This window comes from Halopseudomonas sp., from assembly GCF_047631575.1.
GTDB lineage: Bacteria > Pseudomonadota > Gammaproteobacteria > Pseudomonadales > Pseudomonadaceae > Halopseudomonas.
The window spans coordinates 229,239-286,909 of record NZ_JBLIAB010000003.1 but is presented as its reverse complement, the minus strand read 5'-3'; the positions used below and the strand labels follow the sequence as shown (position 1 = coordinate 286,909).

The following is a 57,671-nucleotide window of genomic DNA, read 5'->3' as shown; positions in this document are numbered from 1 at the left end:
AAGATCATCAACGCGGAAAACAGTCGTGATCCCATCAGGTGATAGAAACCATCACTCAGACCCAGCGCTAGGTAGTCCAACCAACCAAAGCCAACCAGTAGAAAAGCCCATACCCGCAATGCGACGATTAAATGTCGGACAGTAATACCTTCGACATGCTCGCAATAGGCCCGTTCAGTTTCCTGATCAACAAACTCGCCGCGTCTGGCAGACAGCGCATACCGAACTGTTTCTTTTTCCACCGTGGACTCCATCACTACCAAGGGCTGCTTCTTATTTTCTTATTGCTCCTCGCTGACGAAGCATACTTCAGCGCAAGAATTATAGCCAAATTTCGATAATGGCACTATGACACACGTCAGGTAAACAGGGCTCTGTCGATTGCTACGCTGGATACCCGAGGAGCTATTGACCCAGAGCTAAAGCTAAGGAAAATATCTTTTCTGTTCAATCGCTTGACAGCACAGCGCCAATGAGTAGAATGGCGCCCACAGACGCGGGGTGGAGCAGTCTGGTAGCTCGTCGGGCTCATAACCCGAAGGTCGTAGGTTCAAATCCTGCCCCCGCAACCACATTAAAGACCGTCGATTGGATCCTTTCCTTCGACGGTTTTTTTTGCCTGGATTTCCTCCTGACACATCGCCTCCAGCCTCTTTCGGATCGAGGTCAATACCTGACAATAAGGTACCGCTTCACTCGGAGCGCCCCATTCTTGGGAAAATCAAATCAGAATGATACCTGCGCTGACACTCGATTGCGTGATAGTCCTGCCTGCGTCGGTTTTCACGCTGTATCAACTGCGTCGCGCCAACTACCATGATTTATAACACCAACAAAAACACAAGGGAGCAGCCAACATGCATATCGGCTTTATTGGTCTGGGTAATATGGGTGGCCCCATGGTTCGCAATCTGCTGGCAGCGGGTCATCAGCTCAGCATCTTTGATCTTTTCAAGCCGGCCGTTGAAGCACTGAGAAGCGCTGGTGCCAGTTCGGTAGATTCAATCACAGACTTGGCGCAGAGCGATGTCGAGCTGATCATAACCATGTTACCGGCGGCATCCCACGTCAAAGCCGTCTACCTCGGTGAAAAGGGATTGTTGGCTAGTATAGCCCCCGGAATACGATTGATTGACAGTTCTACCATCGACCCCATGTCGGCCCGCGAGGTGGCTTCTGCTGCTCAGCAGCAAGGCAACCCCATGCTCGACGCACCCGTATCCGGCGGCACCGGCGGCGCCGAAGCGGGCACTCTGACCTTTATGGTTGGAGGTTCTGTCGCAGACTTCAACACTGCGCTCCCCGTATTACAGACCATGGGGAAGAATATTGTGCATTGCGGGGCGGCCGGCAATGGTCAGGTCGCCAAGGTGGCCAATAACATGCTGCTTGCCATTTCCATGATTGGCGTGGCCGAAGCGATGTCGCTCGGCGTATCCCTGGGGATGGACCCAAAAACCCTGGCAGGCGTAATCAATACCTCCAGTGGTCGCTGCTGGAGCTCGGATACCTATAACCCCTACCCCGGCGTTATCAATGGAGCACCTGCGGCCAGGGGCTACAGCGGTGGATTTGGCACCGATCTCATGCTCAAGGATCTGGGACTGGCCACTGACGCGGCGAAACAGCAAAAAAAACCCGTCATACTGGGTGCGGTAGCCCAGCAGCTTTATCAAACTTTCAGCGCACAGGGCCATGGCGCGCTGGATTTTTCCGCGATTATTAAGATGTATACAGGAGAGGATTAATGACCGAACCGCAAGCAGTCATAATGGCCAAAACGCGTAACCATATAGGATACTTGACCCTTAATCGCCCGGAGGGTCTCAACGCGCTGACGCTGGAGATGGTGCGGTTGCTGCATAATCAATTGAAGGTCTGGGCCGGGGATACATCGATCAAGGCCGTCATTTTGCGTGGCGCAGGTAATCGTGCCTTCTGCGCCGGTGGTGATATTCGCGGTCTGTATGACCTGCACAAGGCGGGCAAACGCGGTATCGAAGAATTCTTTAGGCACGAGTATCTACTCGATCAATACATCCATGACTACAGCAAACCGGTATTGGTGCTTATGGATGGCTTCGTACTGGGTGGGGGGATGGGGCTTGCCCAGGGCGGCAGTCTCAGGCTGGTCAGTGAGCGGGCACGCATGGGTATGCCCGAAACCGGTATAGGTTATTTTCCGGATGTTGGCGGCAGTTATTTCCTACCTCGCTTACCTGGCGAGCTGGGTCTCTACCTGGGTATCACCGGCAATCATATAACCGCTGCCGATGCCCTCTATGCCGGGCTCGCGGATGTGCATCTACCCAGCGAGCGCATGGCCAAGCTGGATCATCATTTCGACAATCTGGACTGGTCCCTCACGAGCCCCGAGCAATTAGTGCGCGACCTGGGGGTAACCGAACTCCCCAATAGCGAATTGGCAAGATTACAGCCCGCGATTGATCATCACTTTATCGCCAATGATATACCCGCCATACGCCGGTCCCTGCTTGAAGAACACCGTAGCGAGTTCAAAGAATGGGCACTGGCAACGGTTACCACCATGGACAAGCGCTCTCCCCTGGCGATGGCGGTCACCCTCGAGCTGTTACGTCGCGGACGCCAACTCAGCTTGCCGGAATGCTTTGCCATGGAACTGCATATAGACAGGCAATGGTTCGAGCATGGCGATATCGTCGAAGGGGTTAGAGCCCTGCTCGTCGACAAAGATAAAAACCCACGATGGAACCCTTCTACTATCGCGCAACTCGATCCAGCCAGGGTCAAAGCTTTCTTCAAGGGGTTGTAAATGAACGATCTGGAGTTTAGTGAAGACCAACGCATGGTCCGAGAAATGGCCCGTGATTTTGCCCGTGCCGAACTGGCGCCGCGGGCGGCGCAATGGGACAAGGACGGATGGATCGACGATACAGTGGTCCGCCAAATGGGCGAACTGGGGCTTCTGGGCATGGTGGTTCCGGCGGAACAGGGTGGTAGTTTTACCGACTACAGCGCCTACGCACTGGCTGTGGAAGAAATATCCGCAGGTTGTGGTGCCACTGGGGCCCTGATGAGCGTACATAATTCGGTTGGCTGCGGCCCACTGCTCAAGTTCGGTTCTGCCGACCAACAGAATACCTGGCTTGAGCGATTAGCGACCGGTCAGGCTATTGGCTGCTTTTGCCTCACTGAACCCCATGCAGGCTCAGAGGCACACAACCTGCGCACCCGCGCTGTGCTGGAAAACGGCGAATGGGTGATCAATGGCGCCAAGCAGTTTGTTACCAACGGCAAACGCGCCAGCCTGGCCGTGGTATTTGCGGTAACCGATCCAGACTTGGGCAAGAAAGGCTTATCTGCTTTTCTGGTGCCTACCGATAACCCGGGATTTCGTGTGGAGCGCATGGAACATAAGCTGGGAATCCGCGGTTCTGATACCTGCGCGATCACACTGGACAATTGCCGCATCCCAGAAGGTCATCTGCTAGGTGTGCGTGGCAAGGGGTTATCGATCGCATTATCCAACCTGGAAGGCGGGCGCATTGGTATCGCAGCTCAGGCACTGGGCATTGCCCGGGCAGCGTTCGAGGCGGCACTGGGCTATGCCCGTGAACGCACCCAGTTCGGCCAAGCACTGACCGAACATCAGAGTATCGCCAATATGCTGGCTGACATGCATATGAAGCTAAATGCCACGCGATTGCTGATCCTTCATGCAGCGCGCCTGCGCACCGCCGGGCAACCCTGTCTGTCGGAGGCATCACAAGCAAAACTGTTTGCCAGTGAGATGGCCGAGGATGTGTGCTCCAAGGCAATTCAGATTCACGGGGGCTACGGCTATCTGGAGGATTACCCCGTTGAGCGTCTTTACCGAGATGCACGGATCACACAGATTTATGAAGGTACCAGCGAGATTCAGCGCCTGTTGATCGCCCGGGAACTAAGGCACTACAGCCTGTAGGCAGAATCACGACGGACGACTATAACTCAACAGCGCAAGCGTGCCAGCCATTCTAGGTCTTCCGGACAAGTCACCTTGATATTGTCCGAGCGGCCTTCTACCAGGCGTGGCGCGTACCCAGCCCGCTCCATGGCCGACGACTCATCGGTGATAGCCGCACCGGCTTCAAGCGCATCCGTCAATGCAGCATGCAGTGGACCGAGGCGAAACATCTGCGGGGTGAAAGCTTGCCAGAACAACGAACGGTCTGGCGTTGAAGCAACTCGACCCAGTCCATCAGTGCATTTCAATGTGTCGCGCACCGGCACCGCTAGAAGGCCCCCGACCGGATCACAGGCAAGGGTATTGAGCAGGTGATGCAAGTCCGATGCGGCCAAGTTCGGCCGAACCGCGTCGTGTACCAATACCCAGTCATTCGCTGACGCCCCCTCAATCAACAATCTTTCCAGGCCTGCGAGGACCGAGTCGGCCCGTTCGACGCCACCCTCTGCCCGCCAGATGCGTGTGTCAGTCGCGCAGCCTAGTTGAGCCCACCACTGATCGTGCGGTGCAATACAGACGACCAGGCCGCGCAAACCGGGCTGATCAAGAAAGCATTCAAGGGTATGTTCAATCAGTGCGCGATCGCCGAGACGCAAATACTGCTTGGGACGATCAGCCCGCATGCGCGAGCCAATACCGGCAGCTGGAAGGACCACCCAGAATGGAGTCGTTGTCATTCGGTGCTTAACTGGAACAGGGTCTCGCCCTCGCGGATCATACCAAGCTCATGCCGGGCACGCTCTTCAACCGTTTCTAGGCCCTGCTTCAGCTCCTTGACCTCGGCGCTCAGTACGCGATTGCGCTCGAGCAGCTGCTCGTTCACCTGCGCCTGTTCGGAGATCTCCTGTTTGAGCTGGGTCACCTGCGCCAGGCTGCCCTCGCCCACCCACAAACGATACTGCAGACCCGTAAGCAGGATAAGGGCAACTGGCCAGAGCCATTTCAAAGCGCATCACCCACATGAAAACGCCGAAACAGATCCGAACGCAACCTGATGGGGGTTGCGCCTGAACTGAGGCTCGACGTGCCAGGCGTCATAATGAACATGATGAGCGTCTCTCAGCTACGGAACTCGGCGCGACCCTTGTACTGCGCTTTACCCTGCAGTTGTTCTTCAATACGCAGCAACTGGTTGTACTTGGCGACACGATCAGAACGGCATAGGGAGCCGGTCTTGATCTGGCCAGCCGATGTACCCACTGCCAGATCGGCGATGGTGCTATCTTCAGTCTCTCCGGAACGGTGCGAAATAACCGCAGTAAAACCAGCAGCCTTAGCCATCTGAATGGCTTCCAATGTCTCGGTCAATGTACCGATCTGGTTGAACTTGATCAGGATCGAGTTCCCGATGGACTCATCAATACCTCGCTTGAGGATTTTAGTATTGGTCACAAACAGATCATCACCAACCAACTGGACCTTGGCGCCGATCTTCTGCGTCAGGACCTTCCAACCTGCCCAGTCGGACTCATCCATACCGTCTTCGATCGAGATGATCGGATAGCGTTCGGTCAGCCCAGCCAGATAATCGGCAAAACCAGCTGCATCAAACACCTGACCTTCGCCAGCCAGATCGTATTTACCGTCCTTGTAGAACTCACTGGCAGCGCAATCAAGCGCCAGCGTCACGTCATCACCAAGGCTGTAACCCGCGTTGGCTACCGCTTCAGCAATAGCAGCCAACGCATCTTCATTGGATGCGAGATTAGGCGCAAAACCGCCTTCATCACCGACTGAGGTACTTAACCCACGGGCCTTGAGTACAGCCTTGAGGTGATGAAAAATCTCGGCGCCCATGCGCAGCGCTTCGGCAAAGCTCTTGGCACCAACCGGCTGAACCATGAATTCCTGAATGTCGACGTTATTGTCGGCATGCTCGCCGCCATTGATGATATTCATCATGGGTACCGGCATGGAATACTCGCCGGGAGTACCATTCAAATCAGCGATGTGCGCATACAACGGTACACCCTTGAACTGCGCAGCGGCCTTGGCGGCAGCCAGCGAGACCGCAAGGATCGCGTTGGCACCGAGTGTTGCCTTGTTCTCGGTACCGTCCAGCTCAATCATCGCACGGTCCAGACCAACTTGGTCGGTCGCATTACGGCCAACCAGTAGTTCACGAATCGGACCATTGATATTGGCTACTGCCTTGAGCACACCCTTGCCCATGTAGCGGCTATTGTCACCGTCGCGCAGCTCAAGAGCTTCACGCGAGCCAGTGGAAGCGCCAGAGGGTGCGCAGGCACTACCGGCAGCGCCGCCGTCCAGAATGACGTCGGCTTCTACGGTTGGGTTGCCGCGTGAATCGAGAACTTCCCGACCCTTGATATCAATGATCTTTGCCATGGTTGCTGCTTGCTCCGTCTAACTGAAAGACTGTGGTATGAAATAGAGACTGATGATCAGGCGGTTTCCAACGTCGGGAAACCTTTCACCAGATCATCCAGTGCCTTGAGCTGGGTCAGGAAGGGTTCAAGCCGATCCAGCCGCAATGCACAGGGTCCATCGCACTTGGCACTATCGGGTTCGGGATGCGCTTCAAGAAACAGCCCGCCCAGGCCCTGACTCATACCCGCCTTGGCTAAATCAGTCACCTGAGCGCGTCTGCCTCCGGCTGAGTCGCTGCGTCCACCGGGCATTTGCAATGCGTGGGTCACATCAAAGAAGACTGGATAACCAAATTGCTTCATCACGCCGAAGCCGAGCATATCCACCACCAGATTGTTGTAACCAAAACTGGAGCCACGCTCACACAGGATCAGCTGGTCGTTGCCCGCCTCTTCGCACTTGCTCAGAATGTGACGCATTTCCTGGGGAGCCAGAAACTGCGCTTTCTTAATATTGATCACGGCGCCAGTACTCGCCATGGCAACGACCAAATCAGTCTGGCGGGACAAAAAGGCCGGCAACTGGATAATGTCGCAGACTGCGGCCACCGGGGCAGCTTGAGCGGGCTCGTGCACGTCGGTAATGATCGGCACTTGGAAGGTTTGCTTGATCTCTTCAAAAATTTTCAGCCCCTCGTCCAGACCAGGCCCGCGAAAGGAGTTGATCGAGGAACGATTAGCCTTGTCGAAGCTGGCCTTGAACACATAGGGAATACCCAGTTTCTCGGTTACGCGGACATAGGCCTCGCAGATTTGCATGGCCATGTCCCGAGATTCGAGCACATTCATGCCGCCAAACAGCACGAAAGGCTTATCGTTGGCGATCTCGATAGCACCAACCTGGATCGTCTTGTGTTGCATCTGCATACCTCAGCTCTTGAGTTTGTGCTGGGCCAAGGCCGCCTGAATAAAGCCACTGAACAACGGGTGGCCATAACGCGGCGTCGAGGTAAATTCCGGATGAAACTGACAGGCGACGAACCAAGGGTGGTCACCCACCTCGATCACCTCAACCAACGCACCATCAACGGAGCGTCCGGTCACTTTCAAACCGCCAGCCTCCAGGTCGGGAAGCAGGTTATTGTTGACCTCGTAACGGTGTCGGTGGCGCTCGACTATCACATCCTTGCCGTAACAATCGTGGGCATTGGAGCCCGGAGTCAGAACGCATTCCTGTCCGCCTAAACGCATGGTGCCGCCCAGATCCGACTCCTCGGTGCGCAACTGGCGATCACCGGCAGCGTTCGCCCATTCGGTAATCAAACCGACCACTGGATGTGAGGTGGTCTTGTCGAACTCGGTCGAATTGGCATCAGCCCAACCCAAGACACTGCGTGCGAACTCGATCACTGCCACCTGCATGCCCAGGCAGATACCCAGGTAAGGAATCTTGTTTTCGCGGGCGTGCCGCACCGCGGCGATTTTGCCTTCAACGCCGCGCAGGCCAAAACCGCCGGGCACCAGGATGGCGTCCACTCCGTCCAACAGACCGAGGCCTTTGAACTCAATTTCTTCGGAATCAATGTAGCGCATGGTGACTTTGGTCTGGCTCTGGATACCGGCGTGACTCAGCGCCTCTATGAGAGACTTGTATGCCTCGAGCAGCTCCATGTATTTGCCAACCATCGCGATGACTACTTCTTTATTCGGGTATAGCTTGCCAGCCACCACGCGATCCCACTCGGACAGATCGGCCGGGGCGCACTGGATACCAAAACGCTCGATAACGAAATCATCAAGCCCCTGGGCATGCAGCACTGCAGGGATACGATAGATGGTATCGACATCTTCCAGACCTATGACCGCGCGCTCTTCAACGTTGGTGAACAATGCAATCTTACGCCGCGAAGACAGATCAATAGGATGATCCGAGCGACAAATGAGTACATCGGGCTGCAGACCGATGGATCGCAACTCCTTGACCGAATGCTGGGTAGGTTTGGTTTTTGTCTCGCCAGCAGTAGCAATGTAGGGCACCAGAGTCAGATGCATCAACATCGCGCGCTTGGCGCCGACTTCAATACGCAGTTGCCGAATAGCTTCAAGAAATGGCTGTGATTCGATGTCGCCAACTGTACCGCCGATCTCGACCATCGCCACGTCGGCATCGCCGGCACCCTTGATGATGCGGCTTTTGATCTCGTCAGTGATATGCGGGATGACCTGAATGGTCGCGCCCAAATAGTCGCCGCGGCGCTCCTTGCGCAACACTTCCTCGTACACTCGGCCGGTAGTGAAGTTATTGGCACGACTCATGGTCGCGGAAATAAACCGTTCGTAATGCCCCAGATCCAGATCGGTCTCAGCGCCATCATGGGTAACAAATACTTCGCCATGCTGGAACGGACTCATGGTGCCCGGATCGACATTGATATAGGGATCGAGCTTGAGCATCGTGACTTTCAGGCCCCGCGCCTCAAGAATGGCGGCCAGGGAAGCAGAGGCGATGCCTTTGCCCAAAGAAGAAACAACACCACCCGTGACGAAGATGTAGCGCGTCATGAAAAACCCGTTGAATGATCTGTTAAGCGGCCATGCCGCAGGAAATCGAAGGGAGGCCGGGGGAAGCAATTGCTGATTCCCAAAGTCTCGTCAAGATGGGAAGTCAGGATACCAGACACCCCCCAATTGCTCAATCCGCAAGAACGGCGAGCAGCGTTCTGCAAGCAGCTTTTGTATGATTTCATGAGCAATCGGACTCTAAGGTACCAGTATTGCCAGCCCCCTGATCACCACACCGGCTGCGCAACTGCCAGCGGATGTGCCAGCCGGACCCAGCCGTGCTGAGCAAATAGTCTGATGCATTCCAGCGCCCACCGACCGAAACCAGAGTGCCTGCATGATAGACCAGTGGGATTTTCGGCCTCAACCAGGTCGGGATATCCGCTTCCTGAAACAGATTCTTGAGCGACTGTGCCGGCCTGCCCGGTAATTTAATCTGCTCACCGCCGCGCCGATACGCCACCGACCAGTCTTGTAGGCCAGCCTGGGCCATACCCGATAAATGGACCGAAAGGACGCCATTATCGCTGCACAGAATTGTTTCGCCCTGAGCTTCGATCGGCTGCCCAGCCGCGGGCGTCATATCCGCACCACGCAGCAACCACAATCGACCCGACGAACGGTGCAGCCGCCCATCTTCAAGATCAATCACCGGCTGACTGTCGTCGGCACTGAATAGCTGCGCATCAAGAGTATGAAGACGTCGTTGCGGCAACCGACAGGCATGCGTTCGCAGCCAGTAACGCAAGAGATTCTTGCGGCGGGCAACGGTAAGACGCAGCAATTCTGGCACCGCGAGGCTGGGCCAAGCTGTCAGCCAGGGGTCAGCGACACCGACTCCCAGTGTCAGCAGGTCTTCTGCAGCACGCTCATCCAACAGCTCGTTGGCTTCTCGGGCATGGATGATAAGGCTCAACACATTAGCATCCACCGCCGGCCAGTCCGTCCTGAGCATGGGTATCAGCTTATGTCGCAGAGCCGTGCGAGCAAAACGAGGATCCTTGTTGGCGGGGTCTTCTATCCAGTTCAGCTCGCGCCTGCGAGCCCAGACCAACAACGCATTGCGCGACTGGTCCAGCAAAGGTCTAAACAGTCGTCCGCGAGCCAGTGATCGGCCAGCAGGCATACCGGCCAGACCACGCAGCCCGGTACCCCGAAGGAGTCGAAACAGCAGGGTTTCGACTTGATCGTCGCTATGATGGGCCAGCAGTAGAATATCGGCGACGCCCATATTCCGCGCGAAAGCGGCATAGCGCGCATCGCGAGCCTGGTCCTCGATACTCGCACCCGACGCCAACTGCACGCGCTCGATAACCAATGGAATCTGCCTGACTGCGGCTTCATGGACACAGTGCTCCGCCCAGCGATCTGCATCCGGGTGTAATCCGTGATGTATATGAATAGCGTGCAGAGGAGGCAAGGAATGCTCTCGACGTAGTTCGACCAGAGCGTCGAGCAGCACCATCGAATCCATGCCGCCGGACAACCCCAGCCACCAGACCGGGGCGTCCATGCAGGGCAGCAACTGCCTGAGCAGCTCCTGCTTGGAGAACATCTACTTCAGACCAAAAGCCATCAGGCGGTCATAACGGCGATCGAGCAGCTTGTCTGCGGGAAGTTGCTCCAACGCATCGAGCTCGACCAACAACTGGGCTTTGAGGCGTGCAGCCATCTCTTCCGGCTTACGGTGTGCACCGCCCAGTGGCTCGGCAATCAGATTATCGACCAGTTTTAGCTCTTTCAGACGTTCAGCAGTGATACCCATGGCTTCTGCCGCATCCGCTGCTTTCTCGGACTTTTTCCAGAGAATCGATGCGCAACCTTCAGGAGAAATAACCGCATAGGTGGAATACTGCAGCATCATCAGACGGTCGCAGACACCAATTGCCAAAGCACCACCGGAGCCGCCCTCACCGATAACAGTGGCAATGATTGGGGTCTTCAATCGGGCCATGATCTGCAAGTTCCAGGCAATAGCTTCGCTCTGACCACGCTCTTCTGCATCAATTCCGGGATAGGCGCCAGGGGTATCGATGAAGGTCAGCAAGGGCATATTGAAACGCTCAGCCATTAGCATCAGACGACACGCTTTGCGGTAGCCTTCAGGCTTTGGCATACCGAAGTTGCGACGCACTTTTTCTTTTACATCACGTCCCTTCTGGTGACCGATGATCATGACTGGCCGACCATCCAGACGTGCAATGCCGCCCACGATAGCTGCATCGTCAGCAAAATGCCGATCTCCATGCAATTCTTCGAAATCGGTGAAAATCTCGTTAATGTAGTCCAACGTATAGGGACGCTGCGGATGACGCGCCATTTGAGCGATCTGCCAACTGCTTAAGTTGCCAAAAATACTCTCTGTCAGCGATCGGCTCTTGTCCTGAAGACGAGAGATTTCATCAGTAATATTCAGGGAGTTGTCGCTGCCAACCAGCCGCAGCTCTTCGATCTTTGCCTGCAGATCGGCTATCGGCTGTTCGAACTCCAGGTATTTCTGGCTTTTGCTCATAAGCATCCATCATCCACGTGGGCCCTGCGACAGGGCGTACGATTTTTGCATTACCTTAAGGGATTGGCGGCTCGACGTCGAGCCAACAGCCTCCAAGGCTTGTTATCTGTAGTGTAAAGAGACGCTATCTTTACCCAACTGGTCACGCAATCCCTGCACCAGATCATCGGCCGGCTCGACTTGCCAGGTCTCTCCCAACCGCAGCTCTGCTGCAGAATCAGGGCGCTGCAGGTCAACGGTCACAGCGCAGTTACCGGGGTGCTTCTTTAGCAGACTGGCGATATGGCTGAGACTTTCAGGGCCGTGGCGGCTAGTGTCAAGACTGATCCGCACGCTATCGAGCAATGTGGTGCGCGCATCCTCGAGACTCATCACCCGCTTCACCCTCATGCGCAGACCGCCAGAAAAATCATCCTGGGACACTTCGCCCTCGACGACCAGCAGCGCGTCCTTCTGCAGTAACGCCTGAGCAGCCTGGTAAGCCTCGGCATACAATGAGACCTCTATACGGGCCGAGCGATCATCCAGCGTAACGAATCCCATCTTGTCACCGCGCTTGCTTTTCATCACTCGCAGATCGAATACCAGCCCGGCTACCGTCTGGCTGTCGCGAGAGGGTTTGAGGTCGATGATCCGCTGCCGAGCAAAACGCCGTATCTCTTTTTCGTATTCGTCGATCGGGTGTCCCGTAAAGTAAAGCCCAAGCGTCTCTTTTTCGCCACGCAAGCGCTCTTTGAAAGACCACTCACGGGAACGTCGGTAGGCCTCATACACATCCCGCTCAGTAGAGGGACCGAGCAATTCGCCAAACAGGTCGGCATGACCACTGTCGGCACTTTTAGCCGTTTGCTCTGCCGACGCAATAGCCTCTTCCATGGCGGCCATCAACGCCGCCCGGTTACGATCAATCTGCTTGAGAAAGCTCTGATGCTCGGTATCGAAGAAAGGGCCCAGACTGTCCAGCGCGCCAGAGCGAATCAAGGCTTCCATCACACGCTTGTTGATCCGTTTCAAATCTACCCGTGCGCAGAAGTCGAAGAGATCGAGGAAAGGGCCTCCTTCACGGCGTTTCTCGACAATGGTCTCAACCGGACCTTCCCCCACTCCCTTGATGGCACCCAGGCCGTAAACCACGCCCCCTTCGTCATCGACGGTAAATTTGTACTCCGAGATATTCACGTTGGGCGATTTGAGCCGCAGCTTCATGCTGCGAATCTCTTCGATCAGGGTGACCACCTTGTCGGTATTGTGCATATCCGCCGACAGCACCGCAGCCATGAAGGGCGCCGGGTAATGCGCTTTCAGCCAGGCCGTCTGATACGAAACCAGACCATAAGCTGCCGAGTGCGACTTGTTAAAACCGTAACCAGCGAACTTTTCTACCAGATCGAAGATGTTGCCGGCAAGATCGGGGTCAATATTATTATTCGCACAGCCCTCGAGGAAAATCTCCCGCTGTTTGGCCATCTCTTCCGGCTTTTTCTTGCCCATCGCCCGGCGCAACATATCGGCGCCACCCAGTGTGTAGCCGGCCATTACCTGAGCAATCTGCATCACCTGTTCCTGATACAGGATGATCCCATAGGTGGGTGCGAGAACGGGCTTAAGGCTATCAAGCTGATAGTTGGGGTGCGGATAAGACAGCACTTCGCGACCGTGCTTACGGTTGATGAAGTCGTCCACCATCCCAGACTGCAGCGGTCCAGGCCGGAAGAGCGCCACAAGGGCAATAAGATCTTCCAGGCAATCGGGCTTGAGCTTCTTGATCAGCTCTTTCATACCGCGTGATTCCAGCTGGAACACGGCGGTGGTCTCGGCCTTCTGCAGCATCCGATACGTTGGTTGATCGTCCAGCGGGATAAAATTGATATCCAACGGCTCACCACCGGTTTTGGCCCGCACACGATTGATCGTATTAATCGCCCAATCAATGATGGTGAGAGTTCGCAACCCGAGAAAGTCGAACTTGACCAGACCAGCAGATTCGACGTCATCCTTGTCGAACTGTGTTACCAGGCCACCACCGGCTTCGTCGCAATACAGTGGTGAAAAATCGGTGAGCTTGGTCGGTGCGATGACGACCCCGCCGGCGTGTTTGCCGACGTTACGAGTGATTCCTTCAAGCTTAAGCGCCATATCCCAGATTTCCTGGGCCTCCTCGTCGTTGGCGAGGAAGTCTCGCAGTATTTCTTCCTGCTCAAATGCTTTGGTCAAGGTCATGCCGACTTCGAAGGGGATCATCTTCGATAGCTTGTCGGCCAGCCCATAGGACTTGCCCTGCACCCGAGCAACGTCGCGCACGACCGCTTTTGCAGCCATGGTACCGAAAGTGATGATCTGCGAGACGGCATTGCGTCCGTAGGTCTGGGCGACATACTCGATGACCCGGTCACGTCCTTCCATGCAGAAGTCGACGTCAAAGTCGGGCATCGATACCCGCTCGGGGTTAAGGAACCGTTCGAACAACAAATCGTATTGCAGCGGGTCAAGGTCAGTAATCAGCAACGAATAAGCGACCAACGAGCCTGCCCCGGAGCCCCGGCCGGGGCCTACTGGCACGCCGTTGTTCTTGGCCCATTTGATAAAGTCCATCACGATCAGGAAGTAACCGGGGAACTCCATCTGAATAATGATATCCAGCTCGAAATTCAGTCTGTCAATATAGACTTGGCGGCGCTCGTGATAGTTATCCGAGTCTGCTGGCAGCACCAATTTGAGGCGTTCTTCAAGGCCCTCAAAGGAGACCTTACGGAAAAATTCGGCTTCGGTCATGCCATCCGGCGTGGGGAATGCCGGCAAAAAGTTTTTGCCGAGCTGCACGTCGATATTGCAGCGCATAGCAATTTCGACACTATTGGCCAACGCTTCAGGTATATCTGAGAACAGCTCAGCCATTTCCTCGGGCGTCTTCAGATACTGCTCTTCGCTGTACTGTCGTACCCGCCGTGGATCATCCAGGGCGCGACCCTCACCGATGCAGACTCTGGTTTCGTGGGCTTCGTAATCTTCACGCTTGAGAAAGCGCACATCATTGGTAGCTACAACAGGGCAGTCATGTTTCGCTGCGAGAGCGACGGCAGCGTGAAGGTATTCTTCGTCGTTGGGCCGACTGGTGCGGTGCAGTTCTAGATAGAAACGGCCGGGGAAGATCTGCATCCAGTAACGCAAAAGTGCGTCTGCCTCTTGAGGATTGTTCGATAGCAATGATTGGCCTATCTCACCTTCGCGTGCGGCTGAAAGCACAATAACGTCTTCACTGGATTCGGCGATCCACTCCCGACGGATTGTCACTACGCCGTTGCGCTGGCCCTCGGTATAGCCGCGCGAGATCAGCTCGGTCAGGTTACGGTAGCCATTGCGGTTCATCGCTAGCAAGCTAAGGCGTGTTAACTGGTTATCGTCATTCTGCCCTACAAGCCAGACGTCAATACCGGAGATCGGCTTGATGCCGCCAGCCATCGCCGCCTTGTAGAATTTGACCAAGCTGCACATGTTGTTCTGGTCAGTGACCGCTACGGCAGGCATTCCCTGCTCTGCTATGGCCTTGATCAGGGGCTTGATCTTGACGATGCCGTCGACCAATGAATACTCGCTGTGGACGCGCAAGTGGACGAAGGAGTGGGTCATGGTTTTCCTGTTTCTAAAGGCTACTACAATGCTGAGATTGTAACGGTGGGGAAAGCCGAGGGCTAGCAGACAGTGACCTTGGTATGGACTCTCACCCGTCCTGCATGGTGAATTTTTAGCCAATGTGTTACCACGCTAGCTAGACTAGGCGCCACCAGCCTAACCTGGCGATAACTGATTTATTCAGTGGTTGCCGAGCGCACGCAACATCCGGGCCGGGGCGTGCCGATCCTAGTCTGTGCGGGTTAACTGGCAACGGCGTGATGCGGAGTTCGCAGTTTTGGCAGCTGATACCTGCGCCAGAGCTTCACGGACAGGCGCGAAGGAACGACGATGAATATCCGAAGCTCCAAGCTTGCGAAGAGCCAACAGGTGCATCGGCGTGGGGTAACCCTTGTGTTGGGCAATGCCGTACCCGGGATACTGGAGGTCCAGTTCTTTCATTTCCCGGTCGCGTGCCACCTTGGCCAGGATGGAAGCAGCGGCAATGGCCGGCACGCGTCCGTCACCCTGGATAACCGCCTCGCTAGGCATGGGCAGTGCTGGGCAGCGGTTACCGTCAATCCACACGCGATCGGGTTGGATAGATAGTCCGGCTACTGCACGCTGCATGGCCAGCATGGTGGCATGCAGAATGTTCAACTGATCTATTTCCGCCACCTCAGCGCGGGCGATACACCAGGCTAATGCGCGCTCCTGAATCAGCGGAAAAAGCGCTTCGCGTTTTGCTTCGGTGAGCTTTTTGGAGTCCTTCAGGCCTTCTATAGGTCGTAGAGGATCAAGAATGACGGCCGCAGTGATCACGGCGCCGCACAGGGGGCCCCTCCCTACCTCGTCGACACCGGCTACTAGCTCGCTGCCAACTGCAGGGTTCCAGTTCATGAGTATCTGGCTCATGGGAGCTTGCCCTTTTGCCTTAGCAGGTCGAGCACGGCCTGAGCTGCTGCATGATCTGCATTGCGCTTGAGCATTTCATGTAACTGCATAAACGTAGCCTGTGTATCGGCACGCTTCTCGGTTGGCGCCAATAGCTGCATCAGAGCTGGCCCCATGCTTTCAGGCGTCGCTGCATCTTGCAGAAACTCGGGTACCACTTCGCGCTTAGCCAGCAAATTGGGTAGCGAGACATGGCCTACCTTGACCAACCGTTTGAGTATTTTGAACGTCAGTCCAGCCATGCGGTAAGCCACAACCATCGGCCGCTTGAATAACATGGCTTCAAGGGTGGCTGTACCGGAAGCAATCAACACCGCATCACAGGCAGCAAGGGCTGCATGGGCCTGACCATCGAGTAGCTTCAGGGGCAGATCGATACCGTGTTCAGCAATGATTTCCTGCATCTGCTGCTTTCTTTCGAGACTGGCGCAAGGCATCACAAAACACAATTGGGGCTCGCGTTCAAGACACCAGGCAGCGGTCTGCAGGAACAGTAGACCCAACTTGCGCAGTTCTCCATCCCGACTTCCGGGCATCAGTGCCAATAGTTTAGTTTCGGCCGGGATGGCTAATATCGCTCTGGCTGCTTGTCGGTCAGGCTGGAATGGAATCTGATCAGCGAGGGTGTGACCCACGCATTGCACTGCCACCTGATGTTTGCGATAGACTTCCTCCTCGAACGGAAAAAGCGTCAGCATCAGATCGGTAGACTTGCGGATACCCAGCACACGCTTTTCGCGCCAGGCCCAGACCGAAGGGCTGACGTAGTGAACAGTCGCTATGCCTGCGTCACGCAGCTTGCGCTCAACCCCCAGGGTAAAATCAGGAGCATCAATACCGATGAATACGTCGGGTTGCTGCTCGATCAGCCACGCGACCAAATCTTTGCGAATGCGTAGCAGCTCGCGTAATCGACCGAGCACTTCAACCAACCCCATTACTGAGAGCCGCTCCATCGGCACCCTGCTGTGCATGCCTTCGGCAAGCATCCGTGGACCGCCTATACCAATGAACTGGATGTGGGGGTGCAACTCTTTCAAGGCATGGATCATACCCGCCCCGAGCGTATCGCCCGACGCCTCACCCGCCACCAGAGCGATACGCAATGGCTTTTCGGTTGACTCGTGCTTCGCAGCCATGGCTTAGCGGGTAATGCCGCGGGTCGAAGCGAGGATAGAATCACGATAAAGCGCAATCTCGGGATATTGCAATGCACTCTCTTCGATAATGAGCAGAGCGTCGACGAGGGTCAAACCCTGACGATATACTGTTTTATAGGCCTTGCGGAGGGCAGCGATCAGTTCGGGACTGTAACCGCGTCGGCGCATGCCTTCGAAGTTCATACCGTGAGCGCTGGCAGGGTTGCCGCCAACCATGACAAAAGCCGGAATGTCCTTGAAAACGGCACTGTTGGCTGCGCTCATAGACCAAGGGCCCAACTTGCAGAACTGATGAACTGTAGTGTAACCGCCGAGAATTGCGCCATCACCAATTTGCACGTGGCCGGCAATGGTCGCGTTATTCGCCATGATAATGTGGTCGTTAACAATGCAATCATGGGCAACATGAACATAGGCCATGAGTAAGTTATGGCTGCCAATACGCGTTACACCCTGATCCTGAACGGTACCGCGGTGCAGCGTACAACCTTCACGGATAATATTGTGGTCGCCGATTACCAGCCTGGTTGGCTCGCCGTTGTACTTCTTGTCCTGGCAGTCTTCACCCACCGAGCAAAACTGGAAAATGCGATTATGCTGACCAATGGTAGTGGGCCCGCGAATAACAACGTGCGGGCCAATCACCGTTCCAGCACCAATTTCAACATTGGGCCCGATCAGACTCCATGGCCCAACCTCGACGTCTTCAGCCAGCTGTGCAGCTGGATCAACGAGCGCCAGGGGGTGAATCCGACTCATATAGTGTGTTCCGCACAGATAATTTCGCCGGAACACGCTTCCTTGCCATCTACCATTGCACGACAGGCAAACTTCCAGATACCCCGTCGATTACTCAAATGTTGAGCCTCGAGTTGCAGCTGATCTCCTGGCACAACCGGTTGCCGGAATCTTAATTTGTCAGTCCCGACAAAATAGTAAAGCGTGCCGTCTGCAGGTTTGACATTCATCATCTTGAATCCCAGCAAGCCGGCAGCCTGGGCCATGGCCTCAATGATCAAAACCCCGGGCATGATGGGATGTTCCGGAAAATGCCCATTAAAAAAGGGTTCATTAACCGAGACATTCTTGTACGCACGGATATTCCGGGTTTCAAGATTCAGTTCCACGACCCTATCGACCAACAAAAAAGGATAACGGTGTGGCAAGTATTCTTTTATTTCCTTGATATCCATGTATTCACAGGCCTTGCAATAAACATTAATAGGCGCTTAAAGGGCGCGGCTCAGGACTGCGACCAGTCTTGAGAATCCTGAGTCACCGCCAGCAATTGCTTTTCTAGCTGCTGGACTTTTTTGGCCAAAGAATCAAGCTGGCGGAACCGAGCAGCACTCTTGCGCCATTCGGCTGCTGGCTGCATTGCCGTACCTGATGAATAGGCGCCCGGCTGAGTAATTGACCGCGTAACCATTGTCATGCCAGTTACAAAAACGTTATCACAGATTTCGATATGGCCAACCATGCCGACGCCACCAGCAATCGTGCAATGCCGACCAATGTGCGTGCTGCCAGAGATGCCAACACAGGCAGCAATCGCAGTGTGATCCCCGATATGTACGTTATGCGCGATATGAATCTGGTTATCTAGCTTTACGCCGTCACCCAGACGAGTGTCCGACAGTGCACCGCGATCAATGGTGGTATTCGCTCCAATCTCGACATCATGACCGACAACCACGCCTCCAATCTGGGCGATCTTTTCCCAATGCCCGCCATCATTAGCGAAGCCAAAACCTTCAGAGCCCAGAACAGCGCCAGACTGAATAACCACACGATCGCCTACGTGAACGTCGTGATAGATACTCACCCGCGAGGCGAGCCAACCCCCTGCTCCGAGGCTGGAGCGCGCACCAATAAAACATTGCGCTCCAATCACCGTTTTAGCACCAATGCGCACACCGGATTCGATAACCACTCCAGCGCCAATACAAGCTGACGGATCAATCACGGCATCGACCGCAACAACGGCCGTTGGATGAATTCCGGTAACCGATTTTGGCTTGGGGTCAAAACGATGGGACAGGCGCGCGTAGGCTGCATAGGGGTTAGCTACAATCAGGGCGTTGCCTGCAAACGCCTGGGCGTCCGTCTCGGTCAGCAACACAGCGCCAGCTCCTGTTGATGCTAGATACTTGCGATACTGGCTACTCGCCAGGAAGCTCAACTGATCGTGACCAGCGTCCTGCAACGTTGCCAGGCCGCCGATCATCTGGTCGGGATTACCCACCAGCCGCGCATCTGCCATCACCGCAAGGTCAGACAACGACAGCTGGAAAGATGAACTCACCTGCCGGCTCAACGTGATGCGTTCAAGCGCTCGATAACCTGGCGCGTAATATCATATTCAGCTTTGACATCGACGACAGCGCTGCGATCAATGACCAAATCATAACCGCCGCCCTGCAGAACAGATTCAACTGCCTTGTCCAACTTGGGCTTGAGCGTTTCAAGCATTTCACGGTCCGCCCGAGCCTTGGCATCATTCAACTGTTTGGATTCGGCTTGAAAATCACGCGCCTTCTGACGGAATTCCAGATCAAGCTTCTCCATCTCGGTCTGACCAAGCTTTTCACCATCTTTTTGCATACGATCCTGCAACCGTTTGGCTTCAGCCTCAAGGTTTCGCAGGCGCTGCAGCTGGGTACCGAATTTCTTCTCAGCATCGACCGAGTAGGCCTTCGCTGAGTCGGACTCCAATAGGGCCATCTGGTAGTCCAGTACCGCTATTTTCATTTCAGCGGCGACAGTAAAGCTGGCCATTGCCAGGGCAGAAATCAAAGCAACCTGAATAAACTTGCGCACTCTAAAACTCCTGTTAGCTGTATAGGATTCCGGCTCAGAATGTCTGACCCAGAGTAAACTGGAATACTTGGGTATCGTCTTCAGACTCACTGTTCAGCGGTGCGGCCAGACTGAAGCCCAGCGGGCCAAGTGCGGTCAACCACGACAAGCCGATACCAGCGCTGTAACGAAGGCTCGCCAGATCAACCTCGCCACAACCAGGGTTGTCTGCGCCATTATTGAGCACATCATTGGTGCAGTAAGTATCGTAAACGTTTCCCACATCAACGAACAAGACTGTCCGCAATGACTGTTGATCCTTGATGAATGGCACTGGGAATATAAGCTCGCCACCACCCACCATCTTGATATTGCCACCAAATGGCAGCTCATCCTGGTCAAAGTCGACTACAGCCGGCGTGCTACGCGGCCCAAGCGAGCTTTCCTTGTAACCACGGACCGACCCTATACCGCCAGCATAGTAATGCTCATAAAAGGGCAAGCTTTGCGTAGAACCAAAACGACGGGCAAAGCCGAGATTGGCATGCAGCCGCACTGTGAGATCGTCGTTTACCGGGAAATAGCGCTGGGCGCGATAGTCAATCTTGTAGAAATACAGATCACTGCCCGGGATAGTGGTTTCGAAATTCACGCTTTGGGAGCTGCCACGATCAGGAAATACACCTCGGTTCAGAGTCGATTCTGACCAACCTGCATTGAATTTGAAGTTAGTGAAGCTGTCCCCTTCGCGCCTGATGAACTGGTCTATTTCTTGAACAGCGAAAGAACCTGACTGGATGTCATCTTGCTGGGCACTGAGACCAAAAGAGAGCCGTGCGGTGTCGCTAATCGGATAACCCAGATTAAAGCCACCACCATAGGAGTCCACTGAATAACTGGATACGTCTACATTAAGCTTGTCGTAATCGGTTGCCCGATAAAAGGCGTTATATCCAAGGCTCACACCATCAGCGGTAAAATAGGGATCAAGAAAACCGAACGACAAGGACGTCTGGTATTGGGACCGGTTAGCACTCAGGCTGACACGGTTACCTGTACCGAAGAAGTTGTTCTGGCTGATCGAGCCACCCAGAATCAAGCCGGTTCCCTGAGCAAAACCCAGACTAGCGGTAATTGAACCTGAAGGCTGTTCTTCCACAGTGTAATTGACATCAATCAGGTCGTCCGCACCGGGTACAGGAACAGTTTCCACGTCCACTTCCTTAAAGAAGCCAAGACGCTCCAGACGCACTTTCGACTGGTCAATCAGGTAGGTAGAAGCCCAGCCACCCTCCATCTGCCGCATCTCTCGACGAAGCACTTCGTCTTCAGTTTTGGTATTTCCACGGAAATTGATCCGGTTCACATAAGCGCGCTTGCCGGGATCGACGAAGAAGGTCACCCCGACGGTCTTGTTTTCTTCGTTGATTTCAGGAATGCCATTGACGTTTGCAAAGGTGTATCCTTCGTTGCCCAATCGGCGACTGATCAGTTCGGATGTGGCAGTCATGACTTGACGCGAGAAAATCTGACCTGGCTCCACCAGTAACAAGCTTCGCACGTCCCCCTCCGGCACGACCAGATCTCCGGACAGGTTGACGACGCTGACAGTGTAAAGATCACCTTCATCAATATTGACCGTGACGTAAACATTTTCCTTGTCAGGGGTAATGGTGACCTGCGTGGAAGCAATATTCATGTTGATGTAACCGCGATCAAGGTACCAGGAGCGCAGGCGCTCGAGATCGCCGGAAAGCTTTTCGCGGGAATATTTGTCATCACTTCGAATAAAGGATAACAACCCTGAGCTCTTCAGTTCGAACAGGTCAACCAAATCATCTGTACTAAAAACAGTGTTGCCTACAACGTTGATGCTTTTGATCGAAGCGATGGATCCTTCGTCAACTTGAATTTTAATGGAAACACGGTTGCGAGGCTCGGCAATGACTTCCGTTTCGATGTCGGCAGAATAGCGACCCTGAGCCACATACTGACGCAGCAGCTCATTGCGCACCCCTTCCAGAGTAGCTTGCTGGAAAATCTCGCCCTCAGCGAGTCCTGCCAAACGCAGGCCATCCAGCAGATCGTCGCTCTCGATGGCCTTGTTACCCTCAAGCTCGATTGCTGCAATCGAAGGACGCTCGACAACGGTTATCACCAGAGCGTCATTCTCTCGGCCCAATTGTATATCTTGAAAAAATCCGGTTCGGAACAGCGATCGACTCGCCTCAACCAACGTCTGATCGTCTACCTGATCGCCGATATTGAGGGGTAGCGCAGCGAAAACGCTGCCAGCTGAAACCCGCTGAAGCCCGTTGATGCGGATATCGGAGATCCGGAAGGCGTCGGCAAAGGCCAATGGCGCGAGAAGTATCAGCAATAGCGCAGGCAATAGGTAACGTTTCATGAAATCCGTTCTGGCTGACTGGTTAAATTCTATCCACCGCGTGCGGCAGCTCGTGTTTCTTCGTTCCGGGCTAACTACCCAATCGACTGATATCGTTGAATATGGCAAACAACATCACACCGGCTATCAACGCCACCCCAATCTGCAGGCCCCAGGCCTGAAGTCGCTCAGATAATGGCTTGCCTCGAATCCACTCAGCCGAGTAGTAGACAAGATGACCGCCATCCAGAACCGGAATGGGCAACAAATTCAACACGCCAAGGCTAATACTCAGGTAAGCAATGAAGTTTAGAAAACTTTCAGGTCCCGACTTGGCCGAAGCGCCCGCCACTTTAGCAATGGTTATCGGGCCACTCAAGTTTTTTGCCGAGACCAGACCGGTTAGCATCTTTTTCAGCGAGTCCAGGGTCAGTACCGTCATGTCCCAGGTTTTGCCGACAGCGACCGGAATGGCCACCAATGGATTATAATTGATCTCGCGAATCATATTGTCCGGCCACTCGAAAGCCGCCACCCCGAGACCGGCGAAACCGGACACTTTGCCGTTTTGCTCGCGCCCCTGCGGCACCATAGTAACGTTCTGGTGCTGACCGTCACGTTCGATACCAATATTTAGTGCTCGATCGGCGTTGCCCTGAATCGCAGGGACTACTTGGGTAATCCAGTTATTCACTGGCTCGCCATCAATGCTGACGATCATATCGCCGGACTGCAGTCCAGCCGCTTGAGCGGCGCCGCCATCACTGACCTCGCCAACCAACGGAAGGACGTCTGGCTGCCAACTAGCGAGCCCCAGCGCACGGATGGGGTCAGGCTGATCAGCACCACGGAGCCATTCTGACAACACTAGAGTATAGGTTTGCGGTGTTGCACCAACGGCTTCAATAGCCTTGATCTGCATCTGACCGGTCTCACCCAAGCGACGCACTAACTGAAGATTAACCTCCTGCCAGCTGCGCGTTGGCGTGCCATCGACTTCAACAACTTCCAGCCCTTCGACCAGACCGGCACGCGCCGCTACACTCCCCTGTTCAACGGGACCGAGGACCGGGGCGAGTGTAGTGATACCGAAAACTGCTATCAGCCAAAAGGCAGCAATAGCGAGTAAAAAATTGGCTAACGGGCCAGCGATCACCACGGCGATGCGCTGTTTGACATCCTTGCGATTGAATGCCTGATCCAACTCCGCTGGATCGACCGGGCCCTCGCGTTCGTCCAGCATCTTCACGTAACCACCTAGGGGAATCGCTGCGATCGCATACTCGGTACCCCGCTTGTCGTGCCAACTATAAAGCGCCGGACCGAAACCGACAGAAAAACGCAGGACCTTGACGCCACAACGTCTGGCCACCCAAAAATGGCCATATTCATGAATTGTCACCAGCAGACCCAAGGCCACGACAGTTGCCAGCAGGGTGAATAAAAGATCCATCCGATGCCTCGTTCAGGGAGAGTGGAAGTCGCAATCTGATCGATTGATCAGCGGTGATTAGTCAGCCAGTTCAGAGCGTGCTCACGCGCAAGGCGGTCTGTCAGCAGGATGTGATCCAGATCCTGGACGGATTCAGGAACCAAGCTTTCAAGCGTGTGTTCAATGATAACAGGGATATCAGTAAAACCAATGCGCCTTCCCAGGAAAGCCTCGACGGCCACTTCGTTGGCTGCGTTCAATACAGCGCATGCGGTACCGCCCACCTCTGCCGCTTCTCGGGCAAGACGCAGACATGGAAACATTACTGGATCCGGCGGCCGGAAATCGAGCCGCGCCACGGTGAGCAGGTCCAGAGGGCTAACCCCGGAGTCAACACGCTCCGGCCAAGCCAGAGCATGAGCAATGGGGGTCCGCATATCCGGATTGCCTAGCTGGGCGATAACCGAGCCATCTATGTAGTCAACCAGCGAGTGCACCACACTCTGTGGGTGAATAACCACCTCGATCTGCGACGGACGGACGTTAAACAGCCAAGACGCCTCGATCAGTTCCAGACCTTTGTTCATCATACTCGCAGAATCAACCGAAATTTTCTGACCCATCGACCAATTTGGGTGCGCGCAGGCCTGCTCCGGCGTAACAGAGGACAAGTCCCCTGCTTGCATATCACGAAACGGACCGCCCGAAGCAGTAAGCAGTATCCGCCTGACTCCGACGCTGGCCATGCCACGAGCATAATCGAGCGGCAGACATTGGAAAATAGCGTTGTGCTCGCTGTCTATGGGCAATAGCACTGCGCCATGCTTCTGTACCGCCTGCATGAAGAGCGCACCGGACATGACCAGGGCTTCTTTGTTGGCGAGTAGCACCCGCTTGCCGGCACGCACTGCCGCCAACGTAGGCCGTAAGCCTGCTGCGCCAACAATAGCCGCCATTACAACATCCACTGACTCCGCTGCGGCTACCTGCTCTAACGCATCACCGCCAGCTAGGACTTCTGTCAGACAACGGGCCTCACGCAGGTGCGTTTGCAACACCAGCGCCTGCGCCGCATTGGCGACAACGGCATAACGTGGGTTGTGAGCAAGGCATTGGGCCTTCAGCACACTCATGCGGCTATGGCCCGTGAGCGCAAAAACAGCGTAACGCTGGGTATGCCGACTGATGACATCCAGGGTGCTAACGCCTATCGACCCGGTCGCACCGAGCACGGTTACCCAGGTTACGCTCACGCCAGACGTTCTCCGATGACAATCCAGCATAAGGCAAAAACCGGGACCGCCGCCGTCAGACTATCTATACGATCGAGCACACCACCGTGACCAGGCAGCAGACTGCTACTATCTTTAAGACCCTGTTCACGCTTGAAGAGACTTTCGGTCAGGTCACCGACGATAGAAAAAAGCACGACGATCGCCGCCGTCGCCAGACCCAGCAACAAAGCCACCGGATTCCAGCCAAGATATAGCAGGGCAAGCAATGCTAGCAGCTGGGTAAAAACCAGTCCGCCAATCAGACCTTCGACCGTCTTGCCAGGGCTGACCCTGGGTAGCAGCTTGCGACTACCCCAAGTCTTGCCAGCCACATAGGCGCCTACATCGGCCGCCCAAACCAGTATCAGTACGGCCAGAATCAACCACAAACCGTTATCCAGCGCGCGCAGCCAAACCAGTCCGTACCATGCGGGCAGCAGAACAAACAGACCAAACAACTGACTGATCATTGATCCGGCCCAAAGCCCACGACCTTTCGGATACCGGCTGATCAGCACCAGAGCAACCATCCACCAGACCAGAGCGGGTATAAGCAGGTATTGAGCAGGCCAGGCATCGCGATACAGTCCAACCATGAACAGTCCCACTACCAGTGCATAAACAACTCGACCCTTCTGACTCGTTTCACCAGCCAGGCGCGCCCATTCCCAGGCCCCCAGAACCACAATTGCCCCAACGAATAATGCGAAGCCACCTCCCTCAAGGAAGATAAAGCCAGCAATGGCCAATGGCGCAAGAATAACCGCTGTGATGATTCGTTGTTTAAGCATCAGGTCTGCGCTCCGTGTATCTGTTCGCTGGTTTTGCCGAAACGACGTTGCCGCCGTGCAAAATCGGCCAATGCTTCACGCAGCGCATCATGCTTGAAATCCGGCCAGTACAAGTCGGAAAAGTACAGCTCGGCATACGCTAACTGCCAAAGGAGAAAGTTACTGATCCTGTGCTCCCCACCCGTACGAATACACAGATCCGGAAGTGGCCAGTCCGCAGTACTCAGACAGGACTGAAGGTCCGCTTCGGTAATGGATCCAGCTTCCAGTGTGCCATCAGCCACCCTGAAAGCCAGCTGTCGGGAAGCCTGAGCGATATCCCATTGGCCTCCATAATTGGCAGCTATTACCAGTGTTAGCCGACTGCATTCAGCGGTTAGCGTCTCGGCGGCGTCCATCGCATTGCGTAAATCCGGCGCGAAGCGGGACCGATCACCGATAATACGCAGGCGAATATCGTTTTCACGCAGGCGCCGGACCTCTCGACGCAACGCCCCGAGGAAAAGATCCATAAGTGCACCAACCTCGTCTTCGGGCCGTCGCCAGTTTTCACTGGAAAACGCGAAGAGTGTGAGAACTTCGACACCCTCTTCCGCGCAGACTTCAATCGCCGCCTTTACCGCATCTACACCGGCCTTGTGGCCGGCGACGCCCGGCATGAGTCGCTTGCGTGCCCAGCGGTTGTTGCCATCCATAATGATTGCAACATGGCGGGGTATTGCTGCAGTTTTGTCACTCATTGATAAGCATGTGGAATCCAACCATCAGATGGCCATCAGATCCGCTTCCTTGGCTTCCAGCGCCTTGTCGATCTCGGCGATGTATTTATCAGTCAGTTTCTGGATATCGTCGGCACCCCGACGCTCTTCATCCTCACTGATTTCCTTTTCCTTTTGCAGATCTTTGATTGAACTCAGCGCGTCGCGGCGAATATTGCGAATGGCAACGCGCGTATTCTCCGCTTCCGAGCGTGCGGTTTTGGTAAAACCCTTGCGCGTTTCCTCAGTCAGCGCCGGCATCGGGATACGAATGGTGGTTCCAGCCGTTGCCGGATTTAGCCCGAGATCGGACTTCATGATCGCCTTTTCCACCGCTTGAATCATGCTTCTATCGAACACAGTCAAGGCCAGTGTGCGGGAATCCTCGACGTTGACATTCGCCACCTGGCGTAGCGGTGTATCACTGCCGTAATACGACACGATAACGCTGTCGAGAATACTCGGGTGCGCCCGCCCCGTCCGAATCTTGGCAAAAGCATGGCCCAGGGATTCGACTGACTTCTTCATGCGCTCCTGCGCATCTTTCTTGATTTCGTTGATCATCGTTAACCCTCGATCAGTGTCCCTTCGGCGCTACCTACTACCGCATTGAGCAGCGCACCCGGCTTGTTCATGTTAAACACCCGCAGGGGCATCTTGTGATCGCGAATCAGACAGATCGCGGTGAGATCCATCACACCGAGCTTTAGATCCAGGACCTGATCGTAGGTCAGAGTATCGAACCGCTCAGCATTCGGATCCTTCATCGGATCCGCGTTATACACACCGTCGACCTTGGTCGCTTTGAGCACCAGATCAGCGTCCATCTCGATACCGCGCAGGCATGCAGCAGTATCGGTGGTAAAGAAGGGGTTGCCCGTACCTGCGGAGAATATTACCACGTCCCCACCGGCAAGATAGCGCATAGCCTTGCGCCGATCGTAGTGTTCGGTCACCCCTTCCATGGTAATGGCAGACATGACGCGCGTCTGAATGTTAGAGCGCTCCAGGGAGTCACGCATGGCAAGTGCGTTCATCACCGTCGCCAGCATACCCATGTGATCGCCGGTAACCCGGTCCATGCCCGCAGCGTGCAGTGCCGCACCACGAAAGAGGTTGCCGCCACCGATGACCAGGCCGATCTGCACGCCGATACCGATCAGCTGGCCGAGCTCCAGCGACATGCGGTCCAGAACCTTAGGATCAATACCAAACCCTTCGGTCCCCATAAGGGCTTCACCGCTTAGCTTGAGTAGGATTCGTTTGTACTTGGGCTGACGACTTCCGGGTACCTGGGCCATGATGACTCTCCTGCTGGGAATGGCGAAACGCTCAACAAGTTACATCCGGGGTCAGCGTCGGGACTTACCGTCTGCGGGCATACTGCAGACTCCTCGCCAACATGTCCTGACCGTGACGACTGCCACTTGTTCAGTGTTTCCTAAAAAAGAGGCTTCACGCCTGCGCGGGAAGCCTCTATCTGAAACCGTGTTACAGGCCACCTCGCGGGTGGCCTGTCATGCGCCGTTCCGGTCGCATATCCACTACTTAGTCGCCGCAACCTGTGCAGCTACTTCAGCAGCAAAATCCACTTCGGCACGCTCGATGCCCTCGCCCACTTCGTAGCGAACGAAATCGATGATTTGCGCTCCGGCCTTCTTCGCCAATTCACCAACTTTGACGTCAGGATCCTTGATAAAGGGCTGCTCGATCAGACTGGCTTCGGACAAGAACTTATTGATGCGGCCTTTAATCATGTTTTCGACAATATTTTCTGGCTTGCCGGCAATTTTCTCAGCATTGAGTGCCAGGAAAATTTCCTTTTCCTTGGCTACTGCTTCATCGGACACCTGAGTCGGATCAAGGAACTGAGGATTGCTAGCAGCCACGTGCATCGCGATATCCTTGGCCAGCTCGGCATCACCACCTTTAAGGGTAACCAATACACCAATACGGTGACCGTGCAGGTAAGCGCCAATTACATCGCCTTCGACACGGGTCAAGCGACGGATATTAACGTTTTCACCACACCTAGCGATCAACGCTTCGCGGGAAGCTTCCTGATCAGCAATCAAAGGCGTTGCATCGGTATAGCCTGCAGCTACAGCCTTCTCCAGGCTCTCGCTGACAAAACCCTTGAAATCATCCTGCAGAGCCAAAAAATCGGTCTGCGAGTTAATTTCGATAATCACACCGCTCTTTCCATCATCTGCAACCTTGGCGGCAATAGCGCCTTCGGCAGCGATATTACCAGCCTTTTTGGCGGCCTTGATCGAACCGGCAGCACGCATGTCATCAATGGCCTTCTCAATGTCGCCACCGGCAGCTTCCAGGGCTTTCTTGCAATCCATCATGCCTTGGCCAGTGCGCTCGCGCAGTTCCTTGACCATGGCTGCAGTAATCTGTGACATGAATTGTTCCTCTACTTGCTTGATTTGAGGCTGCCCCTTCATCGCTCGACAGCCGTATCATGTTGCTTTCAATATATGACAAAAAGGGGGCATGGCCCCCTTTCTGTTACAGCGTCAAACGGCAGGAAAACAACCGTTAGCCCTGTGAAGCCTCTGCAGCTGGAGCAGCTTCTTCGACGAACTCGTCGCCAGCGCCACCGCCGTTCTTGCCGCTGAGGATCGCGTCAGCCATAGCCGCAGCGTACAGCTTGATGGCGCGAATCGCGTCATCGTTACCGGGAATAACGTAATCAACGCCATCCGGGCTGCTGTTGGTGTCGACGATACCGATAACCGGAATACCCAACTTGTTGGCTTCGGTAATGGCGATGCGCTCGTGATCTACGTCGATGACGAACATGGCGTCAGGCAGGCCGCCCATATCCTTGATACCGCCAAGGCTGCGATCAAGCTTCTCTAGATCGCGGGTACGCATCAGCGCTTCTTTCTTGGTCAGCTTGGTAAAGGTACCGTCATCGGCCTGGATTTCCAGGTCGCGCAGACGCTTGATCGATGCACGAATGGTCTTGTAATTGGTCAGCATGCCACCCAACCAGCGATGGTCAACGTACGGCATACCAGCGCGGGTTGCTTCTTCAGCGATGATCTTGCTGGCAGCACGCTTGGTACCAACGAAAAGGACCTTGTTCTTGCCGGAAGCCAGTTTCTCGACGAAGCTCAGGGCATCGTGGAACATCGGCATGGTCTTTTCGAGGTTGATGATGTGAATCTTGTTGCGGGCGCCGAAAATGTATTTACCCATTTTCGGATTCCAGTAACGGGTCTGGTGGCCGAAGTGCGCACCGGCCTTCAGCATATCGCGCATTGATACTTGAGTCATGACAGCTCCAATGTAGTTCGGGTTGAGCCTCCACGCATCCCAGTGTCCAACCCCGCGGGGCACCCAGGACAATGTGTCGATACGTGTGTGGTTTCGGTTTAGGCCTGAAAGCTCCTCGAGGGATACTCCCCGTTGATCTTTATTCAGGCGCGGCGCTTTATACCATACAAAAGGTAACGAATAAAGGCGCAGATGCCCAACGGTCATACCGGACGACCCTCAACAGCACGCGGCATGTCTGTTAACATAGTCGATTGACTTCCTCGCCAGCTGGCGTCACAACAGAGAGAACCTGCCATGACTGTTACCATCAAGACCCCGGAAGATATCGCTGGCATGCGTATAGCCGGACGCCTGGCGGCTGAGGTACTGGAAATGATCGGCGAACATGTGAGACCCGGCGTGACAACAGAAGAGCTGGATCGGATCTGCCACGATTTCATAGTCAACGTGCAGAAAGCGATCCCCGCCCCTCTTAATTACGGCGGCGCCCCAGGACGGATTCCATTCCCCAAGTCAATCTGCACTTCGATCAATCATGTCGTCTGTCACGGCATCCCGAACGAGAAACAGCTTAAGAATGGCGATGCACTGAATATAGATGTTACCGTCATTAAGGATGGATATCACGGCGATACCAGCAAGATGTTTCTGGTCGGCGATACATCCGAATGGGTCCAGCGCCTAGCTCGGATTACTCAGGAATGTATGTACAAGGGTATAGAGGTCGTACGTCCAGGTGCCCGACTGGGCGACATCGGTCAGGTAATCCAGGACCATGCACATGCTAATCACTTCAGTGTTGTGCGTGAGTATTGCGGACACGGCATCGGCAAGGTATTTCATGAAGATCCTCAGGTTCTGCATTACGGTCGCGCCGGCACGGGCATGGAGCTCAAGGAAGGCATGACCTTCACCATTGAGCCCATGATCAACCAGGGTCGACATGAAACACGCCTGCTCGGCGACGGCTGGACCGCGATCACCAAGGATCGCAAGCTGTCAGCCCAATGGGAGCACACCATTCTGGTAACGGCCGACGGCTATGAAGTACTCACACGCCGTCAGGAAGAAAGCTTCCAATAACCGATCTTCGGGGTAGCTCCGTGCAAAACGAGTTGTTCGATCCCGGCCAATTCCAGGCCGAACTAGCATTAAAAAGCAGCCCTGTGGCGGCATTCAAGAAGGCCATCCGCAATGCAGATGCGATTTTGCGTGCACGCTTTGAAGCTGGTCGCGATATTCACCTGCTGATCCATGAGCGAGCCTGGTTCACCGACCAGATTCTGCGCAAGGCGTGGTCGATCCAGGCAGCTACCGACATGCCCGGCATTGCCCTGCTAGCCGTCGGCGGCTACGGTCGCGGGGAACTGCATCCTCACTCTGACATTGATCTTTTAATTCTGCTGCGTGAAAGCAATACGGACGCTTATCGCGACTCGATAGAACAATTTCTAATGCTGCTTTGGGACATTGGTCTGGAAGTGGGCCAAAGCGTTCGCTCGATCAGTGAATGTCAGGATGAGGCACGTAGCGATATTACGGTCATAACCAACCTGATGGAGTCCCGTACCCTCTCCGGTGATGAGAGCCTGCGCCAGGCAATGATCGAGGCGATCAGTGCCAAACACATGTGGAGCGACGCCGAGTTTTTCCGCGCGAAACGCGCCGAGCAACAAAAACGCCATGCCAAGTTCAATGACACCGAATACAACCTTGAACCTAACGTCAAGAGCTCGCCGGGGGGCCTGCGTGACATCCAGACCATCGGTTGGGTTGCGCTGCGGCATTTCGGTACCAACGACTTGCGAGAACTGGTCGATCGCGGATTTGTGAACGAACCAGAATACGACATTCTGACTGCCGGCAGGGCATTTCTCTGGCAGGTCCGCTTCGCCCTCCACAACCTCGCTGGACGCGCGGAGGACCGCTTGCTGTTTGATTACCAGCGTACCCTCGCTACGCTGCTTGGCTACGAAGATAACGACAGCAAACTGGCTGTCGAGCGATTCATGCAGAGATACTATCGTGTAGTCATGTCGCTATCTGAGCTCAACGATCTGCTGATGCAACACTTCGAAGAAATTTTGTTGCGTAATGCGGAAACGACTGAAATCGAACCGCTGAATTCGCGCTTTCAGGTGCGTAATCATTATATTGAAGTGACCCACCCGGATGTGTTCAAACGAACACCTTTCGCGCTCCTGGAAATTTTTCTGCTTATGGCGCAACACCCGGAAATTCGAGGAGTGCGCGCCGACAGCATTCGGCTGCTTCGTGACAACAGGCGGCTGATCGATGATGATTTCCGTGCGGACATACGCAATACCAGCCTGTTTGTTGAACTTTTCCGCTGCAAGGAAGGCATACACCGCAACCTGCGCCGGATGAATCGCTACGGCATTCTGGGCCGCTATCTGCCGGAATTCGGCAAGATCGTTGGGCAGATGCAACACGACCTTTTTCATATTTATACCGTGGACGCCCACACCCTCAACCTGATCAAGCACCTACGCAAGCTCAATCAGCCTGAATACCAAGAGAAATATCCTTTAGCATGGCGGATATTTTGCCGCCTGCCCAAGCCCGACCTGCTTTACATGGCTGGGCTGTACCACGATATAGCCAAGGGCCGCGGCGGTGATCACTCCGAACTTGGAGCGGTAGACGCGAGGTTATTCTGCCAACGCCACCAGCTTCCCGCCTGGGATACCCACCTGATCAGCTGGCTAGTCGAAAATCACCTCATAATGTCCACCACCGCGCAACGCAAGGATATATCCGACCCCCATGTGATCCACGACTTTGCGGTACATGTGGGCAACCAAGTGCGTCTGGATTATTTATACGTGTTGACCATCGCCGACATCAACGCAACCAACCCTACTCTGTGGAACTCATGGCGTGCCTCCCTGCTGCGCCAACTCTATACTGAGACCAAGCGCGCACTGCGCCGCGGCCTAGATAATCCACCTAATCGCGAAGAGCATGTACGACAGACCCAGCGTGCCGCATTGGATATTCTGGTGCGCAGTGGCGTGGAAGAGGAAGACGCCGAGGAGCTATGGGAGCAGTTGGGCGAAGACTATTTCCTGCGTCACACCGCCAGTGATGTCGCATGGCATACCGAAGCAATCGTTCAGCACCCCGATCGTAACGGGCCGTTGGTATTGATCAAGGAAACCGCTCAGCGCGAATTCGAAGGGGCCACGCAGATATTCATTTATACCCCGGAGCAGCATGACCTGTTTGCGGTCACCGTGGCAGCGATGGACCAACTGAATTTGAGTATTCAGGACGCGCGTATTATCACTTCGACGAACCGCTTCAGTCTGGACACCTACATTGTGCTCGACGCAGATGGCAGCTCGATCGGGGACAGTCCCGATCGGATACGCCAGATCAAGCGGAACCTGATTGAGGCGCTGGCCGATCCTGATGCCTATCCCTCAATTATTCAGCGCCTGGTGCCGCGACAGCTCAAGCATTTCTCCTTCGCTCCGGAGGTGACGATTTTCAATGCCCCGGAGCGCCAGCATACGATTCTCGAACTCAGCGCACCTGATCGACCCGGACTGCTGGCACGCATGGGGCGCATCCTGCTGGATTTCGACATCAACGTGCAAAACGCCAAAATTGTCACACTCGGCGAGCGGGTGGATGATGTTTTTGTCCTCACCGATGCCAACAATCAGGCGCTTTCGGATCCGGAAATATGCCGCAGGCTGCAAAATACCATTGTCGAGACCCTCGGCAACAACAGTGATCAGACCCAAACAAGTCTGTCCACCCAGATCCTGATCTGAGGACCATTACCAACATGAATACCGATCTGGAACGTCTGCAGCCCTACCCGTTCGAAAAGCTGCGTGCACTGCTAGCCAACGTCACACCGCATTCTGGACTGCGTCCGATCGCGCTGTCGATTGGCGAACCCAAGCATCCCTCGCCTCCGTTTGTACTGCACACCCTGGCCAACAATCTCGACAAGGCCGCCGTTTACCCCACTACACTGGGTATCGTTGAGCTGCGCCAAGGCATTGCAAGCTGGCTAGAGCGGCGCTTTGATCTAAAGCATGTAAATGCAGCGACGCAGGTAATTCCCGTCAACGGCACCCGCGAAGCCCTCTTTTCATTCACCCAGGCCATGGTCAATCGCGACTCTAGCGGCCTGGTAGTCAGTCCCAATCCGTTCTATCAAATCTACGAAGGCGCCGCTTTTCTAGCAGGTGTAGAGCCGCATTACCTTACCTGCAACGAAAACAACGGATTCATACCCGACTTTGACCAAGTCCCTGACACGGTCTGGCAGCAGTGCCAAGTACTGTTCATCTGCACGCCGGGCAATCCAACCGGTGCTGTCATGCCGTTAGCGACGTTGCAGCGCTTGATCGAATTGGCTGACGCACATGACTTTGTCATTGCCTCTGACGAGTGTTACAGCGAGATCCACGCGCCGGACAGTATGGGCCCCATCGGTCTTCTGCAGGCATGCTCTGCAATGGGTCGCGACGACTACGCACGCTGCGTGGTATTCCACAGCTTGTCAAAACGTTCGAACCTGCCTGGCCTGCGTTCGGGCTTCGTAGCAGGGGATGCCAGATTGCTGGCACCTTACCTGACCTACCGCACCTACCATGGCTGCGCCATGCCGGTGCAAACCCAGATGGCGAGCCTTGCAGCCTGGCAGGACGAAACTCACGTGGTGGAAAACCGAGCTCAGTACCAGGCCAAATTTAACGCTGTTCTCGACATACTGAAAAACGTGATGGATGTGCAGCGTCCGGATGCCGGTTTTTATCTATGGCCACGAACACCCATCGATGATCAGGACTTTACCCGCCGTCTGCTCGCCGAACAGAATGTGTCCGTGGTGCCGGGGAGTTTCCTCTCCCGCGATGTTGATGGGTATAATCCCGGCGCCGGTAGAATTCGCATGGCCCTTGTCGCACCTTTGACAGACTGCATAGAGGCAGCGCACCGCATCCGTGAATTTATCGAGAGCCTGAACAAATGACTACGATGTACGGCATCAAGGCCTGCGACACGGTAAAGAAAGCGTGCGCTTGGCTCGACGACCAGAATGTCGAATATGCCTTTCATGATTACAAGAAAGCGGGCATAGACACTCAGACACTGGCTGCATGGTGCGCCGAGCACGGTTGGGAAACAATCCTCAACCGGCAAGGAACCACGTTTCGTAAACTGAACGAAGAGCAAAAACAAGACATCGATACGGAAAAGGCCATTGCATTGATGCTGGCCAATACTTCGATGATCAAAAGACCGTTACTTGATACCGGTTCACGGCGCCTAGTGGGGTTCAAACCGGACCTTTACGCCGCCGCCTTTGTCTGACCAACGCATCAACAGCACCGAAGGAATTACGCAATGAGCGAATGTTTCAGCCTGGCCTTTGGCATCGGCACACACAACAGCGAGGGTGAATGGCTCGAGGTTTTTTACCCGCGACCCCTGCTCAACCCCGAGCCCGAGATGGTCAAAATTGTTGCTGAACAACTTGGTTACAGCGGCGGCAATAAGGCTATTACCTTGTCCCCGAGCCAATGCCGCGTCATCGGCGAGGCACTCGGCCAGGGTGGTTTTATCGAGGTTGGCGCAATCCTTAGCCAGCTCGAGAGCAGCAATCGTCCAATCGTTGCGACGCTACTCGAGACCGATGCTGCTCCCGTCTCCACGCCTGAGGCCTACTTGAAATTGCACCTGTTGTCTCACCGTCTGGTCAAGCCGCATGGCGTTGTGCTCGCCGGCATTTTTCCGTTACTGCCCAACGTGGCCTGGACTAACCAGGGAGCAATCGATATCAACGAATTACCCCAGCGGCAGCTTGCTGCTCGCTTGGCTGGTGAGACACTCAATGTATTGAGCATCGACAAGTTCCCCTGCATGACCGATTACGTGGTACCTGCTGGTGTGCGCATCGCTCACACTGCACGGGTACGCCTGGGCGCCTATGTGGGTGAAGGCACCACGGTGATGCACGAAGGCTTTATTAACTTTAACGCTGGAACAGCCGGTACCAGCATGGTTGAAGGTCGCATCTCCGCAGGCGTATTCGTTGGCAAGGGGTCCGATCTCGGCGGCGGATGCTCGACCATGGGTACGCTCTCAGGCGGTGGCAACATCGTCATCTCGATTGGTGAAGGCTGTCTGATCGGGGCGAACGCTGGTATCGGTATTCCACTGGGCGACCGCTGTACTATCGAAGCGGGCCTGTACATCACCGCCGGCATCAAGGTTGCGCTGCTTGATGACTCGGACAATCTGGTAGAGATCGTCAAGGCTCGTGATCTGGCCAGCCAACCAGACCTACTGTTTCGCCGTAACTCGCAAACCGGCTCGATCGAATGCAAGACCAACAAGAGCTCGATCCAGCTGAACGAGATGCTGCACGCGCACAACTGAGCAGCCCGAAAGGCAGTCATAAAAAGGCCCATTCCGCTAGTCGGACGGGCCTTTTGTCTTTCTTAATCTAGGACCTGCCGACCGCTGCTTTGAGCAATATCCGGTCAACCAGTCTCGCCGCCAGCACCAGGCCGAAGGTACCAGTGACCATCGATACCGCGCCTAGCCCACCCTCACAGTCGAGTTTGACCGTCTCACCATCGAAGCTTTTTTGCAGGCAGACAGTGCCATCCGGAGCCGGATAACGCAGTTGCTCGGTAGAGTACACACAGGGCACACCAAAGCTACGTTTGCTGTCAGCACCGGGGAAATTATGGTTGCGTCGCAACTGCGAGCGCGCCTTCGCGGCCAGCGGGTCATTTGTCGTTCGGGAGAGGTCCGCCACCGTCACCTTCGTGGGATCAATCTGCCCACCCGCACCCCCTGCCGTCACAATGGGAATGCGTCTGCGACGACACCAGGCAATCAGCTCAACCTTGGATTTCACACTATCAATACAGTCGGCAACACCGTCGAGGTCTTCGGTAATGTAGTCTGGCAAAGTGCGATCTGTGACGAAATCCATTACGGCTCGTACCTCGCAATCCGGATTGATTGCCCGCAGCCGCTCGGCCATCACCTCAACCTTAGGTCGTCCGATGTGTCCGGTCATGGCTGGTAGCTGCCGATTAGTGTTGGTCTGGCACACCTCATCCAGATCAATCAACGTGATACGCCCGATCCCGGTACGGCCCAGCGCCTCGGCTGCCCAGGAGCCCACCCCGCCGATACCGACCACGGCAATGTGGCTACGGCGTAATTGTTCAAACGCTTCTCGTCCATACAACCGAGCGATACCAGCAAAACGCGGATCATCGGTAGTGGGTTCTTCAACTGTAATATCTTCGGCCATGGGCACCTCTGCAAAACACCGCGCAATTATAGCCCAGCTGAGTCCTGCCGGCGCGCAGACGCCGTAGTGGTGTTAACATGTTCGCCGCAATTATTCATCCGGAGCGCTCATGGGTTTGCTGTTTGAAGAAATCGATATCCAACCCTCTGTCATTGGCGAAATCTCCCTGCGCCGCCGGCGAATACCTGCGCTCGGCGACCGTGATATATACGAGGTCAAGCTCGGCGACGAGTTCCTAATGTCGAGCATGTTTTTCGAGGCAGAAATAGCGCTGGCCGACTTGGGCCTAGCGGCACTGCAGGGCGATAATCTGCAAGTCGTCGTTGGCGGCCTGGGCTTGGGTTACACCGCCGTCGCCGCACTGAAGGACCCGCGCGTCAGCGAACTGCTGATAGTCGATTACCTGGAGACGGTAATCCGCTGGCATCAGCAGGAGAAAGTACCACTGGGCAAGGAGCTCAACGCCGACTCTCGCAGCCGCTATGTACACGGCAGTTTCTTCGAGCTGGCCGTAGCGCAAGACAAGGGCTTTGACCCACAGTGCCCGGCTAGAACCTTCGATGCGATACTGCTGGATATCGACCATTCGCCTCGCGCGCTGCTGCACCAGTCCAACGCCAGTTTTTACACGGTTGCCAATCTCGCGCGGATGAGCCAGCAACTTAGGACCGGCGGTGTATTTGCACTTTGGTCACAGGACCCGCCAGATAGCGAATTTATGCAGGTAATGGATGCGGTCTTTACTCGGGCCGCCGCTCATGTTGTTCCTTTCTTCAATCCGTTTCAAAACGGTGAAGCCACTAATACTATTTATCTAGGAGTCAAAGCCTGATGCCCTTCCATTCTCGCAACAAGCACAAGGGGCATTACAACTTTGGCGCCCTTGCCGCCGCCAATCCGGCACTAAAAAAACTCATCATAGTGGGCAAAACCGGCGACCGGACGCTGGACTTCAGCAACCCTGAATCCGTGCGTGAGCTCAATCGCGCATTGCTGTCGGCACAATACGGCATCCTAGACTGGGATATACCAGCCGGTTATCTGTGCCCGCCGATCCCTGGTCGCGCTGATTACCTGCATACACTGGCGGACTTGCTTGGCGACAGCCATGACGGCCAGATCCCCACCGGTCCCAAACTGGTTGGACTGGACATCGGCACCGGGGCGAATCTGGTGTATCCATTGATTGGCCAGAATGAGTATCAGTGGTGCTTTGTCGGCAGCGACATTGACCAGAATGCACTGGAGAATGCTGCACGCATATTAGCCGCCAACCCCAAGATGCAGCCGCATATCAGCCTACGCCTCCAAGCCGATCCCGATCGCGTTTTTCATGGCATTGTCGCGGCACAGGAGCAATTCGACTTCACGCTGTGCAACCCCCCTTTCCATCCCAGTGCCGGTGCTGCCAAAGACGCTAACCGGCAGAAATGGCAAAAGCTTAACAAGGGAAAATCGCTGGAAGAGAGCCCAGGCCTGAATTTTGGTGGCCAGAGTAACGAGCTGATCTGTAATGGTGGCGAGAGTGGATTTCTTGCCCGCATGATCGCCGAGAGCGCAGAGCTCGCTGGCCAGGTTTTCTGGTTCAGCAGTCTGGTGTCCAAGGCATCCAACATACCGGCGCTTGAACAGCAGCTGCGCACTCTGGGTGCAACCGATGTGCGCAGCCTGGAGATGGCCCAGGGCGAAAAGCACAGCCGACTGCTCGCCTGGACCTTCCTCGACAAGAAGCAGAGACGCGCGTGGCGCAAAGCGCGCTGGCCACAGCCGCACAAACCTTGACGGTCGGCCCGATGCTGCGTGATTCTGCTATCATTGCGCGGTAATCCAGCCACTGCGAAACCACCATGACCGAACTTTCCCCGACGCTTGAACTCGCCTGCGAGCTGATCGCCCGCAACTCGACCACACCGGATGACGCCGGCTGCCAGCAGTTAATGGCCACGCGCCTCGCTGCCTGCGGCTTCCATCTCGAGTCCATGCGCTTTGGCGAGGTCGACAATCTCTGGGCACGTCGCGGTAACGAAGGTCCGGTGCTCTGTTTTGCTGGCCACACCGATGTCGTCCCCACTGGCCCGCTTGAGCGCTGGGATAACCCGCCATTCGAGCCAACCCTACGCGAAGGCATGTTGCACGGGCGTGGTGCGGCCGACATGAAGGGCAGCCTCGCAGCCATGCTGGTAGCAGTAGAGCGTTTCGTCGCGGCCTCGCCGAACCACCGGGGCTCGATCGCCTTCCTCATAACCAGTGATGAGGAAGGGCCCGCCAATGACGGCACAGTCAAGGTTGTCAATACCCTAGTAGAGCGCGGCGAAACGGTCGACTGGTGCATTGTCGGCGAGCCTTCAAGCACGGAGCGGGTGGGCGACGTGGTCAAGAATGGTCGCCGCGGATCACTCAACGGCCGATTGATGATTATGGGCAAGCAGGGCCACGTCGCCTACCCGCATCTAGCGCGCAACCCCATCCATCTGGCCGCCCCTGCTCTGGCAGCTCTGGCAGCGGAAAACTGGGACGCGGGCAACGCGTTTTTCCCGCCGACCAGCTTCCAGATCTCCAATATCAACGCCGGCACAGGCGCCACTAACGTGGTCCCCGGAGAACTGGTCGCACTGATCAACTTTCGATTTTCTACCGAATCAACCGCCGAGGGCCTGCAGCTTCGGGTACGCAACCTCCTCGACCAGCATGGTCTTGACTACGAATTGGACTGGACCCTCTCGGGACAGCCCTTTCTGACTGAACCAGGCGCCCTACTCGATGGCGTCAGTGCCGCCATCCTTCAGGTAACCGGCCGCGAGACTCAACCCTCCACCACAGGGGGTACGTCCGACGGCCGTTTCATCGCGACCATGGGAACCCAGGTTGTTGAGCTCGGACCAATCAACGCTACCATTCACCAGCTGAACGAGCATGTCAGTGCCGCCGATCTGGACACCCTTACCGATATCTACCAGGCGACCATGGAGCGGCTGTTGACCTGATGCTTGAGCTCATCTGCCCCCTTTGCCATAAATCACTGCAGCCCGACGCTCACCACTGGGGCTGCATAAACAATCATGGCTACGATCGGGCCCGCCAGGGCTATCTCAATCTCCATCTGGTGCAGCATAAAAAGAGCCGCCAACCCGGTGACACACCAACGATGCTCGCCTGTCGACAGGCCTTCCTGAATGCCGGTCATTATCAGCCAGTAAGTGATCGTATTGGTGAACTGCTGGGTACAGCCCAGCCGGCGGCGTTACTGGATATGGGATGTGGCGAGGGCTATTACACGGCGCAACTGAAGCAGGCACTGGTCAATTGCGCGATCGGCGGCCTGGATATAAGCAAAGACGCTATTATCAAAGCGTGCCGGCGCACGCGGGATATACAGTGGCTGGTAGGATCCACGGCACGCCTGCCTGTTCCGAACGCGAGCCTGGATAGCGCCTTGTGCGTTTTTAGTCCATGGACCTGGGAAGAGTGCCTGCGTTGTCTGAAGCCTGGCGGCCAGCTGCTGCTGGTCGGCCCCCATCCCGATCATTTGATGAGCTTGCGCGAGCAGCTCTACGAAAGCATTCATCCGACTCCCGAATTGATCAAGGCATTACCCGAGGGTCTTAACATCGTCAACGACCAGACCCTGCGCTATGCTCTGGATCTGACACCGGCCGATCTGGCCAACCTGATCGGCATGACGCCACACGGATTTCGCAGCAGCCCGGAGCGTCAACGGGCCGTGATCGAAACAGGCCTGACCGGCCTTGAAGTGGCCATGCGACTGGTCTTGCTGCAACGCTGCTGAGGACATTATTAGTGCGCCAACCCGATATCGAGATTTATCTGCGTGAAGAACACCTGGACGCGCTTACCGCTTGGTTGAACCAACAGATCGGCCCGCTGGAACTCAAACCCTGGCACGAGCTGGTGCGGCGGGGCACACTGACCTGCGACAAACATCAGATTGCACTGATGATTATTCGCAAAGCGGCCGGCAAGTGGGCGAGCGTCTGGTTCGACAGCGCGCATACACCATGGGAAACTGATCTGGACTGTGCCCGTGCTATTTTTCAGGGACTGCAGGAAGAAGCACGTTGCTCTGTGGGAGGTTGGTCAGAGGAAGAGGATGACCCAGAGATGGACCGTTGGATCAAGGTGAATGCCAGCGGCGAAGTTGAATTTACCTGGGCGATCAAGGCCTAGCCTTATGACACCGGATCACTTGATCGTTGCAGGCGCCACAATGGGACTCGTCCTGCTGGCGATGCTCTTGCACTACGAGGCATCCTTTTTTCTTCGCTTGCGGCTTAAACGGTATAAATCACTCTCACTCCGTACACGAATAATAACCCTGACCGGTGGCCTTTTTTGCGCTCACGTTGCGCAAATATGGCTATTCGGCGTTGGCGCTTGGCTCCTGGTTGACGTCGGCGATACCACAGGCACGATTGGCGGGATGGTCGATGCGGACCTGCTTGACTTCATCTATCTGTCAGCGACCAGCTTTACGACAGTCGGTTTCGGTGATGTCTACCCAGTCGGCCATCTGCGCTTCCTGTTCGGCACTGAAGCCCTGGTCGGATTCATGTTGTTGACCTGGTCGGCGTCCTTGACCTTCGTAGAGATACAGACCCACTGGCGCAATTTGGACAGCGGCTAAAACGTCCTTAACCCAGTAGCCGACAGCCTGCCCTCCGACTCATTACCGATTAAAGGAATCAGCCATGACTCAGATGATCATCGCATGCCCACATTGTCACCGAAAAAATCGTGTCGATGAGGCCAGACTCACGGAGGGGCCTGTTTGCGGTGTCTGTAAGAAAACCCTGTTCACTGGCCAACCACTCCCCTTAGGTGCTAGCACGTTCAACGCCCATGCAAGTTCAGATCTACCGTTGATAGTGGATTTCTGGGCACCCTGGTGCGGCCCTTGTCGCCAGTTTGCACCGGTATTTGAAAAAGCCGCTGACACTCTGGAACCGCATGCAAGACTGGCAAAGGTGAACACCGAAGATGAACAGGCACTGGCAGCCCGTTTCGGTATTCGCAGCATTCCAACTCTACTGATAATGCAGCGCGGCAAGGAAGTCGCCCGCGTAGCGGGCGCAATGCCGGCCGGACAATTCACCCAGTGGGTCAAACAGCAACTCGGTTAGTGTCTGTTGTGAAAAAGCCCGGCAGAGAAAACTACTGGCGGGCTTTCAAGCACAATAGACTATTCAACCTCGGCGCTACGAATGAGATCCGAACGACGTTTGTTTAAACTCTCAACCTGAGCAACCCCAAGCTGAAATGCCCAGCGCGGATCTGCATTCACGCCAAACTCGCCATCGACTGGCTGTTCAAAACGGTCAATGATCAACCAAAAACGACCGGACACGTCATAGAGGCTGGCAGCCAGTTCAGCACCATTCCAGGTCATGACTTGCATTTGCACGTTAGGCTCGCCCAGCTGCAGATCACTGCGTAAAGCCACATCCTGGGCGTTAAGCCCAATCAATGCCAGAACCATACTGTTGATCCAACGCTCACTGCCCTGCTGTTGCGCTGAATCAGGACCCGTGAGTCGAAGGTTATAATCACCCTCGGAGGCCTTTTCCAACTCAATAACTTCTCCGTCAGGATGTTCCCAGCGCGCTTTTGCGACACTTTCCATCGGGATCTGCGCAACGTTCAAATCAAGCCATTCACGCGGGTTGAGGCTCATACCAAAGGGTCTGTTGATCAACCACACCTGGTCTTCCCCAGCAAAACGCACGAGCTGACCCGACCCGACTGGATTACCAAACAACAGGGTAATAACGTCGCCATTGTGCTCCAGACGAACCTGAAGCGGCGAACCCCTTGATTGCTCGACATTCAGGCCCAGTCGCGCATGGTAGTCCGGATTATCGGTTTGTTCTTCGATCACCCGCGCACCGCGCATGGCATGTAACAGCGCTGCAATACGCGCCGCTTGAGCCGGGAACCGGTCACTGCTAACGACGCCCCAACGGTCGTCCTCGCGGACCAGATCAACACCCCCGTCAGTACCTTTGCTCAGACTGATGCGATCCACTTGCCCAAGTAGCTCCATTTGCGCTTCGGACAGGAGCGAACGGCTCTGCAGATCCTCTACCCGATTATCACCCTGACGCTGAAGCGCCAGAGCGATCAACAATACCGAGATGACGGCTAATATGGCGAAAAGCTTCATCTTCATCGTGCAGCCTCCTTATGCAGAACGTCGGCGCAGGCGACGGATCAGCCACCAAAGCAAAATCCCTAGCGTCAGCAACGCCGGTACCAAGGCAATATTGATCACCTTGAGCCAGGTGCCTAACTCCTCGATGTCTGCGTTAAGCTGGAAACGAACATCACGCAGCTGCTTGCGAATGGCCAGCTTCTCATCAATGAAACCTTGCACCGCCTGTTGCTGATCGGCACTCATTTCCGCCATTTGCGAAGGATCCTGGCCCTGCTGGAGTTCGGCCAATCGTTGCTCCGTTACGGCCAGCTGCTGCTGCAGTCGCTGTTCGCTGGCACGATAACGACGTTCAGCGGTGCGCTGCAGATTCTCGACCACGGTGAAGGGGCGGCTGAAATCCCCACGCGAGCGCACACTGATCAGCGCTTCAGAGCCCGATAAATTATCCAGCGCGTTGATCACCAGTCCACCGTTGTCTGCCCATGGCTGGGGTACACGTTCGCCAAAGAAATCCTGCACTTGCACCCACATGCGATCGGTCAACAGATCCGTATCGGCAATCACCATCACGTTGATATTGTCAGCTGATTGAAGACCCGGCTCACTCCCTTCCGGCGCATCAGGATAGGCCGATACTGCCGGGCCCTGCAGGCGCGCAGCAAAGTGATAGATATTCGAATCCGGCGCGAAACCATCGAGTAGCACTTCCGGATCCTGCATACGGGCGAAAGCACTGCTGGCAATCAAGGCACTCTTTGCAGTGCTTGAGAACAGGGGCGTGAACTGGGTCATCGCCCCTTCAATTGGCACCAACGCACCGGCGGTTGCGACAGTCAGCAGGCTTAACGGTGCAGTGACGGTATCTTCTTTATTAAGCTGAGCTTGTTCGACTTCAAGCCAACCTATATGACGCGCTGGCAATTGCCCCTCACCTCGACTGACCGACATACCCAGACGAGCGTCCAGTACGACCTTCTCGGCATCGAAATTAACCCCCCAGTTTTTCAGCAGAGGCGACAGGTCCGACGACTTGCCGTCTGCCATCCCCTCCATCATCGCTTCCTGGCTCTGGTCGGCCTCAGCCAGCGGGTCGATAAATGCTAACAATTTACCGCCACGCAGCACAAACTGATCCACTGCGTGCAGGGCCTGTTCGGTCAATGCTTTAGGGTGCACCAGCATGAGCACGTCGATATCATCAGGCACCTCGGTCATATCGCTTTTGAGGTTGCTTATCTCGAATAATTGGCGGATCTGTTCAAATACCACCCAGGGCGCGGCAGGCTGCCCGGTCATTGGATTCATGCCACCACCCAGGGGCAAACCACTTATGATGCCAATGCGTGCCTTTTCCGGTTGGGCCAGGCTATTGATCAGCCGGCTGAGCTCGTACTCAAGCAACCCTTCCTGTTCCAGTGCGAAAAAGGGGATCACTTCACGCTCACCCAGCGTATTGCTGCCCGCCAGGCCGAAATACAGCTTCTCTCCGCTCTGCGGAAGCGGGATCGCCTGGAGTCCGAACTCTGCAGCCCGATCTTCGGCTTCGGAGAAGGGTTGCGGATCAATAATCTGCAGATCAATCTTGCCCCCTGCAACCCGCTCATATTCTTGCAGGAGCTCTTCTACCCGACGTGCATAGTTGCGCAGGATGACCATATCCTTGCTAGCGCTGTCTGAGAAAAAGAAATACAGCGTGACCGGCTCTTCCAGTCCCGTAAGGATTTCGCGGGTACCATCGGAAATGGTGTACAGCTTCTGCTCGGTCAAATCGATCCGCACCCCTGGGAGAAGGGTGTTAGAAGCCATGTTAAACGCGAGGAAGGCCAGCAGCAGGACCAGCAGGCCAGTGCCTGAATACATCAAACGTTTCATTATTGTGTCTCCTTCGCCTCAATCGGCCTTTTTCAGGTCGATGACAATCGCAGTAGCCAGTAACCACACAGCCATGAGCGAAATAAAATACAGCAGGTCACGCAGATCCAGGACGCCCTTGCTGATGGCATCGAAACGAATCAGGAAGCTGAGTGAGGCAATAGCGTCAAGCAGCCACTGAGGCGCCCACCCGGCAAACAGGTCGAGCCACAGGGAGAATCCACTGACGATGAAGATAAAACAGGCGACCACACTGACGATGAACGCAATCACCTGATTCTTGGTCAATGCTGACATGCACGAGCCAATGGCCAGATAGCCTCCGGCGAGTAGCCAGCTACCCAGATAACCGGTGAAAATCGCACCGTTGTCGGGGGAACCCAGGTAATTGACCGTAATGATGATCGGGAACGTTAACAACAAGGCCAGGCCAATGAAAACCCATGCTGCCAGGAATTTGCCGAGCACCATGTCAGTCCGTGAGACCGGCAGAGTCATCAATAACTCGATAGTGCCGGACTTGCGCTCTTCAGCCCACAACCGCATTGCCACCGCGGGCACCAGAAACAGGTAAAGCCACGGATGGAAATTGAAAAAAGCGTTCAGGTCAGCCTGCCCACTTTCGTAAAACCCGCCCAGATAAAAGGTAAATACCGCCGCCAACACCAGAAAGATCACGATAAAGATATAGGCCAGCGGCGTAGCAAAATAACTGCCCAGTTCACGCTTGAAGATAACACCTAGATTTTTCATGCTGCGTCCTCCGCAGTCAGACGGCGGAAGACTTCATCCAGACGACCACGCTCTACCGATAATTCGAGCACTGGCCAGCCATGGTCTTGGGCATATTGCCCCACAGCAGGAAAAATCACTTCGCCGGGTTTAGCGATAATGGTCAATAGATGCCCGTCAGGCCTCACTTCCACTGCGGCAACCCCAGGTAGTGCCAGCAGCGGCTGACTGTCCACCGGTTGCTCAAGGGCGACAGTTACCGCCTGATGATAGCGAGAGCGGGCTTCAAGCTGCTCCGGCGTGCCGTCAGCGAGCAACCGGCCATGGGCAATGACCACCGCACGGGTACACACCGCACTGACCTCTTCGAGAATATGGGTCGATATGACCACAATCTTGTTGCTGCCTTCAGCCAGCTGCTTGATCAACTTGCGCACCTGATACTTCTGATTGGGATCAAGTCCATCAGTGGGCTCGTCCAGAATCAGGATTTTGGGGTCATGCAAAATGGCCTGAGCGAGACCTACCCGCCGCTTGAAGCCCTTGGACAAGGTTTCGATGCTCTGCCCCATGACTGCACCCAGCTCCAGTTGCTCCGCTGCCCATGCCACCCGCTTGTGCTTTTGCGCACCGCTGAAGCCACGAATCTCAGCGATGAATTCCAGGAAGCGCTTGACGCGCATGTCGCCATAACAGGGTGCGCCTTCAGGCAAGTATCCCATTTGCTGCTGGGCAAGCAGTGTCTGAGTCTGGATATCGAATCCGCCAACAGAAGCAGAGCCACCATCAGGCGTGAGAAATCCGGTCAGCATTTTCATTGTGGTCGATTTGCCGGCGCCATTCGGGCCGAGAAAGCCCAATACTTCGCCGGGACTCACGTCAAACGACAGATTATCCACGGCAGTGTGTTCGCCAAAGCGTTTGGTCAGGCTGTTTATCTTTATCATGGCCTCTTCCGTTATCCCCAAAAATACAGATGCGCCGCAAACAGGCGGGCAATGCAGTGCGCAAGAATACATTGATTTACGTGAAAGTGGGGCAGGCATTGGACGGGCACGAACGATCAGAGACCAGAAAGGTCTGTAGGCCGAGGCCGCGCCCCAGCTCTGCTCGGACTGGCAGCAAGGAATGGTTCAGCGCTCAAGGCGACGACTATATGAACCTGTTACGCTTATTTCAAGGGGTGCGTCATTATTCTGCGAAGCTTACCTCAGCGCCAGCTGTAACCAACCCACAAAACCGCTAGAATCCAGCTGCGTATGCCTTGCGCGCAGGGACCGCGAATACCTTTCCATTCAGGAAGCCCCATGCCAGCTGTTTACTCATCATTTTTCGGTCGCTTACGTTTTGGTTCACTGCGCCGACTGCTTTATCTCTGGGCGCGTTCCGACAGTATCGGCAACGGCGCATTCAACCTGCATCTCGATCAGAACCAACCGATTGTCTATGTGCTGCCCTACCGCTCGCTGGCGGACCTGATCGTGCTGGACCGTGAATGCTTGAAAGCGGGTTTACCGCGCCCGGTACGAGCACCCCATGGCGAGCTGATGGAACGCGAATCCTACGTCTTTCTGAGTAATGCCAGAGCATGGGTGAGCAGGCCCGATCCGCGTGACCAGTCGCCTCAACTGTTGCGAGCACTTCATGCGGTTCAGCAGCACCACTGCGAGGAGGTACAGTTAGTACCAGTCAGCGTTTTCTGGGGTCAGTCACCGGATGTTGAGTCTTCCCCGCTGAAGCTGCTGTTCGCCTACAACTGGACTGTGACCGGGCGCCTGCGCAAGCTGCTGGCGATCGTGCTGCATGGCCGAAAAATTCGTGTGCATTTCGGCCGCAGTCTGTCGCTGCGTGAGCTGATGCACGAGGATCTGGGCCCAGAACGCAGCCTGCGACGCATTAACCGTTTACTGCGTGTGCATTTTCGCCAACAGCGCGGCGCGGTGATCGGCCCTGACTTGTCGCACCGGCGCACGTTGCTAAAGGGACTCCTGCAGTCGCCACAGGTTCGCCAGGCGATTCAGCTCGAAGCGCAAGAGCGCAACGTGGACCCTGCGAAGACCCGCAAGGAGGCTGCACGCTACGCCAACGAGATCGCCTCGGATTTTACCTACAGCACCATTCGCTTCCTGGAGGTGGTACTTTCCTGGTTCTGGAACAAACTCTACGATGGCATCCGTGTTAATCACATTGAGCGGGTACAACGCATCGCGCCGGGCAATGAAATTATTTACGTGCCCTGCCATCGAAGCCATATCGACTACCTGCTCCTGTCGTCACTGCTCTTTCAGAACAATCTGACACCGCCGCACATTGCAGCCGGCGTCAACCTGAACATACCGCTAGTCGGCGGCATCCTGCGACGCGGTGGTGCCTTCTTCATGCGCCGCAGCTTCCGAGGCAACCAGCTGTATACGGCGGTTTTCAACGAATACATGCATACGCTTTTCAGCCGCGGGTTTCCTACGGAATACTTTATCGAAGGTGGCCGCTCGCGTACCGGGCGCACATTGAATCCCAAAACCGGCCTGCTCTCGATCACCCTGCGCAGCTTTCTGCGATCCTCCCGCCGACCGATAGTCTTCGTGCCTGTATATATTGGTTATGAACGGGTGCTCGAAGGCCGGACCTACCTGGGCGAGCTGCGCGGTCGGGAAAAGAAAAAGGAATCGGTTTTCGATATTTTCCGAGTGCTCTCAGCCCTGAAACTGCGTTTTGGGCATGTTGCAGTCAACTTCGGCGAGCCGGTATCGCTGCATTCCTTTCTTGACCAGCAGCAACCCGGATGGCGTCAGCAAAGTCATGCACCCGATTATCGGCCTGACTGGCTGCCCACCGTCACCGACCAGCTGGCTCGTACCCTGGCCAACGCCATAAACGCCGCCGCCGATGCGAACCCGGTCAACCTGGTGGCTTTGTCGATGCTGTCTACTAGCCGTTTGGCACTGGATGAGCCAGCGCTTGAGCAGGTGCTCAACCGTTACAGCGCGCTGTTGCGACGGGTGCCCTACAGTAGCAGCGTTACCCAGCCGGACATGGGTGGCGCGCAGTTGATCCGCTACGTCGAAAGTATGGGTATGATCGGTCGCCAATCTGATGCCCTGGGTGAGATTCTCTACCTCGATGAGCCCCAGGCAGTTCTCATGACTTACTATCGCAACAACATATTGCACCTGGTTGCGCTGCCCGCATTGATCGCCTGTCTGTTCCTGAATAATTCAAGAATGGGACGCGAGCAGATTAGTCGACTGGTGACCGGGATCTATCCCTATCTGCAACGTGAACTTTTTCTTCAGTGGGATCTAGATGAGTTGCCCGGCGTAATCGATAACTGGATCGACGGACTTATCGCTGAGGGATTACTGCATGAAAAAGTCGGTCAGATTGCCCGGCCGGAAACCAGTTCCGGGGAGTTCGTCTTGCTCACGCTGCTGGCGCGCAGCATCCTGCAGACGCTGGAACGCTTTTACATGGCCTCTGCATTGTTGTTCAGTCATCCCAATGGCAGCCTAACCGCGGAGGAGCTGGAAGCACTCTGCTCCGTCATGGCCCAGCGCCTGTCGATTCTGCACGGTCTGAATGCACCTGAGTTCTTCGACAAGATACTGTTTCGCCAGTTTATTCAACGGCTAAACGAAATGGCGGTAGTAAGACGTGATAGTGAAGGACGTCTCAGCTATTCACCGGACATGGAGGATATTGCTGAAAATACCGCCAGAAGAGTACTCAGCGCGGAAATAAGGCTGTCGATCAGACAGGTGGCACGGGCCTCGAAAACACCAGCTTGACCGTTGAAAAGATCTAGACTTCGAGCTTTCTGATGCCGTAGATGTCGTAGCGGCTCGACTGACCGCTGAGCTCAGCGGTCGGCGCCGGCCCTGCAATGGCCGACGCTTTGCGGGGCCGTTTGACTACCACGCGGTGGCTGGCAAGCTTCCGGGCAGCTGCCAGGAGCGCCGGAGCGTCCAGATCATCGCCGGCCAAAGGACGAAACACGCGCATTTCTTTTTTGACCAGCGCCGACTTGTCCCGGTGCGGAAACATCGGATCCAGATGTATGACCTGGGGCACCGCCATCTGCCAATCGGCCATTGCACTAATGGCGTCCGCCTGAATCAGCTGCATGCGGCTGGCAATCTCTGCGACCTCGCCTCCCGCGTGCCGAGCACGCGCGAGGCCATCAGCCAGTAACGCAGCTATCACCGGCTGCCGCTCAATCATCGTTACCTGGCAGCCTAGCGCGGCCAGCACAAAAGCATCTCGCCCTAGACCGGCCGTCGCGTCAAGTATGGTTGGGCGCATTGAGCCGCGCAAACCCGCCGCTTTAGCTACCATCTGCCCAGTTCCACCACCAAATTGACGCCGGTGCGCTAGCGCACCCGCGACGAAGTCCACCTGAACGGCCCCGGGCGCATCCGCACCAGTGAGCTGCAGTCTAAGCCCATCGTCGCCCACCTGGAGAAGCAGCAAGGCACCTCCTGCCAAAGGCTCGACCAACGGCAGTGCCAATGAGGCCGCCAGTTCGCCTGCGTGCACACGCAATTCAGGCTGCAGCCAAGTGACTGCGACGACGCAAGCCGAGGGTTGTTCAGGGCGCAATATGTTCACAGGAGAAAGCCGGAGAGTAGGGAGTAAAATCAGGCAAACAGATCGACGCCAAATATACTGTCCGCCTGGTCGTTGACTGGCAGGTTGGCAGTGGATTGATAGCTGGCCAGCGCACGGTTGGTTCCGCCATAGACCGGCTCCTGAGCCTCACGCCTGGCGGGTATGTACTCGGCATTGGCGGTGGAGGCGTTCACGGCACGGGGTGTAAGCGCTCTGGGTGGCTCGACAGGTGCTGCAGGTGCAGTCTGTCCCGCGCGCGCAGGTTCACTGTTGGCCACAGGGACCACAGGACGAGCACTGCGCTCTGGAAGCGCAGTGAATGGAATATAACCATCCAGACGCATAGGGAAACTCCAGGAGATACGGCCGCAAGATTATCCTGCATTGCGGAAAAAGGCAAAGTCAGCCGGATTGCCGGGGGGAGGCCACTTTGTCACGCAGGTAAACCGGTTGCGCGTCGGCCGCGTCCAGTACGGCACCCGCCTCCCAACGCGGCAAGGCCAAGTCCAGCAGATCTCGGGCATCAGGCAGCATCTGTGGCCAGTTGCGGCCTACCCTCACCGCCAGGCGCTCGGCATACTGCCAACCTGTGCCCGCCCCGTCGGGCACCAACATTCCGGCAGCGAGCATGACCTTTTCCGGCGCACTGACACATTCCTTACCAACCAGCTGCATTACACTGCCCTGCAACTGGTAGCATCCCCAGTAAACCTCATCCATGCGCGCATCAATCGCCGCACAGACGTATTCAGACTGGTGCTCACGCCAGGCCCGTTGAGCCAGAGCAGCCAGATTGGAAATATCGATAACGGGCTTGCCGGTAGCAAACGCCATCCCCTGGACCATGCCGGTAGCAATCCGTACACCGGTAAAAGCACCAGGGCCTCGTCCAAACACCAAGGCATCGATCTGGCGCAGCGTAATACCGGCCTGCTCCAGCAGCTCCTCGATCATCGGCAACAACCGCACAGCATGCATACGCGGGATTACTTCAAAACGATGGATCACCTGACCTTCATGTAACAAAGCAGCCGAACAGGCCTCGGTTGCAGTATCCAGAGCAAGTAATGTAGTCATAGCGGTCTGTTTCAAGGATTGACAAGAGAAGGAGAAAGACCGTGACTGCCCAAAAGCAGCACTGGGTATATTCTTCAGCGGGCCACCTAGGAAAGGCGGCCCTGGCACATCAGCTTAGGGCACTCATAACCTGCTGAGTGATAGCATCGACGCTGCCCACGCCCACGACCCGGCTGCAGTTGGGTTTGCCGTCTGTATCAGACAGCTTCTGATAGAAAGCGACCAGCGGTTGAGTCTGCTCATGGTAGATTTTCAAACGGTTGCGTACGGTAGCTTCGACGTCGTCATCGCGCTGCACCAGGGGCTCTCCGGTAGCATCGTCCTTGCCGGATACTTTGGGCGGCTGATGCTTGATGTGGTAAATCCGACCGGATCCTGGATGCACACGACGACCTGACAAACGCTCGACAATTTCCTCGTCGTCGACGGCAATTTCCAGGACGTGATCAATCGAAACTCCAGCCTCAACCAAAGCCTGCGCCTGTGGGATGGTACGCGGGAAGCCGTCCAACAGAAATCCGTTTTGGCAATCTTGCTGAGTGATGCGCTCGCGGATCAGACCAATAATCAGGTCATCGGAGACCAGACGTCCGCTATCCATGACTTCTTTGACCTGCTTGCCCAACTCAGTGCCGGCCTTGATCGCGGCACGCAGCATATCGCCAGTGGATATCTGTGGTATGTCGAAATGCTTGCAAATGAACTGGGCTTGGGTGCCCTTGCCCGCGCCAGGCGCTCCCAACAGGATGACTCGCATATTCAAACTCTCCTAATCTAACTGAAATCGGGCCACCGGCGGCAGGCCGCCCCCGGCTGGCAAACGCCCGCACTTAGGCCGACGCAACAAAGTCATCGCACCCGCAAGGCATGCGAAAAGGGCGTTAAACATACACTTCCAACCTGGCACGCACAAGCCAGACCATCGTCGTACCACGCCCTGCGGGCTCTTCAGCCCGTGTTACGCATTCCTGCTGCTATCCCCGCGACAGTAACCAGTAGCGCCCGCTCAAGATCCGGATCAATATTCTCACCCTGAGATCGGGTACGTCCCATCAGCTCTGCCTGCAGCAAATGAAGCGGATCGGTGTAGGGGTTGCGCACTGCTACCGACTCGCTTAGGGCTGGATTATGCGCCAACAGCTGCTCGGTCTGGCGCAACGTAAGCACCGCCTCGGTCGCCTGCTGTAATGCCGCACGCAACATCGCGCCCAAGGGCCAGAGGTCCGGATCCGCCAGCCGCTCCTCGTAAAATCGGGAAATACCTGCGTCTGCCTTGGATAGCACCATTTCAAGCATCTCTATCCGAGCCCTGAAAAACGGCCACCGATCCATCATCAGCCGCAGCTTATCTTGCTCCCCCGCTTCCATCGCCTCCGTCAGTGCCTGCCCAGCTCCCAACCAGGCGGGCAACATCAGACGGGTCTGGGTCCAGGCGAAAATCCATGGAATCGCCCGCAGGCTTTCTATTCCACCCTGGCTTTTGCGCTTTGCCGGCCGGCTGCCCAAGGGCAAACGGGCCAGTTCCTGCTCCGGTGTGGCCTGGCGGAAATACTCGACGAACTGTGGCTCATCGCGCACTACGCCGCGGTAGACCACCACCGAACGGTCAGCCAGGCCCTGCATCATCTCTCGCCAGGCGGGCTCGGGGGCTGGAGGCGGCAATAGGCTCGCCTCGAGCACGGCACTTGTATACAGCTGGAGGCTTTGCACAGCGATCGCCGGCAGACCGTATTTGAAACGGATCATCTCACCCTGCTCCGTCACCCGAAACTGACCATTAACCGAACCCGGTGGTTGCGAAAGAATTGCCATGTGCGCCGGTGCACCACCTCGCCCCACCGTGCCGCCCCGACCATGGAAAAGCCGCAGTTGTACCTTATGCTTGGCGGCAACCGCCACTAGAGCCTCCTGCGAACGGTATTGTGCCCAACCAGCGGCCAGAGTACCGGCGTCCTTCGCGGAATCCGAGTAACCGATCATCACTTCTTGCTCGTCCCCGGCGATGTTTCGGTAGCCCTGCAAGGAGAGCAAACTGTCAATCGCGGTGGCGGCGTTATCCAGGTCAGCTAGCGTTTCAAACAGAGGTACCACCCGCATCGGCCAACTCACCCCGGTTTCCTTCAGTAGCAGTTTGACCGCCAGAACATCCGAGGGACTGGATGCCATGGAAATAACATAGGAACCCAGCAGCTCTGAAGGTTGGGAAGCCACTATACGACAGGTTTCGAGTACCTCGGCAACCTCCGGAGACGGCTCCCAGGCCGGAGGTAAAAGGGGTCTACGATTGCTCAGCTCCTCAATTAGGAAATGGCAACGCTGCTCCTCATTCCAGTCACTGTAGCGGCCCAGTTGCAAATATTCGGTCAATTCAGCCAACACGTCAGCGTGCCGCCCGGCGTCCTGACGGATATCCAGGCGTACCAGACCCAGGCCAAAGGCATTGACCCTGCGCAAGGTATCTAGCAATGGACCGTTGGCGATCAACTCCATGCCCTGCTCGACCAACGAGGCATAGCAGTCCTCCAGCGGCTGACGTAATGAATCCAGACTGCCGAGCACCTTATCAGGAGCCGGAGTGTCTTCGACGAGCGACGCTTCGGCCCAGTCCCGGGTTGCCCCAAGTCGCTCGCGCAACCCCTTGAGAAGAGCACGATAAGGCTCGTCTACCAGCCCAGTCTGCTCCAGTACCTTCGCACTGGCCGCTTGCATCGACAACTGATTACCCAATGCCTCTACATCACGCAGATACAAGTCAGCTGCCATCCAGCGGCCCAGAAGCAGGACTTCACGGGTTACCCGCGCAGTCACGTTGGGATTGCCATCGCGATCACCGCCCATCCAGGAGGCGATACGTACAGGCGACGTGCGCGGTGCCAACGGCGCGCCGGTAGCTGTTCGGACGTCATCATCCAGCTGGCGCAAAAATGTGGGCAAAGCGGACCAGAGGGAATGCTCAATAACGGCAAAGCCCCATTTGGCTTCATCCACTGGCGTGGGACGATTGCGACGAATTTCATCGGTATGCCAGGCTTCGCTGATCAGACGCGCCAGATCCGCTCGCACATTCGCCTGCTCGGCAAGACTCAGGTCGTCATGGTCCCGGCGGCCAAGCGCGAGCGCAATGGCATCGTATTTCTGAATCAGGGTACGCCGGGTCACTTCAGTTGGATGCGCGGTCAGGACCAGTTCGATATCCAGCGCCTCAACGTTTTTACGGATAGCCGCCCCGTCAAAGCCTTCCTCTTTCAACCGCACCAACAAGTCACTGACGCAGCGCTGCTCGAAGCGGACCGGCTCGTCTGCCCGTTGACGGCGATTGCGGTGATACTGTTCGGCAATATTGGCAAGATTGAGAAACTGGTTGAAGGCGCGACAGACGGGTAGTAGCTGGTTATCGGGCAGATCTTTCAGCGCCGCGATTAATGCATCATGGGCTGCCTGGTCAGTACGACGACCCTGCTTGGCTCCCAGACGTATGCGCTCGATACGTTGAAGAAATGCCTCACCCAGGTGCGCCTTGATCGTCTGACCCAGCAGCTCGCCCAACTCGTGAACATCTTCGCGCAGACGCGCATCTATCTCCGCCATCGTCATCTCCTATTGTCTCGATGCCTTACAGCATGCTGTCGCAGAGCACTTCCTGACAAGGGCCGCGTTAAGACTTCTTTAGCGGGCGACGGGCGAGCTCCTGAAGAGTCGTGCAGAATCGGATCGATGCGCTATGCTGTGATCATCGCCACAAGCGAACTTATACAGATAGCGTTGGGAGAAAACATGAAGATCCGTGAACTTACCCAGGAATGGGAGCGCAACGCCAAAGGCGCTGTGACGCACAGCACCTACGAGGTCCAACTGCCACTAGAGGATGCGGCTCGGCTCGGCGCACTCCACGAGATGTACCCGCGACGCCACGTGGAAGAGCTGATTACCGACCTGTTGTCCTGCGCACTTGAAGAGCTCGAGGAGAGCCTACCCTATAAGACCGGAGAGGAGGTGGTTGCCGTCGACGAAATGGGCGACCCGATGTACGCCGATGCAGGCATGACCCCGCGTTTTCTCGAACTGAGCAAGAAGCATCTCCAGACGCTGCGGGGAGAGAAAAAAAAGTCGGCCTGATCAGGCATTCAGGCTCTGTCTGCCAACCTCAGAGCCCGACTTGCTTGGCATCGTCCCACAACTGATCCAGTTGCTGCAAATCCACATCTTTCACCTCCAGCGCCCGCTCGGCAAGCTGTCGCTCAATATAGCGGAAGCGGCGCTCGAATTTGTCGTTGCCTTGACGCAGAGCCGTTTCGGCATCGACTTCAAGATGTCGCGCCAAGTTAACCACCGAAAATAGCAGGTCTCCCATTTCATCGGCCACAGCCTTATTATCACCTCTGGCCAAAGCCTCTCGGACCTCATCCAGCTCCTCGGCAATCTTCTCGACAACGGGTCCCGACTGAGTCCAGTCAAAGCCCGACCGCGAAGCGCGCTTTTGCAATTTCTGCGCTCGACTCAAGGCGGGCAACGCGTGCGGGACGTCGTCGAGTAACGAAAGCTGCTCTGGCTTAGTAGTCTTTTCAAGGCGTTCCTGCGACTTGATTTCCTCCCAGCGTTGTTTGACCTGATCAGAATCGAGTGTAAAAGTCCCCGCAGGTGTGCGCAAATGTCCATCTAGAAACACATGAGGATGACGCCGAACCAGCTTGCGCGTAATGCCATCAACCACTTGATCCCAATTAAAATGATCTGCCTCCCGACCCAGCTGTGCGTAGTAGACCACCTGAAACAGTAAATCTCCCAGCTCTTCGGCAAGCTGAGGATAATCACCCTCGGCAATCGCATCGGCTACCTCATAAGCCTCTTCCAGCGTGTGCGGCACTATGCTTTCAAAGGTCTGCTGTTGATCCCATGGGCAGCCATGTTGCGGGTCACGCAAGCGCTCCATCAAATACAGCAAATCATCTAGCTGATAGCTCACGACTGAATTTCCTTACGATTACGACGTGCTTCAATGATGTTCGGCAGTTGACTAATACGCGCCAGCAAGCGCCCCAGCATATTGATGTTGGGCACTTCTACCGTGAGTAGCATGGCCGCGTAGTTATCATCCTTGTTGGTTCGGGTACTGACTTCGAGTACGTTTATCTTGTCGTTAGCGAGCATCTGCGACACATCGCGCAGCAGACCAGAGCGGTCATAAGCCTTGATGTAAATTTCGACCGGATAGGTCTGGACACGTTCGCTGCCCCAGTTGACTTCTATCAGGCGATCCGAGTCCCGATCCTGCAGCTGCATCGCGGTGGCACAATCTGCACGGTGCACGGTCACTCCACGGCCGAGCGTAATGTAGCCGGTAATGGGATCACCGGGGACCGGCTGGCAACAGCCGGCCAGTTGGGTAAGAAGGTTACCGACACCCTGAATGGATATGTCACTCCGGCGACTCGGCTTGCTCGGGCGCCGCGGAATCAACTCCAACTGCTCGCTGTGGCGGTCTGGCTCGAGCAGCTGCTGGGCCACATTGACCACATGCATCAGACGTATGTCACCGGAACCAACCGCAGCAAACAAATCGTCCTGACTGCGAATGTTCAACTTGTCGATCAGCTGCGCATAGTCGGCACCATTGAGTGCCAGGCGGGTTAATTCACGGTCGAGCATAAGTTTGCCGGCCAGCACATTCTGCTCCCGGGCCTGCTGCTTGAACCAGTGCTGGACCTTGGCCCGGGCCCTGGACGTATTGACGTAACCCAGATTGGGGTTGAGCCAGTCGCGGCTCGGCCCACTGTGTTTGCCGGTAATGATCTCGACGTGCTCACCGGTCTGCAAGATATAACTCAGCGGCACGATACGTCCATTTACCTTGGCGCCACGGCAGCTGTGCCCTATTTCCGTGTGCACCCGATACGCGAAGTCCAGCGGCGTCGCACCCTTGGGCACGTCCAGTACGTGGCCATCGGGAGTAAACAGATAGATGCGATCGGGCTCGAAGTCCACCCGCAACTGTTCGGCCAATCCACCAATATCACCCATCTCCTCGTGCCATTCGAGCACTTGACGCAACCAG

53 protein-coding genes and 1 tRNA gene (2 of these 54 cut by a window edge) are annotated in these 57,671 nt (G+C 55.7%); 18 read left to right on the top strand and 36 right to left on the bottom strand.

Features of this window, described 5'->3' with window-relative positions; translation table 11 throughout:
• Window positions 1-242, bottom strand: partial view of a GGDEF domain-containing protein gene (locus ACJAXR_RS08090; protein ID WP_415057748.1) — the 5' end (the start) only. Its footprint begins 940 nt before the window's first position; 242 of the gene's 1,182 nt are visible here — the first part of the coding sequence; it begins with the start codon at window positions 240-242; the stop codon falls past the left edge of the window.
• 253 nt (window positions 243-495) lie between these two features.
• Between ACJAXR_RS08090 and ACJAXR_RS08085 the strand changes: the two genes are divergently transcribed.
• The 4 genes from ACJAXR_RS08085 (at window position 496) to ACJAXR_RS08070 (ending at window position 3,946) form a co-directional block, all read left to right on the top strand.
• Window positions 496-572 (top strand) — tRNA-Met (locus ACJAXR_RS08085).
• 285 nt (window positions 573-857) lie between these two features.
• The gene (gene mmsB / locus ACJAXR_RS08080) at window positions 858-1,748 is read left to right on the top strand and encodes a 3-hydroxyisobutyrate dehydrogenase (protein WP_415057747.1); all 891 of its coding nucleotides are present in this window, start codon (window positions 858-860) and stop codon (window positions 1,746-1,748) included.
• The gene (locus ACJAXR_RS08075; protein WP_415057746.1) at window positions 1,748-2,794 is read left to right on the top strand and encodes an enoyl-CoA hydratase/isomerase family protein; all 1,047 of its coding nucleotides are present in this window, start codon (window positions 1,748-1,750) and stop codon (window positions 2,792-2,794) included. The genes mmsB and ACJAXR_RS08075 overlap by 1 nt, the downstream gene beginning before the upstream one ends.
• A complete protein-coding gene (locus ACJAXR_RS08070) occupies window positions 2,795-3,946 on the top strand; it encodes an acyl-CoA dehydrogenase family protein (RefSeq protein ID WP_415057745.1) in 1,152 nt (383 codons plus the stop codon).
• 26 nt (window positions 3,947-3,972) lie between these two features.
• Here ACJAXR_RS08070 and ispD read toward each other — a convergent pair whose 3' ends face one another.
• From ispD to rpsB, 23 genes are all read right to left on the bottom strand, one after another.
• Window positions 3,973-4,665 (bottom strand): 2-C-methyl-D-erythritol 4-phosphate cytidylyltransferase, encoded by a 693-nt coding sequence (gene ispD / locus ACJAXR_RS08065; RefSeq protein WP_415057744.1) that lies wholly within the window; start codon window positions 4,663-4,665, stop codon window positions 3,973-3,975.
• Complete coding sequence (locus ACJAXR_RS08060; RefSeq protein WP_415057743.1) at window positions 4,662-4,934, bottom strand: septum formation initiator family protein; 273 nt, start codon at window positions 4,932-4,934, stop codon at window positions 4,662-4,664. The genes ispD and ACJAXR_RS08060 overlap by 4 nt, the downstream gene beginning before the upstream one ends.
• A gap of 113 nt (window positions 4,935-5,047) precedes the next feature.
• A complete protein-coding gene (gene eno, locus ACJAXR_RS08055) occupies window positions 5,048-6,337 on the bottom strand; it encodes a phosphopyruvate hydratase (protein WP_415057742.1) in 1,290 nt (429 codons plus the stop codon).
• A gap of 56 nt (window positions 6,338-6,393) precedes the next feature.
• Window positions 6,394-7,239 carry a 3-deoxy-8-phosphooctulonate synthase gene (gene kdsA, locus ACJAXR_RS08050; RefSeq protein ID WP_415057889.1) on the bottom strand — a complete coding sequence of 282 codons (846 nt, stop codon included), beginning with the start codon at window positions 7,237-7,239 and terminating at the stop codon, window positions 6,394-6,396.
• A gap of 9 nt (window positions 7,240-7,248) precedes the next feature.
• Window positions 7,249-8,880 (bottom strand): CTP synthase, encoded by a 1,632-nt coding sequence (locus tag ACJAXR_RS08045; protein ID WP_415057741.1) that lies wholly within the window; start codon window positions 8,878-8,880, stop codon window positions 7,249-7,251.
• 181 nt (window positions 8,881-9,061) lie between these two features.
• Window positions 9,062-10,435, bottom strand: a complete 1,374-nt coding sequence (gene tilS / locus ACJAXR_RS08040; RefSeq protein ID WP_415057740.1) for a tRNA lysidine(34) synthetase TilS — start codon at window positions 10,433-10,435, stop codon at window positions 9,062-9,064.
• Window positions 10,436-11,392: an acetyl-CoA carboxylase carboxyl transferase subunit alpha gene (accA, locus tag ACJAXR_RS08035; protein WP_415057739.1), complete on the bottom strand. Its 957-nt coding sequence runs from the start codon at window positions 11,390-11,392 to the stop codon at window positions 10,436-10,438.
• Between the two features lie 102 nt (window positions 11,393-11,494).
• Window positions 11,495-15,019: a DNA polymerase III subunit alpha gene (gene dnaE / locus ACJAXR_RS08030; protein ID WP_415057738.1), complete on the bottom strand. Its 3,525-nt coding sequence runs from the start codon at window positions 15,017-15,019 to the stop codon at window positions 11,495-11,497.
• A gap of 231 nt (window positions 15,020-15,250) precedes the next feature.
• Complete coding sequence (gene rnhB, locus ACJAXR_RS08025) at window positions 15,251-15,916, bottom strand: ribonuclease HII (protein WP_415057737.1); 666 nt, start codon at window positions 15,914-15,916, stop codon at window positions 15,251-15,253.
• Window positions 15,913-17,094 carry a lipid-A-disaccharide synthase gene (gene lpxB, locus ACJAXR_RS08020; RefSeq protein ID WP_415057736.1) on the bottom strand — a complete coding sequence of 394 codons (1,182 nt, stop codon included), beginning with the start codon at window positions 17,092-17,094 and terminating at the stop codon, window positions 15,913-15,915. The genes rnhB and lpxB overlap by 4 nt, the downstream gene beginning before the upstream one ends.
• Before the next feature lie 3 nt (window positions 17,095-17,097).
• Window positions 17,098-17,874: an acyl-ACP--UDP-N-acetylglucosamine O-acyltransferase gene (gene lpxA / locus ACJAXR_RS08015; protein WP_415057735.1), complete on the bottom strand. Its 777-nt coding sequence runs from the start codon at window positions 17,872-17,874 to the stop codon at window positions 17,098-17,100.
• A complete protein-coding gene (gene fabZ / locus ACJAXR_RS08010; RefSeq protein WP_415057734.1) occupies window positions 17,871-18,308 on the bottom strand; it encodes a 3-hydroxyacyl-ACP dehydratase FabZ in 438 nt (145 codons plus the stop codon). The genes lpxA and fabZ overlap by 4 nt, the downstream gene beginning before the upstream one ends.
• A 50-nt stretch (window positions 18,309-18,358) precedes the next feature.
• Window positions 18,359-19,396: a UDP-3-O-(3-hydroxymyristoyl)glucosamine N-acyltransferase gene (gene lpxD / locus ACJAXR_RS08005; RefSeq protein ID WP_415057888.1), complete on the bottom strand. Its 1,038-nt coding sequence runs from the start codon at window positions 19,394-19,396 to the stop codon at window positions 18,359-18,361.
• 32 nt (window positions 19,397-19,428) lie between these two features.
• Window positions 19,429-19,935, bottom strand: coding sequence for an OmpH family outer membrane protein (locus tag ACJAXR_RS08000; protein ID WP_415057733.1), 507 nt, complete (start codon window positions 19,933-19,935; stop codon window positions 19,429-19,431).
• Between the two features lie 34 nt (window positions 19,936-19,969).
• Window positions 19,970-22,321, bottom strand: coding sequence for an outer membrane protein assembly factor BamA (gene bamA / locus ACJAXR_RS07995; protein ID WP_415057732.1), 2,352 nt, complete (start codon window positions 22,319-22,321; stop codon window positions 19,970-19,972).
• A 70-nt stretch (window positions 22,322-22,391) separates the two neighbouring features.
• On the bottom strand, window positions 22,392-23,753 hold the full coding sequence (gene rseP, locus ACJAXR_RS07990) for an RIP metalloprotease RseP (RefSeq protein ID WP_415057731.1): 1,362 nt from the start codon (window positions 23,751-23,753) through the stop codon (window positions 22,392-22,394).
• Window positions 23,754-23,800: 47 nt separating this feature from the next.
• On the bottom strand, window positions 23,801-24,985 hold the full coding sequence (gene ispC, locus ACJAXR_RS07985) for a 1-deoxy-D-xylulose-5-phosphate reductoisomerase (protein WP_415057730.1): 1,185 nt from the start codon (window positions 24,983-24,985) through the stop codon (window positions 23,801-23,803).
• Entirely contained in the window at window positions 24,982-25,797 is an 816-nt protein-coding gene (locus ACJAXR_RS07980) for a phosphatidate cytidylyltransferase (protein WP_415057729.1), read from the bottom strand. Before ACJAXR_RS07980 ends, ispC begins: the two co-directional genes overlap by 4 nt.
• Window positions 25,797-26,537, bottom strand: coding sequence for a polyprenyl diphosphate synthase (uppS, locus tag ACJAXR_RS07975; RefSeq protein WP_415057728.1), 741 nt, complete (start codon window positions 26,535-26,537; stop codon window positions 25,797-25,799). Before uppS ends, ACJAXR_RS07980 begins: the two co-directional genes overlap by 1 nt.
• Window positions 26,538-26,561: 24 nt before the next feature.
• Window positions 26,562-27,119 (bottom strand): ribosome recycling factor, encoded by a 558-nt coding sequence (gene frr, locus ACJAXR_RS07970; RefSeq protein ID WP_415057727.1) that lies wholly within the window; start codon window positions 27,117-27,119, stop codon window positions 26,562-26,564.
• A 2-nt stretch (window positions 27,120-27,121) separates the two neighbouring features.
• Complete coding sequence (pyrH, locus tag ACJAXR_RS07965; protein WP_415057726.1) at window positions 27,122-27,856, bottom strand: UMP kinase; 735 nt, start codon at window positions 27,854-27,856, stop codon at window positions 27,122-27,124.
• A gap of 243 nt (window positions 27,857-28,099) precedes the next feature.
• Window positions 28,100-28,966 carry a translation elongation factor Ts gene (gene tsf / locus ACJAXR_RS07960; protein ID WP_415057725.1) on the bottom strand — a complete coding sequence of 289 codons (867 nt, stop codon included), beginning with the start codon at window positions 28,964-28,966 and terminating at the stop codon, window positions 28,100-28,102.
• A 136-nt stretch (window positions 28,967-29,102) separates the two neighbouring features.
• Window positions 29,103-29,846, bottom strand: coding sequence for a 30S ribosomal protein S2 (rpsB, locus tag ACJAXR_RS07955; RefSeq protein WP_415057724.1), 744 nt, complete (start codon window positions 29,844-29,846; stop codon window positions 29,103-29,105).
• A gap of 297 nt (window positions 29,847-30,143) precedes the next feature.
• On the opposite strand from rpsB, the gene map reads away from it, so the two are divergent.
• Genes map through dapD form a run of 5 tightly spaced genes read left to right on the top strand, consistent with a single transcriptional unit; the run spans window position 30,144 to window position 36,272 of the window.
• Window positions 30,144-30,932, top strand: a complete 789-nt coding sequence (gene map / locus ACJAXR_RS07950; protein ID WP_415057723.1) for a type I methionyl aminopeptidase — start codon at window positions 30,144-30,146, stop codon at window positions 30,930-30,932.
• Between the two features lie 20 nt (window positions 30,933-30,952).
• Complete coding sequence (locus ACJAXR_RS07945) at window positions 30,953-33,652, top strand: [protein-PII] uridylyltransferase (protein ID WP_415057722.1); 2,700 nt, start codon at window positions 30,953-30,955, stop codon at window positions 33,650-33,652.
• 14 nt (window positions 33,653-33,666) lie between these two features.
• The gene (dapC, locus tag ACJAXR_RS07940) at window positions 33,667-34,863 is read left to right on the top strand and encodes a succinyldiaminopimelate transaminase (protein ID WP_415057721.1); all 1,197 of its coding nucleotides are present in this window, start codon (window positions 33,667-33,669) and stop codon (window positions 34,861-34,863) included.
• Window positions 34,860-35,204 carry an ArsC family reductase gene (locus ACJAXR_RS07935; RefSeq protein ID WP_415057720.1) on the top strand — a complete coding sequence of 115 codons (345 nt, stop codon included), beginning with the start codon at window positions 34,860-34,862 and terminating at the stop codon, window positions 35,202-35,204. The genes dapC and ACJAXR_RS07935 overlap by 4 nt, the downstream gene beginning before the upstream one ends.
• A 33-nt stretch (window positions 35,205-35,237) precedes the next feature.
• Window positions 35,238-36,272, top strand: coding sequence for a 2,3,4,5-tetrahydropyridine-2,6-dicarboxylate N-succinyltransferase (gene dapD / locus ACJAXR_RS07930; RefSeq protein WP_415057719.1), 1,035 nt, complete (start codon window positions 35,238-35,240; stop codon window positions 36,270-36,272).
• 67 nt (window positions 36,273-36,339) lie between these two features.
• Here the strand turns inward: dapD and tcdA are convergent, their stop codons facing one another.
• On the bottom strand, window positions 36,340-37,164 hold the full coding sequence (gene tcdA / locus ACJAXR_RS07925) for a tRNA cyclic N6-threonylcarbamoyladenosine(37) synthase TcdA (protein WP_415057718.1): 825 nt from the start codon (window positions 37,162-37,164) through the stop codon (window positions 36,340-36,342).
• Between the two features lie 109 nt (window positions 37,165-37,273).
• Here tcdA and ACJAXR_RS07920 point away from each other — a divergent pair, with 109 nt between their 5' ends.
• From ACJAXR_RS07920 to trxC, 7 genes are all read left to right on the top strand, one after another.
• Entirely contained in the window at window positions 37,274-37,996 is a 723-nt protein-coding gene (locus tag ACJAXR_RS07920) for a spermidine synthase (protein ID WP_415057717.1), read from the top strand.
• Window positions 37,996-38,946 carry a 23S rRNA (adenine(1618)-N(6))-methyltransferase RlmF gene (gene rlmF / locus ACJAXR_RS07915; protein ID WP_415057716.1) on the top strand — a complete coding sequence of 317 codons (951 nt, stop codon included), beginning with the start codon at window positions 37,996-37,998 and terminating at the stop codon, window positions 38,944-38,946. Before ACJAXR_RS07920 ends, rlmF begins: the two co-directional genes overlap by 1 nt.
• A 65-nt stretch (window positions 38,947-39,011) precedes the next feature.
• Window positions 39,012-40,148 (top strand): succinyl-diaminopimelate desuccinylase, encoded by a 1,137-nt coding sequence (gene dapE / locus ACJAXR_RS07910; protein WP_415057715.1) that lies wholly within the window; start codon window positions 39,012-39,014, stop codon window positions 40,146-40,148.
• Complete coding sequence (locus ACJAXR_RS07905; RefSeq protein ID WP_415057714.1) at window positions 40,148-40,951, top strand: putative RNA methyltransferase; 804 nt, start codon at window positions 40,148-40,150, stop codon at window positions 40,949-40,951. Before dapE ends, ACJAXR_RS07905 begins: the two co-directional genes overlap by 1 nt.
• Before the next feature lie 11 nt (window positions 40,952-40,962).
• Window positions 40,963-41,349, top strand: a complete 387-nt coding sequence (locus ACJAXR_RS07900; protein WP_415057713.1) for a hypothetical protein — start codon at window positions 40,963-40,965, stop codon at window positions 41,347-41,349.
• A 4-nt stretch (window positions 41,350-41,353) separates the two neighbouring features.
• A complete protein-coding gene (locus ACJAXR_RS07895; protein WP_415057712.1) occupies window positions 41,354-41,806 on the top strand; it encodes an ion channel in 453 nt (150 codons plus the stop codon).
• A gap of 64 nt (window positions 41,807-41,870) precedes the next feature.
• A complete protein-coding gene (trxC, locus tag ACJAXR_RS07890) occupies window positions 41,871-42,302 on the top strand; it encodes a thioredoxin TrxC (protein WP_415057711.1) in 432 nt (143 codons plus the stop codon).
• Between the two features lie 59 nt (window positions 42,303-42,361).
• On the opposite strand, the gene ACJAXR_RS07885 is transcribed toward trxC, so the two are convergent.
• Genes ACJAXR_RS07885 through ACJAXR_RS07870 form a run of 4 tightly spaced genes read right to left on the bottom strand, consistent with a single transcriptional unit; the run spans window position 42,362 to window position 46,884 of the window.
• Window positions 42,362-43,348, bottom strand: coding sequence for a DUF4340 domain-containing protein (locus tag ACJAXR_RS07885; protein WP_415057710.1), 987 nt, complete (start codon window positions 43,346-43,348; stop codon window positions 42,362-42,364).
• A gap of 12 nt (window positions 43,349-43,360) precedes the next feature.
• Complete coding sequence (locus ACJAXR_RS07880) at window positions 43,361-45,205, bottom strand: Gldg family protein (RefSeq protein WP_415057709.1); 1,845 nt, start codon at window positions 45,203-45,205, stop codon at window positions 43,361-43,363.
• 18 nt (window positions 45,206-45,223) lie between these two features.
• Window positions 45,224-45,958, bottom strand: a complete 735-nt coding sequence (locus tag ACJAXR_RS07875) for an ABC transporter permease (RefSeq protein ID WP_415057708.1) — start codon at window positions 45,956-45,958, stop codon at window positions 45,224-45,226.
• The gene (locus ACJAXR_RS07870) at window positions 45,955-46,884 is read right to left on the bottom strand and encodes an ABC transporter ATP-binding protein (protein ID WP_415057707.1); all 930 of its coding nucleotides are present in this window, start codon (window positions 46,882-46,884) and stop codon (window positions 45,955-45,957) included. Before ACJAXR_RS07870 ends, ACJAXR_RS07875 begins: the two co-directional genes overlap by 4 nt.
• A gap of 360 nt (window positions 46,885-47,244) precedes the next feature.
• On the opposite strand from ACJAXR_RS07870, the gene plsB reads away from it, so the two are divergent.
• A complete protein-coding gene (gene plsB, locus ACJAXR_RS07865) occupies window positions 47,245-49,722 on the top strand; it encodes a glycerol-3-phosphate 1-O-acyltransferase PlsB (protein ID WP_415057706.1) in 2,478 nt (825 codons plus the stop codon).
• Between the two features lie 13 nt (window positions 49,723-49,735).
• Here plsB and ACJAXR_RS07860 read toward each other — a convergent pair whose 3' ends face one another.
• The 5 genes from ACJAXR_RS07860 to ppc all read right to left on the bottom strand — a co-directional run bounded on the left by ACJAXR_RS07860 (window position 49,736) and on the right by ppc (window position 55,207).
• Entirely contained in the window at window positions 49,736-50,536 is an 801-nt protein-coding gene (locus ACJAXR_RS07860) for a class I SAM-dependent methyltransferase (RefSeq protein WP_415057887.1), read from the bottom strand.
• Window positions 50,537-50,571: 35 nt separating this feature from the next.
• Window positions 50,572-50,886: a hypothetical protein gene (locus ACJAXR_RS07855; protein ID WP_415057705.1), complete on the bottom strand. Its 315-nt coding sequence runs from the start codon at window positions 50,884-50,886 to the stop codon at window positions 50,572-50,574.
• 58 nt (window positions 50,887-50,944) lie between these two features.
• Entirely contained in the window at window positions 50,945-51,619 is a 675-nt protein-coding gene (gene tsaB / locus ACJAXR_RS07850; protein ID WP_415057704.1) for a tRNA (adenosine(37)-N6)-threonylcarbamoyltransferase complex dimerization subunit type 1 TsaB, read from the bottom strand.
• Between the two features lie 109 nt (window positions 51,620-51,728).
• On the bottom strand, window positions 51,729-52,376 hold the full coding sequence (gene adk, locus ACJAXR_RS07845; RefSeq protein ID WP_415057703.1) for an adenylate kinase: 648 nt from the start codon (window positions 52,374-52,376) through the stop codon (window positions 51,729-51,731).
• 191 nt (window positions 52,377-52,567) lie between these two features.
• A complete protein-coding gene (gene ppc, locus ACJAXR_RS07840) occupies window positions 52,568-55,207 on the bottom strand; it encodes a phosphoenolpyruvate carboxylase (protein WP_415057702.1) in 2,640 nt (879 codons plus the stop codon).
• Between the two features lie 186 nt (window positions 55,208-55,393).
• Here ppc and ACJAXR_RS07835 point away from each other — a divergent pair, with 186 nt between their 5' ends.
• Window positions 55,394-55,735 (top strand): pilin assembly protein, encoded by a 342-nt coding sequence (locus ACJAXR_RS07835; protein ID WP_415057701.1) that lies wholly within the window; start codon window positions 55,394-55,396, stop codon window positions 55,733-55,735.
• Between the two features lie 28 nt (window positions 55,736-55,763).
• Here ACJAXR_RS07835 and mazG read toward each other — a convergent pair whose 3' ends face one another.
• Together mazG and relA are read right to left on the bottom strand one after the other, a co-directional pair.
• On the bottom strand, window positions 55,764-56,582 hold the full coding sequence (mazG, locus tag ACJAXR_RS07830; RefSeq protein WP_415057700.1) for a nucleoside triphosphate pyrophosphohydrolase: 819 nt from the start codon (window positions 56,580-56,582) through the stop codon (window positions 55,764-55,766).
• Window positions 56,579-57,671, bottom strand: the final stretch of a protein-coding gene (gene relA / locus ACJAXR_RS07825) for a GTP diphosphokinase (protein ID WP_415057699.1). It continues 1,157 nt past the right edge of the window; 1,093 of the gene's 2,250 nt are visible here — the last part of the coding sequence; the start codon falls outside the window, past its right edge; it ends in the stop codon at window positions 56,579-56,581. The genes mazG and relA overlap by 4 nt, the downstream gene beginning before the upstream one ends.

Excerpts from the sequence above, each read along its gene's own strand:
- mmsB (WP_415057747.1), top strand. The coding sequence starts at position 858 with ATGCATATCGGCTTTATTGGTCTGGGTAATATGGGTGGCCCCATGGTT.
- ACJAXR_RS08075 (WP_415057746.1), top strand. The coding sequence starts at position 1,748 with ATGACCGAACCGCAAGCAGTCATAATGGCCAAAACGCGTAACCATATA.
- ACJAXR_RS08070 (WP_415057745.1), top strand. The coding sequence starts at position 2,795 with ATGAACGATCTGGAGTTTAGTGAAGACCAACGCATGGTCCGAGAAATG.
- ispD (WP_415057744.1), bottom strand. The coding sequence starts at position 4,665 with ATGACAACGACTCCATTCTGGGTGGTCCTTCCAGCTGCCGGTATTGGC.
- eno (WP_415057742.1), bottom strand. The coding sequence starts at position 6,337 with ATGGCAAAGATCATTGATATCAAGGGTCGGGAAGTTCTCGATTCACGC.
- kdsA (WP_415057889.1), bottom strand. The coding sequence starts at position 7,239 with ATGCAACACAAGACGATCCAGGTTGGTGCTATCGAGATCGCCAACGAT.
- ACJAXR_RS08045 (WP_415057741.1), bottom strand. The coding sequence starts at position 8,880 with ATGACGCGCTACATCTTCGTCACGGGTGGTGTTGTTTCTTCTTTGGGC.
- tilS (WP_415057740.1), bottom strand. The coding sequence starts at position 10,435 with ATGTTCTCCAAGCAGGAGCTGCTCAGGCAGTTGCTGCCCTGCATGGAC.
- accA (WP_415057739.1), bottom strand. The coding sequence starts at position 11,392 with ATGAGCAAAAGCCAGAAATACCTGGAGTTCGAACAGCCGATAGCCGAT.
- dnaE (WP_415057738.1), bottom strand. The coding sequence starts at position 15,019 with ATGACCCACTCCTTCGTCCACTTGCGCGTCCACAGCGAGTATTCATTG.
- rnhB (WP_415057737.1), bottom strand. The coding sequence starts at position 15,916 with ATGAGCCAGATACTCATGAACTGGAACCCTGCAGTTGGCAGCGAGCTA.
- lpxB (WP_415057736.1), bottom strand. The coding sequence starts at position 17,094 with ATGGCTGCGAAGCACGAGTCAACCGAAAAGCCATTGCGTATCGCTCTG.
- lpxA (WP_415057735.1), bottom strand. The coding sequence starts at position 17,874 with ATGAGTCGGATTCACCCCCTGGCGCTCGTTGATCCAGCTGCACAGCTG.
- fabZ (WP_415057734.1), bottom strand. The coding sequence starts at position 18,308 with ATGGATATCAAGGAAATAAAAGAATACTTGCCACACCGTTATCCTTTT.
- bamA (WP_415057732.1), bottom strand. The coding sequence starts at position 22,321 with ATGAAACGTTACCTATTGCCTGCGCTATTGCTGATACTTCTCGCGCCA.
- rseP (WP_415057731.1), bottom strand. The coding sequence starts at position 23,753 with ATGGATCTTTTATTCACCCTGCTGGCAACTGTCGTGGCCTTGGGTCTG.
- ACJAXR_RS07980 (WP_415057729.1), bottom strand. The coding sequence starts at position 25,797 with ATGCTTAAACAACGAATCATCACAGCGGTTATTCTTGCGCCATTGGCC.
- uppS (WP_415057728.1), bottom strand. The coding sequence starts at position 26,537 with ATGAGTGACAAAACTGCAGCAATACCCCGCCATGTTGCAATCATTATG.
- frr (WP_415057727.1), bottom strand. The coding sequence starts at position 27,119 with ATGATCAACGAAATCAAGAAAGATGCGCAGGAGCGCATGAAGAAGTCA.
- pyrH (WP_415057726.1), bottom strand. The coding sequence starts at position 27,856 with ATGGCCCAGGTACCCGGAAGTCGTCAGCCCAAGTACAAACGAATCCTA.
- tsf (WP_415057725.1), bottom strand. The coding sequence starts at position 28,966 with ATGTCACAGATTACTGCAGCCATGGTCAAGGAACTGCGCGAGCGCACT.
- rpsB (WP_415057724.1), bottom strand. The coding sequence starts at position 29,846 with ATGACTCAAGTATCAATGCGCGATATGCTGAAGGCCGGTGCGCACTTC.
- map (WP_415057723.1), top strand. The coding sequence starts at position 30,144 with ATGACTGTTACCATCAAGACCCCGGAAGATATCGCTGGCATGCGTATA.
- dapC (WP_415057721.1), top strand. The coding sequence starts at position 33,667 with ATGAATACCGATCTGGAACGTCTGCAGCCCTACCCGTTCGAAAAGCTG.
- ACJAXR_RS07935 (WP_415057720.1), top strand. The coding sequence starts at position 34,860 with ATGACTACGATGTACGGCATCAAGGCCTGCGACACGGTAAAGAAAGCG.
- dapD (WP_415057719.1), top strand. The coding sequence starts at position 35,238 with ATGAGCGAATGTTTCAGCCTGGCCTTTGGCATCGGCACACACAACAGC.
- tcdA (WP_415057718.1), bottom strand. The coding sequence starts at position 37,164 with ATGGCCGAAGATATTACAGTTGAAGAACCCACTACCGATGATCCGCGT.
- ACJAXR_RS07920 (WP_415057717.1), top strand. The coding sequence starts at position 37,274 with ATGGGTTTGCTGTTTGAAGAAATCGATATCCAACCCTCTGTCATTGGC.
- rlmF (WP_415057716.1), top strand. The coding sequence starts at position 37,996 with ATGCCCTTCCATTCTCGCAACAAGCACAAGGGGCATTACAACTTTGGC.
- dapE (WP_415057715.1), top strand. The coding sequence starts at position 39,012 with ATGACCGAACTTTCCCCGACGCTTGAACTCGCCTGCGAGCTGATCGCC.
- ACJAXR_RS07905 (WP_415057714.1), top strand. The coding sequence starts at position 40,148 with ATGCTTGAGCTCATCTGCCCCCTTTGCCATAAATCACTGCAGCCCGAC.
- ACJAXR_RS07895 (WP_415057712.1), top strand. The coding sequence starts at position 41,354 with ATGACACCGGATCACTTGATCGTTGCAGGCGCCACAATGGGACTCGTC.
- trxC (WP_415057711.1), top strand. The coding sequence starts at position 41,871 with ATGACTCAGATGATCATCGCATGCCCACATTGTCACCGAAAAAATCGT.
- ACJAXR_RS07885 (WP_415057710.1), bottom strand. The coding sequence starts at position 43,348 with ATGAAGATGAAGCTTTTCGCCATATTAGCCGTCATCTCGGTATTGTTG.
- ACJAXR_RS07880 (WP_415057709.1), bottom strand. The coding sequence starts at position 45,205 with ATGAAACGTTTGATGTATTCAGGCACTGGCCTGCTGGTCCTGCTGCTG.
- ACJAXR_RS07875 (WP_415057708.1), bottom strand. The coding sequence starts at position 45,958 with ATGAAAAATCTAGGTGTTATCTTCAAGCGTGAACTGGGCAGTTATTTT.
- ACJAXR_RS07870 (WP_415057707.1), bottom strand. The coding sequence starts at position 46,884 with ATGATAAAGATAAACAGCCTGACCAAACGCTTTGGCGAACACACTGCC.
- plsB (WP_415057706.1), top strand. The coding sequence starts at position 47,245 with ATGCCAGCTGTTTACTCATCATTTTTCGGTCGCTTACGTTTTGGTTCA.
- ACJAXR_RS07855 (WP_415057705.1), bottom strand. The coding sequence starts at position 50,886 with ATGCGTCTGGATGGTTATATTCCATTCACTGCGCTTCCAGAGCGCAGT.
- tsaB (WP_415057704.1), bottom strand. The coding sequence starts at position 51,619 with ATGACTACATTACTTGCTCTGGATACTGCAACCGAGGCCTGTTCGGCT.
- adk (WP_415057703.1), bottom strand. The coding sequence starts at position 52,376 with ATGCGAGTCATCCTGTTGGGAGCGCCTGGCGCGGGCAAGGGCACCCAA.
- ppc (WP_415057702.1), bottom strand. The coding sequence starts at position 55,207 with ATGGCGGAGATAGATGCGCGTCTGCGCGAAGATGTTCACGAGTTGGGC.
- ACJAXR_RS07835 (WP_415057701.1), top strand. The coding sequence starts at position 55,394 with ATGAAGATCCGTGAACTTACCCAGGAATGGGAGCGCAACGCCAAAGGC.